Raw genomic sequence first — 56,527 nt, 5'->3', positions numbered from 1 at the left:
TACCGCACGCATCGCACTGCTGCACTACGTCGATGGTTCCAAGCGTTACATCATCGCTCCGAACAAGCTCGCTCAGGGCGACATCGTCGAGTCCGGTCCCGCAGCTGACATCAAGCCCGGCAACAACCTGCCCCTGCGCAACATCCCGGTTGGTACCGTGATTCACTGCGTCGAGCTCCGCCCCGGTGGCGGCGCAAAGCTGGCACGTTCCGCTGGTGCTTCTGTCCAGCTGGTTGCTAAGGAAGGCAAGTACGGCCAGCTCCGTCTGCCCTCCGGCGAAATCCGCAACGTGGATGTTCGCTGCCGTGCAACCGTGGGCGAGGTCGGCAACGCCGAGCAGTCCAACATCAACTGGGGTAAGGCTGGCCGCAACCGCTGGAAGGGCATCCGCCCGACCGTCCGTGGTGTGGTTATGAACCCGGTTGACCACCCGCACGGTGGTGGTGAAGGTAAGACCTCCGGTGGTCGTCACCCGGTTAACCCCAACGGTAAGCCCGAGGGTCGTACCCGCCGTCCCAACAAGGAAAGCGACAAGCTCATCGTTCGTCGCCGTCGTACTGGCAAGAAGCGCTAAGGAGCCTGAAACATGCCTCGTAGTTTGAAGAAGGGCCCTTTCGTTGATCAGCACCTCTACCTGAAGGTTGCAGCTCAGAACGAGAAGGGCACCAAGAACGTAATTAAGACTTGGTCGCGTCGCTCGATGATTATCCCCGACATGCTCGGTCACACCATCGCAGTGTACGACGGTCGCAAGCACGTGCCGGTGTTCATCACCGAGTCGATGGTTGGTCACAAGCTCGGTGAGTTTGCTCCGACCCGCACTTTCCGCAGCCATGTGAAGGACGACCGTAAGGGCAAGCGTCGCTAATCGGTTCATACCGATAAGCTAACGTTTCCCTTTCGGCAATAGACGAAAGAGAGATAGGCAATGGAAGCCAAGGCATCAGCGCGTTTCGTTCGCGTTACGCCTATGAAGGCCCGCCGTGTCGTCAACCTGATCCGTGGTAAGCAGGCGGAAGAGGCTCTGGCGATTCTGAAGTTCGCCCCCCAGGCAGCTTCGGAACCGGTATACAAGATCGTTGCTTCGGCAGTAGCTAACGCTCGTCAGAAGGCAACCCAGCAGGGTCTGCCCTTCCGCGAGGAAGAGCTGTTCATCAGCGAAGCATTCGTGAACGAGGGCCCGACCATGAAGCGCATTCAGCCCCGCGCTCAGGGTCGTGCATACCGAATCAACAAGCGCACCAGCCACATCACCGTGGTAGTTGCTACCCCGGAGAAGGAGGAGGACCGCTAAATGGGTCAGAAAATTCACCCGAACGGTTTCCGACTGGGCATCACCACTGACCACGTCTCCAAGTGGTTCGCTGATTCCAACAAGCCCGGCGAGCGTTACGCAGACTTCGTCCGTGAGGACGTGAAGATCCGCGAGCTGCTGGCAAAGAACCTGGATCGCGCAGGCGTTGCAAAGGTCGAGATCGAGCGTACCCGTGACCGCGTGCGTGTGGACATCCACACCGCTCGTCCCGGTATCGTGATTGGCCGTCGTGGCGCAGAAGCAGACCGCATCCGCGGCGAGCTCGAGAAGCTCACCGGCAAGCAGATTCAGCTGAACATCCTCGAGGTTGCTAACCCCGACCTCTCCGCTCAGCTGGTTGCACAGAGCATCGCAGAGCAGCTCGCATCGCGTGTTGCATTCCGCCGTGCAATGAAGAAGGCAATCCAGTCCGCACAGCGTGCAGGCGCAAAGGGTATCCGTATCCAGTGCTCCGGCCGTCTGGGTGGCGCTGAAATGTCCCGTTCCGAGTTCTACCGCGAAGGCCGTGTGCCCCTGCACACCCTGCGTGCGAACATCGACTACGGCTTCTTCGAGGCCAAGACCACCTTCGGCCGCATCGGTGTGAAGGTCTGGATCTACAAGGGCGACCTGACCGACAAGGAGCTGGCAGCTCAGCAGGCAGCAAACAACCGCCGTGGCAACCGCCGCGATGGTGACCGCCGCCGCCAGGGCAACCGTGGTCCTCGTCGCGAGCGCCGCAACGAGAACGCTTCGGCAAAGGTCGAGGCCAAGACTGCAGAGAACGGTGAGGCATAAATGCTTATTCCCCGTCGAGTAAAGTACCGTAAGCAGCACCACCCCAAGCGTAGTGGTCTCGCAAAGGGCGGCACCGAGGTTAGCTTCGGTGAGTGGGGCATCCAGGCCCTGACCCCCGCATACGTGACCAACCGTCAGATTGAGGCTGCACGTATCGCAATGACCCGTCACATCAAGCGTGGCGGTAAGGTCTGGATCAACATTTACCCGGACCGCCCCCTGACCAAGAAGCCCGCCGAAACCCGTATGGGTTCCGGTAAGGGTTCGCCCGAGTGGTGGGTCGCAAATGTCAAGCCGGGTCGAGTCATGTTTGAACTCGCCGGTGTGTCCGAAGAGGTGGCTCGCGAGGCAATGCGCCTGGCAATCCACAAGCTCCCGATGAAGGCACGTATTGTGCGTCGCCGTGAAGGTGGTGAATAAGCGAGATGGCAGTAGGCTCCAAGGACCTGAGCATCGAGAAGCTCGCAGCTCTCTCTAACGAGGATCTGGCTGCAAAGCTGAGCGAAGCGAAGAAGGAACTCTTCAACATCCGCTTCCAGGAAGTCACCGGTCAGGCTAATGCAGGTCGTCGCCGCACTATTAAGCGCGACATCGCACGTATCTACACCGTGCTGCGTGAGCGCGAGCTCGGTATTCGTCCCGCAACTGAAGGTGAGTCCAAGTGAGTGAAGTAAAGAACGAAGAGCGCGGCTACCGTAAGACCCGCCGCGGCTACGTTGTCTCCGACAAGATGGACAAGACCGTTGTCGTCGAGGTCGAGGACCACGTGAAGCACGCTCTGTACGGCAAGGTTGTTCGCCGTAGCTCCAAGATCAAGGCACACGATGAGCAGAACACTGCAGGCATCGGTGACCTCGTTCTGATTGCAGAGACCCGTCCGCTGTCCGCTTCCAAGCGTTGGCGCGTCGTGGAGATTCTGGAGAAGGCTAAGTAAGCCTTTTCGCAGAATCATCTGCTAGAGCAATAATGGCCCCTTCCCCACAACTGTGGGGGAGGGGCCATTGCTATACCCCGAGATGAGAAACATCGCGAGCTAAAGAACGTCATATTTGGAGATTGGTCGTCATATATAGAAACAGTACTTTTGCCGGGGCCGGCTTTCTGTAGCGCAAAAATAATGATCTGACCTGGATAAATATGGGAAAAAGGAAGATTTTACGGGCAGTAGATGGGCAACAGGTACTGGGGGGAAGACTTAGACAGAGCTGAAAATAGGTTGAAAACCTCCTGAGAAGGTGCTTATCATCGACTCTATAAGTGCTTAGCTATACCTTGCCTATATATTAGGGGTGGTCGAGCACCTAATCCGGAGGTTGCACGACCTTTGGAGAAGTATCATCAACACATCATCGAGGATTACCATGACTTCTTCACCCAAGCCCTCACGCAAGCTGCTCGCCGTCGCCAGCGCCCTCTCCGTCGTCGCAGGATCAATGACCATGATCCCTGCATCGTTTGCGGCTAACGGCAACTCCTCCCTGCCCGCAGCATCCAGCGCTCAGAACTCGAATGACGAGTGCCGCCACTTTAGCGTAAGCGCTACCCAGTATCAGGGTCTGCCCGGCCAGTACCAGTTGGCTTACGCACCGGCTACCTCCACCCTGTTCACTTCCTTCTCCTCCGGCCGTCCTCCGATTCTGACCGGCGGTTTGGGCTCTTGGAATGTCTCTTCTGCCCCGAGCCTTGCATCGGTTTACCAGTTCCCGACCGTGGACTTCACTCCTCGCGGAGCCACCGAACCCTCGGGTAAGCAGATTGCATCTCCCTACGGTGTCGGCTATGACGAGGCTACCGGTTACGTGTGGGTGACCCAGACTCGCAACAGCACCGTATCCGTGGTGGATCCCTCCACCAACCAGATTCTTTGGACCAGCGGTGCCGGCGACGTTAACGACCCTCGCGAGGTACGCATTGATGCAGCTAGCGGTAAGGCTTATGTTTCCGGTTCCGGCGGCCTGACCGTCTTCGACACCACGACTCATGCTCTGGTTAAGAAGATTGCCTTCACCGATGCCAAGGGCGAGGAAGATATTGCCATGAACTTCCACGTCGATTCTGCTGACGGCAAGGTCTACGTCCCCACTCTGAGCGCAGGCACCCTGAAGGTAGTCAACGGTAAGACTCTCGAGGTTGAGAAGACCATTGAACTGCACAAGGACAATGCAGATATCGCCCTGAACCCCACGGACGTCACCATCGATAAGTCCCTGAAGGAAATCTACGTGAGCTCTCAGGGCGACCGAAAGACCGGGGCCAACTCTGGTGTGACCGTCTACGATTTGGAGACCGGCGCATACAAGAAGTCCATTCCCTTCGGTAAGCAGGCTCTTGCCATCACCTCTGATGAAGCTCGTGACCTGCTCTACGTTACCGATTACGGTACTGGCAATGTGGGCGTGATTGATGCGCGTACCGGCACCGTTGTCTCCGAAGTCTCCACCGGCGCTACCAGCGGCGCAAATGACGTGCTGGTTACTCCTGATGGCTCGGCCTACGCCTTGGCTCGAAGCACCGAGGACGCCTCCCCGGTCGAGACCAACTACACCATCGACCCGGCTACCGGTGAATACCGAACCTCCAGCACCGAGCCCAAGGGCAAGGACAACGCCGACAGCCCGATTACTCCCGGTGTCATGGTGAAGCTCAACACCACCATCGAGACCACCGCAAAGTCTGCCTCGCAGACCTCTTCCGAGGAACTGGTGAAGACCTACACCGACGGCGCCAAGCTGTACACCACCAAGGACTGGACCAAGGGCGAGACCCTGAAGCTGCGCGGTGAGGGCTTCAAGACCCAGGACGGCAAGGGTTCCGTTGTTGCCGTCAAGCTGAACAAGGGTAAGATCAGCGCTAAGGAAGAGCCGAAGCTCAACGGCAAGGAAGGCAACAGCGCAGGCGTGTGGGCCTACATTCAGGCCGATGAAAACGGTAACTTCACCGCCGAACTGCCTTACCCCACCACCGCTAACTCCAACCTGAAGGACGATCTGAATACCGGCGATCAGATTTCTATTGCTCTGCTTTCCGGCTCGATGGTTGAGAACGACACCCCGCGTGGAGGTGGGGCCCTGAAGGCAACCGTCACCGAGCAGAAGGCTGCAGGCACCACCTGCGCAACCGTCGAAACCTCCAAGGTTGCCGCTGCTCCTTCCGGTGTGACCACTCAGTACCCTGCGGGTACTCCGCTGACCATCGCAAAGAACGACGAGCCTACCCCTGCACCGAGCGATTCGGCTAAGCCTGAACCGACTACTCCGGCACCGAGCGATTCGGCCACTTCAAACGAGGTCGTTCACGAATACAAGGACGGCGCTAAGGTTTACTTCCCCAAGACTTGGGAAGGCGAGAAGCTGACCTTCCGCGGTGAAGGCTTCAAGACTAAGGACGGTAAGGGCTCTGTCATCGCTGTCAAGCTGAACAAGGGCACTATCTCCGCTAAGGAAGAGCCTAAGCTGGAGGGTGCAGAAGCTAACAGCTCGGGCGTGTGGGCCTACATCAAGGCTGATGAGAACGGTAACTTCACCGCGACTATCGATCGTCCGACCGTTGCCAACTCCAACCTGAAGGAAGAGCTCAAGACCGGTGATAAGGTAGCTATTTATCTGCTCTCCGGCTCCCTGACCGAGAACGATAACGCACGTGGCGGCATGGCCGTCGAGTACACCTTCACGACCGAGAACCAGCCGAAGAAGGATGAAGCTAAGGACGCCCCCGTGAACCCCTCGGCTCCTGAGCCCTCCGCACCGGCCGAGTCGAAGGATCAGGCTAAGGACCAGTCCAAGGCTCCTGCAGATTCCCTGAAGCCCTCGGCCCAGGAGAAGGGCAACAGCGCTTCGAAGACCTCCGCTTCTTCGTCGCAGAACACCTCTTCTTCTAACGGCTCGAACTCTTCGAAGTCCTCGAAGTCTTCGCTGGCTAACACCGGTGCCTCCGGCGTCTTGATTGCATCTGGCCTGGGTGCCCTGGCTATGGTCGCGGGTGCCGGTATTCTGGTGGCTCGTCGCCGCAAGGCATAAACGTCGATGAAGCCATGCGGTCTTCCCAACGCTGTTCTGGGGAGCAGGAGCATGCTTCCATAATCGGTTTGCGTAAACCGTAAAATAGCCCAGGGGCGGTTCCCTTCCTTGTGAAGGGAGCCGCCCCTGGGCTATGCCCGGAGGAATGTCTCGGGCAAAAAGAAAACCCGCACCGAAGTGCGGGCTTAATGGTCAAAGCGAGGTTCGGTCCCTAGACAAACGGATTAGCGAGGAAAAAGGGACCCAAGAAATCTGTCCGATAAGGACCGAACCTCTTGTTTGACGCATGCGTCTCTTCTATTATGGTACATCTCGCTGAATTTCGCACCTTCAGCGGGAGTTTTTGGCAAAAAACTTGGTTTTTGAAAAAATTGCCCTAAATTTCTAAACTTTTTGGCCGATTTTTGCAGAAACTCGATATCCCGGGCCGTTATCTGAAGAAATGTTACGAAATCACTGCCGGATTCCCCACCGTTCTTCTGTGGCTACAGCCGATGTAGAAGAGGTGGCTCTCAAGCTTGGGTTCCCCGCAAGGCCATGATTTTCGGAAACCTTTGGAAATGCGTGGGCTCACCGGGCCGCAGACGACCCGAGGTCGTCTATCCCCGCGGTCACGTCCTCCACAGCGTATGATGTAGAGCAACATTGCGAGGTATAAGACCCATGCTGCCTCTCATCTTGCGGCCGTGGTACTTGAGCCGCACATATCTGTTCCCCCTACACACAGACCTTCGGAGGAAGAATGTCCCAGCCAAATAACGAAACACAGCAGGGAGTCTCAGGTGCTCGCCAGATCGTGGAGCGACAGCCCGGACTAGCCGGGCAATATCAGGTTGCTTACAACCCCGAACGGGATGCTCTCTTCGTGACAGGTAGCTTCAACCACACCAAGACCCATGGCACCCTGTGCGGCACTCTTGCACGCCTGAATGCCCACACCTTGGAGACTGAACTCACCGCGTATCTGCCCGTGGTCGAGGACCATAACCCTGGCCAGGAAGGCCTCTACCAAATTCAGGCCGCCTATGGGGTGGCCCTCGACAATCAACGCGGTCTGGTATGGACCGGAGGAACCCGAACCCAAACGGTCACCGCGTACTCTCAGGATGACCTTTCGCTCGTGTGGGATTCACGCTCCGAGGATATTGAGATGCTCACCCCGCGCGAGCTCTACGTGGCTCCTGACGGATCTGTACTCGTGACCGGTGCCGGCGGTTACCAGGTTATTTCTGCTGCTAACGATAAGGGGGAGCGCACCGTCAGCCCCCTGCGGGATTTTGGTCCCGCAATGCTACTCGGTCCCATCGCCGATGAGGAAAGCGGCCTGCTGTATGTCCCGAATATTATCAAGGACGAAATCTGGGTTATCGATCTGAAGACCTGGGAACGGGTTAATGTTTTTCCCGTGCGGGGTGGTCAGGATGCTGAAACCTCCGTTATGGTACACGGCGCGGAGATTGACCCCGCCCGCGGGGAGCTTTATATTTCGGCACAGGGAGCTGAAAGCAAGAACTCCGGCCTGTACATTCTGAGCCTGGAGGGCGAACAGCTGGCTTATATTCCCTTTGGCCGGATGCCCACCGATATTCTCTTCGATTCGAAGCGTCATCTGCTCTACGTCGCGGACTTTGGCGGTAAGGGAGAGCCCTCCATCGCCGGTGGTGGCACCATTACGGTGATCAACTCTTTGACCCGAGAAATTGTTGAGACGATTCAAGTAGCTCCTACCCGCATCAATCATCAGGTGCTGCTCTCCGACGGCTCGGTAATCGCTATCGACAAGGCCGGAGACTATCCCGCGGCTACCGTACCCTACGTGCTGGATGCTCGTAGCGGTCAGTATTACGAGTCGAAGAACGAATCACGCCCCGGAGAAGAACTGAACTCTATCGTTCGCGATGGGTTGGCTCGTGTGCGTGTTACGGGGGAATAGTCGGAGGACTCAGAGGGCTCTGGCTCGTTGAACCTAGGGCGGCAGCCCGTGTTTTCCAGTGGGGGAGAGACCGAGATGTTGGCGCGAATAGCGCTCGCGATGCGTAGAAAATAGGCCGGATGCGCGATGTATTTAAAGTATCCTCGGCAAGCCTGTCACGGGATATATCAAAAAGTAGTAAAATATAAATATCTACTACCTTTGTTTGACACATTGCGCGGTAGATTTCTCGAGGCCCCTTCAGTTTCTTATGCGTCAGGAACTACACGAAGGGGCCTCCTGCTTTAACTGTCTAATAAGGAGTTCACCCCCTCTAGGCCCGATGCATGGGCGGAAGATGTCGGCAATGATGCGGTAAGACTGGGGTAAGACAGGCGCAGAAGAGACGGTAATCACGTTTGTGAAACCCTTGCAATGCCCGAGTGGTTCCTGTAGAGTATTAAGACTGTGCGGCTGTATCCAAATAGCCGCGCAACCACGGGCTTCTCGTGCCAGTGCATAATGCCGCTAATTACGGGTGGATACGCCCGCTTCACGCGGGTCCAAATGCTTCTGGCATGGGTTTGCCCCAGGCGTTTCCGCTAACCCCTTCCCTAGAGCTGGGGCCCGGGGCGTCAACCAATCCCGTAAAAATGTTCCGCAAGGCTGGCTCACGCCTCAAGTGAGTCGGAACCGGCGAGACGACAGGAGAAATATGATTCAGCAGGAGTCGCGACTGAAGGTCGCCGACAACACTGGTGCGAAGGAAATCCTGACCATCCGTGTTCTCGGTGGTTCCTCGCGTCGCTACGCAGGCATCGGCGACATCATTGTCGCAACCGTCAAGGATGCAATCCCCGGCGGTACCGTAAAGAAGGGTGACGTTGTCAAGGCAGTCGTCGTCCGCACCAAGAAGGAAACCCGTCGTCCCGACGGCTCCTACATCAAGTTCGACGAGAACTCCGCAGTGATCCTGAAGAACACTGATGGTGATCCCCGTGGTACCCGTATCTTCGGCCCCGTGGGTCGTGAGCTTCGCGACAAGAAGTTCATGAAGATCGTTTCGCTGGCTCCGGAGGTGCTCTAATTCATGGCTAAGATCAAGTCCGGCGACCTGGTTCAGGTTATTTCCGGTGCAGATAAGGGCAAGCAGGGCAAGGTTCTGAAGGTTCTCCCCAAGGAAAACCGCGTGATTGTTGAGGGCGTTAAGGTCGTCACCAAGCACACCAAGGCTAACCCCCTGACCGGCGCAGCAGGCGGCATTCAGAAGGTTGAGGCACCGATCCACGTTTCTAACGTTGCGATTGTTGACCCCGAGACCAAGAAGCCGACCCGTGTTGGTTTCCGCCTCGAGACTGTAGAGCGTGACGGCAAGGAGCGCACCGTTCGCGTGCGCGTTGCTAAGCGTTCGGGTAAGGACATCTAATGACCGAAACCAAGATCACCCCCCGCTTCAAGACCAAGTACGCTGAGGTCGTCGTTCCCGCTCTGCAGGAAGAGTTCAAGTACGAGAACGTCATGCAGACCCCGAAGATCGTTAAGGTCGTCGTAAACATGGGTGTTGGCGAGGCAGCTCGCGACGCAAAGCTCATGGATGGCGCTATTCGCGATCTCACCGCAATCACCGGTCAGAAGCCGATTGTTACCCGCGCTAAGAAGTCCATCGCACAGTTCAAGCTGCGCGAAGGTATGCCCATCGGTGCACACGTCACCCTGCGTGGCGACCGCATGTGGGAATTCCTGGACCGCCTCGTCACCCTGGCACTGCCCCGAATCCGCGACTTCCGCGGCCTCTCGGATCGCCAGTTCGACGGTAACGGTAACTACACCTTCGGTCTGACCGAGCAGTCCATGTTCCACGAAATCGATCAGGACTCGATCGACCGCGTGCGTGGTATGGACATTACCGTGGTGACCTCCGCGAAGACCGACGACGAGGGCCGTGCCATTCTGAAGGCACTGGGCTTCCCGTTCAAGACCAAGTAACGACTACGTTGTAGGTCCAGACCCCGTTACCGCGGGGTAGGGAAACCACAACGAGGAAGGGCACAAGCCCACAATGACTATGACTGATCCGGTCGCAGATATGCTGACCCGTTTGCGCAACGCAAACTCCGCATACCACGACACCGTATCCATGCCCTACTCCAAGCTGAAGTCTCGCATCGCCGAGATCCTGAAGGCTGAGGGTTACATCGCCGACGTTAAGGTTGAGGATGCAAAGGTCGGCAAGACCCTGACCCTCGTCCTCAAGTACGGTCCGTCCCGCGAGCGTTCCATCGCTGGCGTGCGTCGTATTTCCAAGCCGGGCCTGCGTACCTACGCAAAGTCCACCAACCTGCCCCAGGTTCTGGGTGGCCTCGGCATCGCAATCCTGTCCACCTCTTCGGGTCTGCTGACTGACAAGCAGGCTGCGAAGAAGGGTGTGGGCGGCGAAGTCATCGCTTACATCTGGTAGTCGGTTAGAAGAGAAAGGAAGAGAATAATGTCACGTATTGGACGTCTCCCCATCTCGGTTCCCGCCGGCGTTGAGGTTAAGGTCGATGGCAACCTGGTCACCGTTAAGGGCGCAAAGGGCGAGCTCTCCCACAAGGTTGCTTCCCCCATCACTGTCGCTCTGAACGACAATGAGATCGTCGTGTCTCGTCCCAACGACGAGCGCCTGTCTCGCTCGCTGCACGGTCTGACTCGTACCCTGATTCAGAACCTGATCATCGGCGTGACCTCCGGCTTCGAGAAGAAGCTGGAAATCGTCGGTACCGGTTACCGTGTGACCCCGAAGGGTAACGACCTGGAGTTCGCTCTGGGCTACTCCCACCCGATCAACATCACCGCTCCCGAGGGTATTACCTTCGCAGTGGAGGGTGCTAACAAGCTGACCGTGTCGGGTATCGACAAGCAGCTCGTTGGTCAGGTTGCAGCAAACATTCGTGGTCTGCGTAAGCCCGATCCCTACAAGGGCAAGGGTGTTCGCTACGCAGGTGAGCACATCCGCCGCAAGGTCGGAAAGGCTGGTAAGTAAACATGGCTATCAAGTCGAAGGCAGCGCAGCGTGCACGTCGTCACGCTCGCATCCGCAAGTACGTTTCGGGTACCGCTGCGCGTCCGCGCCTGTGCGTCACCCGTTCGACCCGTCACATGTTCGTTCAGGTTATCGACGATGTCAAGGGCGTGACCCTGGCATCCGCTTCCACCATGGAAGCAGAGCTGCGTGCAGCTGACCTGGACAAGACCGCTAAGGCAAAGCGCGTTGGTGAGCTCGTTGCAGAGCGCGCCAAGGCAGCAGGTGTTGAGGCAGTCGTGTTCGACCGCGGTGGTAACAAGTACCACGGCCGTGTTGCAGCCGTTGCTGACGGTGCACGCGAAGGGGGTCTTGCACTCTAATGAGCGAGCAGAACGTAAAGGAAACTCAGGTGAGCGAAGCAGTAGTAGCTGAAACCGCTGAGACCTCCAACCAGCGCGAGGAGCGCCGCAACAACCGCGGCGAGCGTCGTGGCCGTGGCGAGCGCCGCAACAACCGCGCTCGCGAGGAGGAGAAGGACAAGTACATCGAGCGCGTTGTGACCATCAACCGCGTTTCCAAGGTCGTCAAGGGTGGTCGTCGCTTCAGCTTCACCGCACTGGTCGTCGTTGGTGACGGTAACGGCCTGGTCGGCGTTGGCTACGGTAAGGCTAAGGAAGTCCCCGCAGCAATCTCCAAGGGTGTCGAGGAAGCAAAGAAGAACTTCTTCCGCGTTCCCCGCATCGAGAACCGCACCATCCCGCACCGCGTGCAGGGTGAGGCAGCTGCAGGCGTTGTGATGCTCCGTCCGGCAACCGCTGGTACCGGTGTTATCGCAGGTGGCCCCGTGCGTGCAGTACTCGAGTGTGCAGGTATTCACGATGTGCTGTCCAAGTCGCTCGGTTCCTCGAACCAGATCAACATCGTTCACGCAACCGTTGCAGCACTCAAGCAGCTTGAGGAGCCCCTGGCAGTGGCAGCCCGCCGTGGCCTGCCCACCGACGAGGTTATCCCCAGCTACCTGCGCAACACCAAGTCTGAGAAGGCAGGTGCGTAGTAATGGCCAAGCGTATTCAGCCCAGCGACGCAAAGCTGGAAATCACCCAGGTCAAGTCCTATGTTGGTCAGAAGCAGAACATGCGTGAAACCCTCCGTTCCCTGGGCCTCAAGCGCCCCGGTAACAAGGTTGTTCGCACTGCTGACCCCGTCACCGTTGGCATGGTTAACACCGTTGCTCACCTGGTGAAGGTTGAGGAGGTCAAGTAAAGATGGCAGAAGCTATCAAGATTCACGATCTGCGCCCGGCACCGGGTGCCCACAAGGCAAAGACCCGCGTTGGCCGCGGTGAAGGCTCCAAGGGTAAGACCGCAGGTCGCGGTACCAAGGGTACCAAGGCACGCTACCAGGTTCGTGCAGGCTTCGAAGGCGGCCAGCTGCCGCTGCACATGCGCCTGCCGAAGCTGCGCGGTTTCAAGAACCCCTTCCGCACCGAGTACCAGGTTGTTAACCTGGACCGCATCCAGGAGCTGTTCCCCAACGGTGGCGATGTCACCGTTGAGGCACTGGTTGCCAAGGGCGCCGTTCGCAAGAACGAGCTCGTGAAGGTTCTGGGCAACGGCGAAATCTCCGTCAAGGTGAACGTTGTTGTCGACAAGGCATCGGCTTCCGCTATCGAGAAGATCGAGGCCGCTGGCGGTTCTGTAACCGTTAAGTAGTCTTAGCTACTGAAAGCCCCCGCTCTGATGATTTGAGCGGGGGCTTTTGCGTGAAAAGTTATTCTGACGGTTCTATATATCTGTTTTAGTATATATCGATAGGTTGTTTGAAGGCCCTTTGACAGTGCGTGAGAGGTAAAAATCACGCTAGAAGAATATAAAACATACATATTCTCGTGAGAAGTTATCTTTCATCCGCCCAAACACGATAGACTGGAAGATGTGTTTACTGCGCCCTAAAACTCTTTGAGGGGAGGGGCGCCCCATAGATTTACAGGAGGACATGTGCTGAGCGCAGTGGGGCGAGTCTTTAAGACTGCCGATTTGCGGCGTAAGCTGCTGTTTACCCTGGCAATGATTGTGCTGTACCGTTTGGGTACCTTTATCCCCGCACCGGGTGTTTCCTATGGAAACGTGCAACAGTGTCTTGAATCCAACACTACCAGTGGCGGAGTCTACGATATTGTGAACCTCTTCAGCGGTGGCGCCCTGCTGCAGCTGTCAATCTTTGCCCTCGGCGTGATGCCGTACATTACTGCATCCATTATCATTCAGCTGCTGCGCGTGGTCATCCCGCGATTCCAGGAGCTGCATGAAGAGGGTGCCCAGGGTCAGGCAAAGCTAACGCAGTACACCCGTTACCTCACCATCGCTCTCGCACTGCTGAACGCTACCACCATCGTCTCGATGGCGCGCTCCGGCGTTCTGCTGGGTAACTGCCCCGGCATCATCCCCCAGGACGACGTGATGCACATTCTGCTCATCATCGTCACCCTGTGCGCCGGTACCACCGTCATCATGTGGATGGGCGAGCAGATTACCGAGCACGGCGTGGGCAACGGTATGTCCTTGCTGATTTTCACCTCTATCGCCTCCTCCTTCCCGAATGCTTTGGGCTCCATCCAGAGGACCCACGGTTGGGGTATTTTCGCAGCGGTCTGCGGTATCGGCCTCGTCGTGATGCTTGCCGTGGTGTACGTGGAGCAGTCCGTTCGCCGTATCCCCGTGCAGTACGCCAAGCGTATGATTGGTCGTCGCACCATCGGCGGAACCAGCACCTACATTCCGCTGAAGGTCAATATGGCCGGTGTGATTCCGCTGATTTTTGCCTCCTCCCTGTTGACCCTGCCCGGTCTGCTGGCTCAGTTCAACACCCCTACCGACGGCTCAACCCCGCCGGACTGGGTGAACTGGATTAACGCATACCTGGTGCGTGGCGATCACCCGCTGTACATCGTTCTCTACTTCTTCATGATTATCGGCTTCGCCTACTTCTACGTGGCGGTTACCTTTGATCCGGTTGAGGTCGCGGACAACATGAAGAAGTACGGCGGTTTCATCCCCGGTATTCGTGCGGGCAAGCCGACCGAGCGTTACCTCAGCTACGTGCTTAACCGCATTACCCTGCCCGGTGCGCTGTACCTGGGCGTCATCTCCATGATTCCTCTCGTTGCGCTGATTCTGTTCAACGCAAACCAGAACTTCCCGTTCGGCGGCGCGTCGCTGCTGATCGTGGTGGGTGTTGGTCTTGATACTCTCAAGCAGATTAACGCCCAGCTCCAACAACGAAACTACGAAGGATTGCTCCGATGAACCGTCTGCTCATCGTTGGCCCTCCCGGTGCCGGTAAGGGCACCCAGGCCGTCAAGATTGCTGAAGCGCTGAAGATTCCCGCCATCTCCACTGGCGATATCTTCCGCAAGAACATTAAGGAAGAGACCGAGCTCGGTAAGGAAGCGAAGTCGTACATCGACTCCGGCAACCTGGTTCCCGACTCTGTCACCAACAACATGGTGCGTGCCCGCCTCGATGAGGGCGACGTCTCCAACGGATTCCTGCTGGATGGCTACCCCCGCAACACCGCACAGGTGCACGAGCTCGACTCCATCCTGGAAGCCAAGGGCGAGAAGATCGACCGCGTTCTGCTGCTGGTGGCCGACAACGACGAGCTGGTCGAGCGTCTGCTCAACCGCGCCGCTGAGCAGGGGCGCACCGATGACAACGAAGAGGTCATCCGTCACCGCCTGAAGGTCTATGAGGAAGAGACCGCACCGCTGATCGCGATTTACCGTGAGCGCGGTATCGTCAAGGAAGTGAACGGCCTGGGCGAAATCGCCGAGGTGACCGAGCGCATCCTCGACGCACTGAAGTAACCCTCTGCTGTACCCCCGCGATTGTGGTGCCTGATGCATCACAAAGACTTGCGGGGGTACAGTGCTGTCTGTAGAGTTCTAAGCTTGGGCGTGTAGCCCCCCCCAACCCAGAAGGAGCCGTATCGTGGCACGAGTCGAAATCAAAACCAACGCACAGCTTCAGCAGATGGCTCGTGCCGGAGTCATCACCAGCCGCGCCCTCGATGCGGCTGTCGCTGCCGCGCGCCCCGGCGTGACCACGGCCGAGGTGAACGCGGCCTTCGAGCGCACCATGCTGGAACTGGGAGGAACCTCCAACTTCTACGGGTACTACGACTACCCGGCTACCGTATGCACCTCCGTCAACCACGAGGTGGTGCACGGAATCCCCGGCGACTATGTTCTGAAGGACGGCGACATCCTTTCGATTGACGGTGGCGCATATGTGATTGACCCCGCCACCAACCGTCAGTGGCACGGCGATTCTGCACGCACCGTACTGATTGGCAACGCGAGCGAAGCCCGCGCCGAGCTGTCCGCCGTTACCCGCGAAGCCATGTGGCACGGTATCGCCGCACTGGCCACGGCAAAGAAGGTCGGTGAAATCGGCCTGGCTATCGAAGCATACGTTACCGAAGAATACGGCGATAAGTACGGCATTATTGAAGACTACGTGGGCCACGGTATCGGTTCGCAGATGCACATGGCTCCGGATGTGCTGAACTACGCCGTGCGCGACTTGGGCCCCCGAATTAAGCCCGGTATGGCTTTCGCTATTGAGCCGATGCTTGTCACCGGGTCCATTGAAACTAAGGTCCTTTCTGATGATTGGACTGTTGTGACCGTTGACGGATCCGATGCCTGCCAGTGGGAACACTCGGTTGCCGTGCACAGCGAAGGTATCTGGGTTCTGACTGCAGAAGACGGTGGCGCAAGCGAGCTGGCCCGTTTCGGCATCACCCCCGTGCCCATCCCCGCCTAATACAGTCGCCAGTGGGAAGTAGCCCACGCGACGCATCCCAAGCATCCACCACACAGGAAGAAGCTCCATGAGCGAAACTCTTACCGGGTGCGAGAAAACCGAGCCTACCTCGACGAAGGTACCGGTCGAAATCTCCACCACCCGCCCCAAGCCCGGGCAGATTACCCTCAAGGCCCCGCGCCGCACGAAACCGCCGAAGCATATTGCGGATTTCGACATGGCCGGCCGCCGCGAGTTTCTGAAGGAACTGGGTTACCAGCCCTTCCGAGCGTCCCAGCTATCGAAGCACTACTTTGAGCGTTTGGTGACCGACCCCGCCGAGATGACGGATCTGCCCGCCAAGGAACGCGAGCAGATGGTCGCGCAGGCCATGCCCCGACTGCTGACTCCGGTACGCACGCTGGAAGCAGACGGTGGGGATACCATCAAGGTCGTGCACCGCCTCTTTGACGGTGCGCTCATTGAGTCCGTCATTATGCGCTATGACAACCGCGTGACCATGTGCATCTCCTCGCAGGCCGGATGCGGCATGAACTGCCCCTTCTGCGCCACCGGCCAGCAGGGCCTGACCCGTAACCTCTCTACTGCAGAAATTGTGGAGCAGGTGGTGGCCGGCGCCCGATATCTGAAGCAGATGAAGGGCCTGGAAGAAGCAGAAGGCGGTTCTGAGGATACTCGTCCGCTGCGTGTTTCCAACATTGTCTTCATGGGCATGGGCGAGGCGCTCGCTAACTACAAGTCGACGATGGGGGCCATTCATCGCCTGATTGATCCGGCTCCGGAGGGCCTGGGTATCTCGGCGCGCGGTCTGACCATGTCGACCGTGGGCCTGGTTCCGGGTATCCGCAAGTTCGAGATGGAGAAGCTGCCCATCACTCTGGCGCTATCTCTGCACGCGCCGGATGATGAGCTGCGTGACGAGCTGATCCCGATTAACCAGCGCTGGAAGGTCGACGAGACTCTGGACGCCGCCTACGACTACTACCGCACGACCGGTCGTCGTATCTCGATTGAGTACGCGCTGATTCGCGATATTAACGATCAGGGCTGGCGCGCTGATCTGCTGGGCAAGAAACTGGCGCAGCGCGGCCGCGGTTGGGTACACGTGAACCCGATTCCGTTGAACCCGACCCCGGGTTCGAAGTGGACGGCTTCTCGCAAGGGCGTGGAGCAGAACTTCGTGGAGCGCCTGCGTGCCCACGGTATTCCGACGACGATTCGCGATACTCGCGGTTCCGATATTGACGGTGCATGCGGCCAGCTTGCTGCTAAGGAAGAGGAAGAGTAGCAGACGTGTGGACGGGGCGGTGCCCCTCCTCCTTGAAAAATGTCAAGGCGTTTTTCGGGGACTTGCTCGGGAATGAGCCGGGTGAGGGGGCCGCCTTTCTGTCTTCCGCGGAGTCGTGATATGCGGGATGCTTTACCTCTTGGCATTGCGGGTTAAGTGCCAGATGTCATAAATATCACGGTTGTTTTTAAAGATGATTTGCCGTAGAGTTATGAGTTGGTTGTTTATGCCGGTGTTAAGTGCGCCTTAAAACGCCTGCACCTCACCTCGGTGAGCTCATAAACAGAAGATACATTTGTCCGACGCAACTGCGCCGGGCACCGACGTTAGCGGAGGATATGGCTAAGAAAGACGGCGTCATCGAGATCGAAGGCTCTGTGGTTGAAGCTCTGCCCAACGCGATGTTCCGTGTTGAGCTGGATAACGGCCACAAGGTTCTCGCACACATCTCGGGCAAGATGCGTCAGCACTATATTCGAATCCTGCCTGAGGACCGAGTGGTAGTGGAACTGAGCCCCTACGACCTTTCCCGAGGTCGTATCGTCTACCGTTACAAGTAAACCCGAGATAAACGTCGCCCACCGGCGGCGTTTAAATCGTGTTCAAAGGGATAAATAGTTCCCCAACGTAAGTGAGGGAACCTCTTATCTCGCCAGTAATCAAGTTGCAATCAAAAGGAATGCGATGAAGGTCAAGCCGAGCGTTAAGCCGATCTGCGATAAGTGCAAGGTGATCCGCCGTCACGGTGTGGTCATGGTGATCTGCGAAAACCCGCGCCACAAGCAGCGCCAGGGCTAATCCCTAGCAGCTGACTTCATAACCGCCTACGGGCGGAATTGTCATAGGCACCGCTCCGAAGTAGCGTCCAATGTGGCGACTTCGGATACCTCCGGACTCAGAGGCCGGGGACCGGGACAGAACAACCCGGGCAGTGATGCTAAAGACCTCTGGAAAACAACAAGGAGAAGCCAGTATGGCACGTCTCGCTGGAGTTGATATTCCCCGCGAAAAGCGCGTGGAAGTTGCTCTCACTTACATCTACGGCGTGGGTAAGACCCGTGCACACGAAACCCTCGCTGCTACCGGCGTCAACCCTGACACCCGCGTCAAGGACCTGACCGACCAGGAGCTCGTGGCACTTCGTGACTTCATCGAAGGCAACTACAAGGTTGAAGGTGATCTTCGCCGCGAGGTTGCAGCTGACATTCGCCGCAAGGTCGAAATCGGCTCCTACCAGGGCCTGCGCCACCGCCGCGGCCTGCCGGTTCACGGTCAGCGCACCAAGACCAACGCACGTACCCGTAAGGGCCCGAAGCGTACCGTCGCAGGTAAGAAGAAGTAAGACACGTTGCTCTGTTGGGTATCTCTACCCGACCAACGTATTAGTAAACCTTTGTAGGAGAATCAAAAATGCCTCCCAAGACTCGCGCTGCGGCAGCTCGTAAGACCAACCGCCGCAAGGTTAGCAAGAACATCGTTGCTGGTCAGGCTCACATCAAGTCGACCTTCAACAACACCATCGTCTCCATCACCGATCCCACCGGTGCAGTGATTTCCTGGTCCTCCGCTGGCGACATGGGCTTCAAGGGCTCCCGTAAGTCCACCCCCTACGCCGCTCAGCTGGCTGCCGAGGCCGCTGCAAACCGCGCCAAGGAGCACGGCGTCCGCAAGGTCGACGTCTTCGTCAAGGGCCCCGGTTCCGGTCGCGAAACCGCAATCCGTTCCCTGCAGGCTGCAGGCCTCGAGGTCGGTTCGATTCAGGACGTTACCCCCGTTGCACACAACGGCTGCCGTCCTCCGAAGCGTCGCCGCGTCTAATTAGGTTTCGTCCTAATCCCTCGACGGGTACACTCCACGGAGCGTACCCGGAGAGCACAGACACCCGTCTGCTTCCTAAGATATGTTTTCCCCAACCTGTGGGCTCATATAGCGGAGCTCACCGAAAGGAAACAAAGTGCTCATTGCACAGCGCCCCACTCTGACTGAAGAGGTCGTAGCGCCCAACCGCTCGCGCTTCACCATCGAGCCTCTGGAGCCCGGTTTCGGCTACACCATGGGTAACTCCCTCCGCCGTACTTTGCTGTCCTCCATTCCTGGCGCCGCTGTTACCAGCGTCCGCATCGATGGTGTACTGCACGAGTTCAGCACTGTTCCCGGCGTGACCGAGGACGTCACCGAGATCATCTTGAACATCAAGAAGCTCTCCATCTCTTCTGAGAACGACGAGCCCGTCGTAGCCTACCTGCGCAAGCAGGGCGAAGGTGAACTGACCGCAGGCGACATTGAGGTTCCCGCTGGCGTGGAGATCCACAACCCGGACCTGCACCTGGCAACCCTGAACGCCTCGGCAAACTTCAACGCTGAGCTGGTTATTGAGCGTGGTCGCGGCTACGTGACCGCTGCACAGAACAAGGTCGGCGACGGTGAGATTGGCCGTATTCCGGTTGACTCCATCTACTCTCCGGTTCTGAAGGTCACCTTCAGCGTGAATGCGACCCGTGTTGAGCAGCGCACCGACTTCGACAGCCTGACCCTGGACGTCGAGACCAAGGAAGCCATCGCACCGCGTGACGCTGTTGCCTCTGCCGGCAGCACCCTGGTCGAGCTCTTCGGCCTGGCCCGCGAGCTGAACATTGCTGCTGAGGGTATCGAAGTTGGCCCGTCGCCCGCCGACGAGTCTATGGCCGCCGATCTGGCCCTGCCGATCGAGGACCTGAACATGTCCGTCCGCTCCTACAACTGCCTCAAGCGCGAGGGCATCCACACCGTGGGTGAGCTCGTGACCCGCAGCGAAGCTGACCTGATGGACATCCGTAACTTCGGTGCTAAGTCCATTGACGAGGTTAAGGCAAAGCTCACCGAGCTCGGCCTGGCCCTGAAGGATTCCCCTCCCGGTTTCGAGCCCGCCGCACGCCCGCTTGATGACGAAGACGGTTCCGGCGAATAATTTCGGCCGAATAGTTCACCCGGTTCCACCGGGATCAGTCAAACTTGATTCCCTAAGAGGCTCCGCTGCTGGGGCGTTAGGGAACGCAACTATGGAGATTTAACTATGCCTACTCCCACTAAGGGTCCCCGCCTCGGCGGTTCCCCGACCCACGAGCGCCACATGCTCAACAACCTGTCGGCGCAGCTGTTCCAGCACAAGCGCATCACCACCACCATGACCAAGGCAAAGCGCCTGCGTCCGGTGGCTGAGCGCTTCATCACCTTCGGTAAGAAGGGCGACCTGGCTGCTCGCCGTCGCGTGCTGCGTTCGATTGCCGACAAGTCCGTCGTGCACGAGCTCTTCACCGTCATTGCTCCCGCAATGGCAGAGCGCCCCGGTGGTTACACCCGCATCATCAAGATCGGTAACCGCAAGGGTGACAACGCTCCCATGGCTGTCATCGAGCTCGTGATGGAGCCCGTAGCATCCAAGGGCGCCGTTGCCGAGGCAACCAAGGTTGCTGAGAAGGCAGCAGAGGCTCCCAAGGCTGAGGCCCCCAAGGCTGAGGCTGCTGAGGGCCAGCCCGCCGGTTCCCACGCACCCCTGGAGTCCGGCGAGGCTCCCGAGGGCTTCGAGGTTAAGGGTAACGCCGACTCCATGAAGTACCACGTGCCCGGTTCCCGCTGGTACTCCAGCACCAAGGCTGAGATCTGGTTCGACTCCGCTGAGTCTGCAGAGGCTGCAGGTTACGCCCCCGCCGGTGGCGCAGCAGCTCAGAAGGTGTCCGAGTAATTCGGATTCCTCTGACGTAGGCCTAGCCTAAATATTGCCGATCCGCCGTCCGCTTCTGCGGGCGGCGGATCGGCGTATCTACATCTGACCGAAGCATCATGGAGCTACTTCCACGAACGTACCGACCGTCGAAAGGCATTTATGCTCAACGTATCAGAGGGCGTACCCAAAAATAGTTCCGTCGAAAGGCCCCTGCTGGCTGCACATCGCGTGCGCATTGATTGTGCCTACGACGGTTCGCTCTTCAGCGGCTGGGCGGCTCAGCCACACCTGGTTACTGTACAGGGTGTGCTCGAGAGCGCGCTGGAGCTTATTCTGCGTAGCCCGCATCGTGTGGTGGTTGCAGGTCGTACTGACGCCGGAGTGCATGCTGAGGCGCAGACCGTACACTGCGACTTGACCGAGGCTGATTGGGATCGTCTGAAGGGACGTACCGGGGATGACGACCCGGCCCCCGCGCTGGCACGCCGCCTGCAGGGTGCTCTGCGGCGTTGCCTCTACGACGCGGAGGAACACCTCGGCCTTCCGAAAAACCTGGCCGGTATTCTGCAGGGGGCGATTCAGGTGCACTCGGTAAGCGAGGTGCCTTTCGAATTTGACGCACGTTTTTCAGCCACGGGCCGCCGCTACGTGTACCGCATTGCTGACGGGAGCGCTAACGGCGTGAACCCCCTGCACCGCACCTACACCTGGGCTGTTACCGAGCCGCTGGATTGTAGGCAGCTCAACGAGGCCGCAACCCAGCTACTGGGCCTGCGAGATTTCCTTTCTTTCTGCAAACCGCGCGAGGGCGCGACCACGATTCGTGAGCTACGGGAGCTGAGCTTTAGCCGCAACGATAGCGGGATCATCGAGGTGCGGGTAGTTGCCGACGCTTTTTGCCACCACATGGTGCGTTCCCTCGTCGGCGCCCTGGTACTGTACGGTACGGGTAGGCGCGATGCGGCTTGGCTGCGTGAGCGGATTGAGAATCCCGGGCGCGAGGCGTCGCTGACTCTGGCACCTCCGCATGCCTTGGCTCTGGCGGAGATTTACTACCCGCATCCCGAGCTTTACGGAACGCAGGCTGAGAGGGCTCGCTCTCGTCGTGAGGAAAGTGAGCTGACCTAGCAATGACGTTCAACGCAGGGGAGGGAAAGAGAGGGAGAGGGACCTTCACCTGGCCGCCGGGCCCTAAGCACCTCCATTCGAATTACACGGATGGAATTTAAAACGTGTTTTAAGCCAAAAACCCCGATTTTTAAGGTGAAGGCGGTGGATTAAGGCCGTCCCGTCCTGTATAGTCTTGATATGTTGTGCGTGTTCTACCCGAGCGCGCTCTAACCGCTGTCTAGTTGCAGGACGTTAAGGCGGTCTAGAGTACGGGCAGAACGGGCGGCAGCTCGGTCCTCACCCGGGTGTTCGTCATGCACGTAAGTAAAAGGCGCGATACCCAACTAAGCGCCGTATGTACATTTCGAGACAAAGGCCAATATTTTGCGCACTTATACTCCTAAGCCCGGCGAAGTCGAGCGCCAGTGGCACGTCATTGACGCCACCGACGTTGTTCTCGGCCGCCTCGCAAGCCAGACCGCTATCCTGCTGCGCGGTAAGCACAAGCCGACTTTTGCTCCCCACGTTGACACCGGTGACTTCGTTATCATCGTGAACGCTGAGAAGGTCGCCCTGACCGGTGCAAAGCTCGAGCAGAAGCGTGCATACCGCCACTCGGGTTACCCCGGCGGTCTGAAGTCCGTGAACTACGCAGAGCTGCTTGAGACCAACCCCGTTCGCGCGGTTGAGAAGGCTGTCAAGGGCATGCTGCCCAAGAACAAGCTTGCTGCACAGCAGCTCAAGAAGCTGAAGGTCTACGCTGGCCCCGAGCACCCGCACGCGGCACAGCAGCCCAAGACCTACGAATTCAACCAGGTCGCCCAGTAATTCGGGCCTACGAGAAACAATAGGAGAAATCGTGGCTCAGAACGAAGAGCTGATCGTAGTCGAGGAAGAGCTGACCAGCTACACCTCGGAGTCCGCTGCTCCCGCAGCGGCTAAGGCAGCACGCCCGGCCCTGACTGTTGCAGGCGCAGCAGTTGGTCGCCGCAAGGAAGCAGTGGCACGCGTTCGCGTTGTGCCCGGTTCCGGCAACTGGACCATCAACGGCCGTAGCCTGGACGACTACTTCCCCAACAAGCTGCACCAGCAGGACGTCAACCAGCCCTTCAAGCTCCTCGAGCTTGAGGGCGCATACGACGTCATCGCACGCATCAACGGTGGTGGCCCCTCCGGCCAGGCAGGTGCTCTGCGCCTGGGTATCGCTCGTGCACTGAACGAGATCGACCGCGAGAACAACCGCCCCGCACTGAAGAAGGCTGGCTACCTGACCCGTGACGCACGCGTCATTGAGCGTAAGAAGGCTGGTCTTAAGAAGGCACGCAAGGCTTCGCAGTTCTCCAAGCGTTAATCGCTGGTTTTCACGAAGCGTTACGCCCCGTCTCTCCCTAGAGAGCGGGGCGTTTTGCGTACCCGGATTGAACTCTGAGAACTGGGGGAGGAACTGGGGTCTCGTCTGCTCCACCGAGAGCTCTCGGACGATTTCCTCTCTAGGGTATAGGGTGCCCCTAACTGTTACGTTTGTTCATCGAAGAGCACACCGGTAGAGTTAAAGAGTCAAAGCAGACAGGAAGAAAAGAGTACTCATGGCAGAGCAGAATCCCTCCACCCAGCCCGAAGAGAAGGCAGTGGAGGCTCCTCAGACTGAATCCCACCACCACGTAGCTGAAGGCGCACACGCACACACCGGTTCTGAGAAGAAACAAGCCATCAAGGAAGCCCTGAAGCCCCAGGCACGCCGCACCTCCGTTGTCGAGGACTACTCGGCAGAGCTGGACGAAATGGCTTCCCTTACCCGCGCCCTCGGCAAGGACAAGAAGGACGACGAAACCTCGCAGGCATGGAAGAAGGGCTACCCCTACGACACCAAGCTCAGCCGTAAGGCATACGAGAAGGAAAAGCGCGCCCTGCAGATTGAGCTGCTGAAGCTGCAGCTCTGGGCGAAGTCCACCGGTCAAAAGATTCTGATTATCTTCGAAGGCCGCGACGCAGCAGGTAAGGGCGGCTCCATCAAGCGCTTCACCGAGCACCTGAACCCCCGTGGCGCTCGCGTTGTGGCGCTGGAGAAGCCGACCGACATCGAGCAGACCCAGTGGTACTTCCAGCGTTACATCAAGCACCTGCCCTCCGGCGGCGAAATCGTCCTGATGGACCGCTCCTGGTACAACCGTGCCGGTGTTGAGCGCGTGATGGGTTACTGCACCCAGGCACAGTACTTCGAGTTTATGCGCGAAGTTCCGGACCTGGAGCGCATGCTGGTGAACTCCGGTATCCACATCATCAAGTTCTGGTTCTCCGTCACCCGCGAAGAGCAGCTCGCACGCTTCACCTCCCGCCGTACCGACCCGGTTCGCCAGTGGAAGCTTTCCCCCACCGACCTGGCATCCCTGGACAAGTGGGACGACTACACCGCGGCAAAGGAAGCAATGTTCTTCTACACCCACACCGGTGACGCCCCCTGGACCGTTATCAAGTCCAACGACAAGAAGCGCGCACGTCTGGAAGCAATGCGTTACGTGCTCTCCCAGTTCGACTACCCCTCCAAGGACGAGGCAGTCGTGGGCGAGCTCGACTCGCTGATCGTTCGCTCCGCATCCGACGTTTTTGAGGATGAGTCTGGCGACTCGCCCGACGGCTTCCCCGTCGTCAAGTAACCGGCACATCGGTCTAAAAGGCTGAGGTGTTGCCCTCATCGGTGCGAACCTTCGGGAAAGCCTTTAGCCGCAATCCGTACCATACTGCACATAGAATGTCCGTTCCCGTTCCCTTATGGGTCGTGAACGGACATTCTGTTGTGCGAGGAGAGGAAGTAGCTCTTAAGCATCTATCGAGATGACGAAAGGAACTTCCGCTCTAGTTTGGGGCTGAGAAGCAACTACGAACGCACTGAAAATCACTATCTCATCTCGAAAAAATGCGGTGTATGGGCGCGGAGAAACTTACGCGCATCGTAAAATAAAAGGGTGACTGAACGACTTTTTGGAACCGACGGCGTACGCGGTCTGGCAAACGATGTAATTACCCCCGCCCTCGCTATGGAGCTCGCTCAGGCGGCCTCTATTGTGCTGGGTTTTGACACGGTAGAAGAGGGCGTACGTCCCCGTGCCGTGATTGCAAATGACTCCCGATCCTCTGCAGACTTTATCGTCTCTGCGATGAAGGCTGGTTTCGCTAGCGCAGGCGTTGACGTGCTGGATGCCGGTATCGTCCCCACCCCCGCAGCAGCCTACCTGGTGGCGCACACCGGTGCCGACTTCGGCGTGATGATTTCTGCATCGCACAATCCCGCAGCGGACAACGGCATTAAGTTCCTGGCCCGTGGCGGTCAGAAGCTGGAGGACTCCGTTGAGGACGCTATCGAGCGCGTCTACCGCGAGAAGGCCTTCCGCTACCCGACCGGTGGCGCTGTGGGCACCGTCAAGCCCCTGGAAAACGGTACCGAGGCCTACGTGAAGCACCTGGTCTCTACCCTCTCTGAGGACAAGCCCCTGGCCGGTCAGAAGATTGTTCTGGACTGCGCAAACGGTGCGGCCTACGCGGCATCTCCGGCTGCTTTTGAAGCACTGGGCGCCGAGGTCATTGCCCTGGCTGTTAATCCCGACGGTACCAACATCAACGACGGCGTGGGCTCCACCCACCCCGAGAAGCTGCAGGCAGCCGTGGTTGAGCACAGCGCGAACCTCGGTATTGCGCACGACGGCGACTCCGACCGCTGCCAGGCAGTGGACGAGAAGGGCAACCTGGTGGATGGCGACCAGATTATGGCAATTCTTGCCGTTGCCGCCAAGCGCGAAGGCAAGCTCGCCAAGGACACCCTGGTTGCAACCGTGATGAGTAGCCTGGGCCTGGAACTGTACCTGCGCGAGCACGGCATTAACCTTGAGCGCACCGCCGTGGGTGACCGCTACGTCCTCGAGTCGATGCGCGAGCACGGCTACAACCTGGGCGGCGAGCAGTCCGGCCACGTTATCATGAGCGACTACGCCACCACCGGTGACGGCGTGCTGACCGGTATTCAGCTGGCCGCAGAGGTGGCTCGTAGCGGCCAGACTCTTTCCGAGCTGGCAGCCCGCATGCAGCCCACCCCGCAGCGCCTGATCAACGTCAAGGGCGTTGACCGTGCGGCGGTCAAGACCAACGAGGCACTCGCCACCGCCGTGAGCGAGGCTGAAGGCGTACTGGGTGAGAGCGGCCGCGTGCTGCTGCGTGCATCCGGCACCGAGCCTCTGGTTCGCGTGATGGTTGAAGCTGCAACCCAGGAACAGGCCGATGAGGTTGCTCAGCAGCTGGCTGACGTCGTGGCTAAGGAACTGGCACTCTAAACGTATTCTCTTCCGGCGCGAAGACCGGAATGGAGGATAGAGAAAGGGCTGGGAAGGTAACACCTTCCCAGCCCTTCTTCGTTATCTTGGGCGGGGGAGGGGGGACGAGGATACGGAAAACCCCCGTATCCACAGGGGATACGGGGGTCTAAAAAATTAGTGGTAGAGAGCAGAGAAATTACTTCTTTGCCAGAGCGTCGCGGATCTCCTTCAGGAGGTCAAGCTCGGTCTCTTCCTTTTCAATAGCCTCGTCTTCAGCCTTCTTCTTAGCCAGCGCGAGTTCAGTCAGCTTCTGAGTGGGCACAACAACTGCGAAGTACACAGCAACTGCAATCAGGATGAAGTTGACAATAGCGGTCAGGAACACGCCAACCTTGATCTGGCCGAAGACCAGGAAGTTGTCGAAGTTGGGGGAGCCAACCAGCATGGAGATAGCCGGCATCAGGACGGCCTGGACAAGCGAGGTCACCACAGCGGTGAAGGCGGTACCCATGATCAGACCAACTGCGAGGTCGATGACGTTACCGCGGATTACAAAATCTTTAAAACCCTTAAGCATGAGATATAGAATAGCGGCTAATCGATGTTTAAAATAACAATTTGTGGGAAAATTTTCGCCGTAAAGTATGTGTTTTTCTTCACATTGCAAGATTGAGGGGCTCAACCTTAAGGTTTGAGTCACACTAAATGGGGATAGAGGGCCCTGGAGGCTGCAAATAAGCCGTTTGGGAGTTTAAATATGTATCAAAAATACCGAATTAAAACCGGTTGATTTCTCCCTTTGAGCGGGAAAGTGGAAACTCAGTAGGTACCAAAAATGGAAGCATCTATGAGGCATAATCGGGGGCTGCGCCGGTTCCCAAGAACTCCTCCAAGGTGCCGGCGCCGGATACCGTGTATTGCGCGGCAAGGTCCTTCCCCAGGTAGCGGTAATGCCAGGGCTCAAAGAGGTAGCCCGTAATGGCCTGCTGACCCTTGGGGAAACGCAGGATAAACCCATAGTTCGGGGCGTTCTTCGCCAGCCAGCGTCCGGCCCGGGTGTCTTCGTAGCACTCCTCCAGGCGACATCCCTCGGGGGAAGAAAAATCGATGGCAAGGCCCGTCTGGTGCTCCGAATAACCGGGACGGGCCGAAAGCTGATCCGCCAACCGCTGGCCGTTGACCGAAACCCAGTGCTGATAGGTCTGTTGCTGCACCGCGTAGGAGCGGTACGCGCTCGAGACCGTGAGGGTGACGCCCTCGGCCTTGGCCGCATCCATCATGGTGCGCGCGGCCCGCGCGGCCTCTGCCCGCAATTGTTGACCCTCGAAATCCACGAGGTCGTTCGGCTCCCAATCTATCTGGGCGAAGGGGCGCATCTTATTCACCATGCAACGCAAAGACTCGGGCGATGACTCCACGCTCGGACGAGCAGCCGCCAGAGAGGCAGAGGCAGTCTGCGATTCTGACGGAGAACCGCTCGGCGTTGCGCTCGGAGAATCCGACAGCGTGGCGCTCTCGGTTGGGGTAGCGGAGCCTTCAGCAGGTGCAGAAGAGGCAAGGGGAGAAACGCTCGGCGACGAGGCAGGGGAAGAACCCGTAGAAGACGCAGAAGAGCCCTCGGAGCCCCGGGTGCCACAGGCGGCCAGCAGGGCCGCACCGGCAGACCCCAACGCCACGCTCAGAGCGGCGCGGCGGGTCATGATGCTGTTGTGAAAAGGCGAAGAGTGGTGATGATGCGGGTGCGGTCCCACGGTAGCTCCTGAAGATAACTATTCGTACGTATTGTGTTAGGCGGGGTGGACTAATTCTTGCGCAAAAGAACCTGATCCACCGTATGCTCCGGACCTTTCTGAAGAATAAGGTGGGCGCGAGCGCGGGTGGGCAATATATTTTGTACGAGGTTTGGCTCGTTCACGCTTTTCCAAATACCCGTTGCTACCTCAACGGCCTGCTCGTCATTAAGCTCGGCATATCGCTTGAAATAAGACTCGGGATTCGTAAAAGCGGAAGAACGCAAGGCCAGAAAACGGTCGACGTACCAACGCTCAATATCCTCGGTGCGCGCATCCACGTAAATGGAAAAATCAAAGAAATCGCTGAGGGTCAGATCGGAGGTTTCCGGGCCCTCCGCGTGCGAAGGAGCCAGGACATTCAGACCCTCGAGGATAAGGACATCCGGGGCGGTTACCTCAATGCGCTCGTCGGGGATGATGTCGTAGTACAGATGCGAATACTTCGGTGCCGTGACACGCTCAGCACCCGCCTTGACCCTAGAAACGAACTCCAGCAGGGCTCGACGATCGTAGGACTCCGGGAATCCCTTGCGGTGCATGATGCCGCGTCGCTGCAACTCCGCCTTGGGGTATAGAAATCCGTCCGTCGTCACCAGCTGAACGTTTGGAGTGGAGGGCCAGCGGCTCAAAAGCGCTTGTAGGATGCGTGCCGTGGTTGATTTTCCCACGGCGACCGAGCCCGCCACGCCGATAATAAACGGTACCCTGCGCTGGGACAGATGCAGAAAATCATTCGTCATGTGGTTCAGGGAAGACGCCGCGGTGACGTAGAGGTTCAGAAGACGTGAAATAGGCAGATAGATACGCTGAACCTCCTCGAGGTCAACTGTTTCGCCCAGGCCGCGCAGGGACTCAATCTCCTCTGCGCTGAGGGGAACGGAAATCTCATCGGCCAGGTGCGACCAGCGAGAGCGGTCGAGACGCATAAAGCGGTCATCGCCGGAAAAATACGGTGCGGAGCTCATTTATACAAGTGTACGAACTTTGCGTCCACGGGGAAAATACAATCGGATAAAACCCGGCAAAAGGGAAGCGTAAAGAAATAAGGGAGGGCGCAGCAAAAGAGAATAAAAGACGCGTTAGAAAAATAGCTCCCAGCGTGACGAATAACAGATTTTCACCCTGCGCGGATAACCTGGACCATGGGATAAACTTATAGCATGTGTGGAATCGTAGGATATGTAGGTCTGGGCTTTGACCCGGACGGTAACAAGTTTGACCACGACGCATATGACGTGGTCCTCGAAGGTCTGCGCCGCCAGGAATACCGCGGCTACGACTCTGCCGGCGTGGCACTCGTGTGCCCCGACGGCATCGTATTCCGTAAGAAGGCTGGTAAGCTCCTGAACCTTGAGAACGAGGTCAAGGAACACCCCCTGCCTGACTCCCAGATTGGTATCGGTCACACCCGTTGGGCAACCCACGGTGGACCCACTGACAACAACGCTCACCCCCACGTTGTCGACAACGGCCGCCTCGCCGTCGTCCACAACGGTATTATCGAAAACTTCGCAGAACTGCGTGCCGAACTGCTCGCCGAAGGCGTAGAGTTCGCATCTCAGACCGACACCGAGGTAGCTGCAGCAACCATCGCAAGCATCTACAACAAGCTCGGCACCGGTGACCTCACCGAGGCAGTACGCGTAGCATCCAACCGCCTCGAAGGTGCATTCACCATCCTGGCTATCCACGCCGACCACCCGGACCGCGTTGTGGCAACCCGCCGCAACTCCCCGCTGGTTATCGGCCTGGGCGAGAACGAGAACTTCCTCGGCTCTGACGTCTCCGCGTTCATCGACTACACCAAGGAAGCCGTGGAGATGGGTCAGGACCAGATCGTGACCATCACCGCAACCGACTACTCGATTATCGACTTCGAGGGCAATCCCGCAGAGGGTAAGCCCTTCCACATCGAGTGGGACGCAGCCGCAGCCGAAAAGGGCGGCTACAACTCCTTCATGGAGAAGGAAATCCACGAGCAGCCGACCGCCGTTGAGCAGACCCTCATGGGCCGCCTCGACGAGAATGGTAATCTGACCCTCGACGAGCTGAACATCGACGACTCGGTGCTGCGCTCGATTGACAAGATCATCGTGGTTGCTTGCGGTACCGCCGCATACGCGGGCCAGGTGGCACGCTACGCCATCGAACACTGGTGCCGTATCCCCACCGAGGTTGAGCTCGCCCACGAGTTCCGCTACCGCGACCCGATCGTGAACGAGAAGACCCTGATTGTGGCCCTCTCGCAGTCTGGCGAAACCATGGACACCCTGATGGCCGTGCGCCACGCACGCGAACAGGGCGCAAAGGTTATCTCCATCTGCAACACCCACGGTTCGACCCTGCCCCGCGAATCCGACGCCGCGCTGTACACCCACGCCGGCCCCGAAATCGCAGTGGCCTCGACCAAGGCGTTCCTGGCACAGATTACCGCAGCATACCTGCTCGGCCTGTACCTGGCACAGCTGCGCGGCAACAAGTACAAGGACGAGATTGCTTCGATCCTCTCTGAGTTGCAGCAGATGCCCGAGAAGATTCAGAAGGTCATCGACAACGACGCACCGGTTAAGGAACTGGGCGTGGAGATGAAGGATGCCTCCTCCGTCATCTTCCTCGGCCGCCACGTGGGCTTCCCCGTTGCTATGGAGGGCGCACTCAAGCTCAAGGAGATCACCTACATCCACGCTGAAGGCTTCGCCGCTGGCGAGCTCAAGCACGGCCCGATCGCTCTGATTGACGAGGGTCAGCCCGTGATTATTGTGGTTCCCTCCGCAAGCGGACGCGACTCCCTGCACGGCAAGGTCGTCTCCAACATCCAGGAGGTGCGCGCTCGCGGCGCCTTCACCATCGTCATTGCTGAGGAAGGCGACGAGGCAGTCAAGCCCTACGCAGACCGCCTCATCACCGTCCCGGCATGCCCCTCGCTGCTGCAGCCGCTGCTGGCCACCGTGCCCCTGCAGATCTTCGCATGCGCACTGGCAGAAGCTAAGGGCCTGGACGTTGACCAGCCGCGTAACCTCGCAAAGTCAGTGACCGTGGAGTAATCACACGGCTCGAACGTTGCTCGATTGGGCGGTGGTTGAGTTCCCTAGGGAACTCAACCACCGCCCTTTGCATTTATCCGAATGACGAGTACAAGACAACGCGCAGAGTAACCGAACAGGAACGTCAGGAGATTTGAAACGCGTCATATTTGACGCTTAGCCGCACAGAAGCGTGGAAGCTCGCTAGACTTAAAACAAGAGAAGCCGCAACGACCGCGGCCGTAGTACCCGCCAAGGGAAGGTGTACCTCATGATCATGGGAATCGGCGTAGATACCGTCAATATTGAGCGTTTCGAACGGATCATCACCGAAACGCCGGCCTTCATACGCCGCATTTTCACCCCCAACGAGCGAAGCCGTAACGTGCGTTCCCAAGCTGTGCGATTCGCCGCCAAGGAAGCCGTCGCCAAGGTTCTCGGAGCGCCCGCCGGGCTCAACTGGCAGGACTGCGAGGTCGCCACCGCCGAAAGCGGGCAGCCCTACCTCATCATTCGCGGTACTATCGCCGACCGCGCTCGAAAGCTCGGGATTAACCGCATCCACCTTTCACTCACCCACGATGAGCCCATGGCTATTGCCATCGCTACCGCAGAGTATCTGAGCGACGCCGAACTGGAGCACCTGCGGAAGTTCAACCCCGAAAGCTACCGGCTCAGCGTCATCACCGAAACCTCCGCTGACGAGGGGTAGAAGAGGATTCTTCGCGCCATCGTTTAGCCGCAGGTCCCACCCGCCGCGCCCCGCGGCACCCCGGTCCATCCGCCGCCACTAAGGAGACAGCAATGAAGCTTATCTACACCGCATCCCAGATTCGTGAAGCGGAAAAGCCCTACATCGAGGCACCCGACTACGACGGCTACCTCATGCAGCGTGCCGCCGACGCGGTCGCTACCGAAGCCATTGGCCTGCTCGATGGCCGACAGGGAGCCTCCGTACTCCTGCTCGTTGGCCCGGGCAACAACGGATCTGACACCGTTTACGCCGGCGCTCGGCTGAGCGCTAACGGGCACCGTGTGGACGCCGTGGTCTTCGAACCCAGCGAAAAGAACCTAGAGCTTATCGCCCGTGAGGGCGGCGAAGGCACGCGGGTGCTCGACCCCGCCAAAGCCCTGGAACAGGTGAAGGAATACGACCTCATCATTGACGGCATCCTCGGAACTGGCTCGAGCGGCGCCATGCGAGGAGAAGCGGGGGAGTTCCTGCGTACCCTGCGCGCAACCCAGAAGAAGGGCCGCCTCGGCCGAGTGCTTGCCGTTGACACCCCCTCTGGTATCGACAACAACCGAGGGACCGTTCACGAACCCGTTCTACGCGCTGACCGCACCGTCACCTTCATCGGCCGTAAGCTACCGCTCGGAACCGTTCACAGCGAGCACGCCGGCGACGTTAAGCTCTACACCCTGGGTGTGCCGGAAGCCCTCAACCGCTTCAAGCCCGCCATGCGCGTCATGGAACGACAAGACTTCCGCGATACCCTCGAGGTCCCCAACGCCCACTCTCATAAGTACACCCGCGGGGTGCTCGGTATGCTCACCGGAAGCCTCGAGTATCCGGGGGCGGCCCTGATGAGCGTGCGCGCCGCGCTCAATTGCGGCGTGGGTATGGTACGTTTTGGCACGAACTCCCACGAGCTACGCCAGCTCATGATTGCCCACAACCCCGAGGCCGTCTACTTCTCCGGAACCCCCGCAGTGCAGCGGGTGACCGTATGGGCCGGTGGCTCCGGATCCGGCCACGACTCGCTGGATAAGAACCGCTACCTACTGCACGCGCCGGAGCCGGCCATCCTGGATGCCGGTGCCTGCGACCTGGCCGCTGAATACCTGGCCACCGGTAAGCGCCTCGGACCCCACAAGATTCTGACCCCGCACGCCGGCGAGCTTGAACGCTTCCTGCGTATCGTGCACGAGGTTGCTCCCAGTGATTGGGAGGCTCATCTGGGGGATGCTATCGTGCCCAGCCGCCGCGATATCGACGCCGAACCCTTCCGCTGGGCGCGTGCCGCCTCCGAGCTCTCCGGCGCAACCGTCATGCTCAAGGGCGGATACACGATTATCGCGGCCCCCAACGGCGCCACCTACAGCGTGGCCGGCGGAACCCCCTGGCTGGCCACCGCCGGTAGCGGAGATACCCTAACCGGTATCTACGGCGCTCTGCTGGCCCAAACCATTGCAGTGCTCAACGCCGGCGACGAGCCCATCGAGGTGTGCACCTACTCCGCAGTGGGCGCCCTCGCCGTCTACCTGCACGGTCAGGCCGCCCGAGCCAGCGTCACCGGAAATACCGCAGACCCCCTGGATGGGCCCGCACCCGCCACTCGAGTGGCTCAGATGTTGCCGGAGGTAATCGCACGACTCCTCGCGGATTAGGGAAAGAATCTCCCGCGCGGCCCACTGCCTAAACGATTGAGGCTTTCAATCGCAGCATGAATACGGCAGATAAACGCAGAAGGGGCGTGAACCCGTTGGGTTCACGCCCCTTCGACGCATTTACGTATCGGCGTGCGATGCTCGAGATGCCTGTGCCGGGACAACCTCTCTAGAGCGGCATACACACCGGTGGGAAAACCCACGGCGTACCTTAGTACGCGCCCTCCTTCGCAAAGACCGCACGAACGGTGCGCAGGAGAATGATGAAGTCGCCGGTCAGCGACCAGTTCTCAACGTAGTAGAGGTCCAGGCGAACCGACTCTTCCCAAGAGAGATCGCTACGACCCGACACCTGCCACAGGCCCGTAATACCGGGCTTCACCAGCAGGCGACGGTACGCGATATCCTCGTACTGCTCGACCTCTTCCACCAGCGGCGGACGGGGGCCCACCAGCGACATATCGCCGATGAACACGTTCCACAGCTGGGGCAGCTCGTCAATCGAGTACTTGCGGATGAACTTACCAATAGGGGTAATACGCGGGTCATCCTTCATCTTGAAGAGCACGCCGTTACCCTCGTTTTGCGCCATGAGACGCTTCTTAACCTCTTCCGCATCGGTGCGCATGGAACGGAACTTCACCATCTTGAACAGCTCACCGTTCAGACCCACACGGTTCTGAAGGAAGAAGACCGGGCCGCCATCACGCTTAACCAGCAGAGCAACCACCAGGAACAGCGGAGAGAGCAGAATCAGACCCAGGCCCGAAGCAATGACGTCCACGGAGCGCTTGAAGAAGGCCGACAAGCCGGTGATGCGCGGGGTCGACACGTGCACCAGCGGCAGGCCGTTCAGCGGCTGCATATGCATACGGGGGCCGGCGATATCGGTCGTAGCGGGAGCCATAATCAGTGAGATGTGGGCGTCCGCGAGCTTCCAACCCAGCAGACGCACCTGATCCGGGCTCAGGTGATGACCGTTCGTAACGGCGACCATATGAATGTCGTTCTCGCGGATGGCATCCATAATATCGGCCGGGGAGGTGCTGTAACCGAGCACCGGAATCGGAGCGCCGGCCACGGTGGTGCCGGGGGTGAAACCGGGCAGATAGAACGCTGCGGGGGAGAGGCCGGAAGCAACCACGCCCTCCAGGTTCTTGTACAGGTGCTGACCGGTCGTCACATCGGAAATAATCATGACGCGGGTTAGCGCGCGACCGCGGATACGGGAACGCACCAGGCCCTGACGAATCATCCAACGCTCGATGAGCAGGAAGAGAAGGCCCAGCGGGTAAGCAATCAGCAAGTACATGCGGGTGACGTCAACCTTGAGGAAGAACGCCAGAATAATAAGCCCGCAGAAGAAGTATGTGGTACCGCGAGTGATGAGGCGGTACTCCTCGGTGCCGAAGCCCATGATGCGCAGGCTACGAGAGCCATTGAGCTGGAGGATAACCCACCAGCCGATAATCATGCCGAAGCCCAGGAAAATGTAATCCAGAGCGGGCACTCGGCCGTCCAGAACGTTAATGGGCCAGACATTCACGTAGGGCAGGTCTGCGTTTTCTAGGCCGAATCGAATAAGGTGGGCAGCGAGAACCGCCAGGGTGATGGATGCAAAATCACCCAGGTAGAGGGCACGCTGAACCTTCGGGTGCCAGCTTCGCTTAACAACGAAGTCTGCGCCCCACATTTTTTTGAGACGATCTTGTACTTTCAACGGTGTAATCTTCCCCGGAAATTTGTCCTGTGCTGCGGACAGAGAGCGGCGAATAGGCACATTTACCCCTAAATATCGGTGCAAGGAGCCGTATTCTTATCTTTGTCTGTTGAATGAGTGAACAGTAACCGTGCTGAGTAAACAATGGCAGGGATTACGGTAAAGGCGCTGGTGAGGCGCCTAATGGAGCGTTATATCGAGCCAGAAGCACAATAACGTGTTCCGTAAACTATTCTACGGGTTTATGGGTCTTCCGTCCCGAAGAACGATAGCGATATCTGTCGCCTATAGTGATGAAATCAATCACAGAGGGTGAAAGATGTATAAGCTTTCTCGACTAGGAGATAACCAAATGATGGACGCTATATTTGATACCCGCGTGCATCTTTCCTGCGGGGATTCTCAGAACAGCGTAAAAGCCCGTTCGCGGTAGGTCGAGTACGAGGAATAGTGACAACAAACGATACCCCGGACCTCGCGAGGCGGTAACCTGCGAATCCAGGGTATCGAGTTACACACGGCAGCCCGACCAGCGGGGTAAACCATGACGAAAACGGCGAGAACCTCCTAGGGGCGCTCGAGGCCCGCGCGGTCCAGGATGAAATCAATCATCGGCTCGTAACGGCGCGGCGGAACGTTATCGTCCATCGGCACGCACACCGGCAGATCCCCCTGCTCCGCGGCCACGAACAGGCCCGGATCGTTGCAATCGGCGATACCAATCGTCAGCAGCTTGCGAGTCGACGAGGCGTAGCCGGCCATGCCGTGATCGGAAACCACCAGGTCGGGGACCACACCGCGGGCCTGCAGCTGGTCCAGGGCGATGCGCATCGGGCCGGGGAAGTGCGTGTGCTGCAGGTTGCCGTACTGCTCGAACATCACGACGTCCATAATCTGGCGGACATCGCCGTCCAGGAAACGCTCGCCCTCTTCAATCTGAAGGACCTCGGCACCCGCGGCACGGGCCGCCGCGGCCAGCACCGCATAAATCGGGAAAAGGCCCGCCGGGTGACCGGTCGCAAACAGGATACGGGAGCCGGAGCGCACCGCATCACCGAAGATACGGGCGTACTCCTCCAGGGCGCTGATGCACTGCTCCGCACCGATCGTGTCCTGGCCGTGTGTGTGGGAGCGGTCGGGGTTCAGACCGGCGAGGCGAACCATCACCTCAAACACAGAGTCGTAGTCCCAATCGCGGGTCCACTGCACGCCAAACTCGAGGTGCTCGTTGCCGTCAAGGAAACCCTGAATATGGTCCAGGTTGTTTTCGCGGGGGGTTGCCACCTCGCCGGTAATGCGGGCGGAGTCCAGGTAAGCGGCGAATTCATCGCGGCTCATGGAGAAGGACATGAAAGCTCCTTTGGGGAATTGGTGGAAGTAGAAAAGTCGAGGGTGATGTAAGCTTCGCGAAGCGGCTATGTTTCAGCGGGCCGAGGCACCGGCACAGCGGTCTCGTAGACGTCCAGAGTCTTGCGGGCCGTGGATTCCCAGCTCATCGAGCGGGCGCGGGCCGCCGCGTTCGCCCCCAGGGAGTGGCGCAGGTACGGGGCGCGCACGAGGCGTTCGATAGCCACCGCCCAGCGTTCGGCGGTGCGGGGCGCCACAAGCAGACCCGTACGGTGGTTTTCCACGGCAAAACGCAGGCCGTCAACGTCGGAGGCGAGGACCGCCGCACCGCAGGCCTGCGCCTCCAGAGCGACCAGGCCAAAGGTCTCAGACGAGGAAGGACAGGCCACGATGTCGGCACTGCGGAAGACGCGGGCGAGCTCCTCCGGCGGTACCGGATCCTTCAGTCGAACCTGATCGGCGAGGCCGAGCTCGGCGGCGCGCTCCAGCAGACGCTGCTCGTAGTCCGACTCGGAACGGCCAATAATATCGAGCTCCACCTGGAGGTCCCGGGGGAGCAGGGCGAGCGCCTCCACGAGCAGGTGCGGCCCCTTCAACGGCTGGGGTCGGCCGGCAAACACGATGCGGCACCGGGTCTCGGAGGTGTCGTGATCGGGGTGAACGCCGGGGAGCGGGCGGAAGATGTCGGTATCAACTCCCGGGGTGATAATGCTGATTCGCCCGGAGAGGCTCGGGTGGCTTTGCGCCAGTTCCTCGGCCTCCAGCGGGGTGTTCACAATGTACCCGTCCACGAAGGCCGGTAGCCGGTTCTCGATGCTGTGGCGAATACGCGGTTCGGGGGGTTCGCCCGGGCCGCGCCGCGCATCCTTGGCGGCCGCGGTGGTGTGCGGGGTGAAGAAAATTGCGACGGCCCTGGTCGAGAGGCGATGCTCGCCGGAACCATCGGAGCTACCGGAGTCGTCGGCTCCGTTGGGAACCCGCCCGGGAAAGAGCCTGCGGCTCCACGCGCCCTCTGCCTGCACCGCAGCCCAGCCGGAGAGCCAATAGTGCGCGTGAATCACATCGGGAACATTCATGGCCTGGGCGACGCAGGATTGGGCGAAGTCCTCCAGGTATTCGGCAAGGTCGTTCTTTGTCGCTTCGCGCGCCGCGGGAACGTCAATGTAGTGACGTACCAGGCGCGAACCCCACTCGGGGTCCTCGACGTGCGCCCGTTCGGGAGCCTGCGGGGTGCGGTTCAGCGTAAAAACCTCGACCTTCAGCTGAGGATTGATGGTGAGCATGGCCCGCACGGACTGCGCGATGTAGACGTTCATGCCGCCCGCATCCCCGCTACCGGGCTGTGCAAAGGGGTCGGTGTGCATAGAGTACACGTGAACCGTTCGGATTGCCTCGGGGCTACTCATCGACGCTTTCCTCTCTATAGCACAGCGCAAAGACCTACCCGCCTAGTGTATCGCGACAGGACTTTCACACGTCGGGAGGTCTAGAATTTAGTACAGACCGGCCGCCTCACGGCGGCCCACGAAAGAACCCACCACGAGAAAGACCTCGACGGACATGACCCACCCCTCCGAGCAACAGGCCGCACCGCTGTACTGCCCGCCCTGCACCCCCGAGCGTGAGGAACGCACCGCGTACATTGACCTCGACGCCATCGAGCACAACGTGCGCCGCCTCAAGGAGCTGATTGGCCCCCGCGTGCTCATCGCCATCGTCAAGGCGGACGCCTACGGCCACGGTGCCTACCCGGTGGCTCGTTCCGCCCTGGCCGCCGGCGCCGACATGCTCGGTCTCGTGCACGTCAACGAGGCCCTGGAGCTGCGTGCCGACGGTATCGAAGCCCCCCTCATCGCCTGGCTGCACACCCCCTCCACCGACTTTGACGCGGCCCTGCGCGAGGGCGTTCGCCTGGGCGTCTCCGGCTGGGACCTGGAGGCGGTTGCCGCCGCCGCCGAACACACCGGCGAGCGTGCCATCGTGCACCTGGCGGCTGACACCGGCCTGGGCCGCAACGGCGCCACGGTCGAAGAGTGGCCGGCCCTCGTGGCCCGCGCCGCCCAGCTGGAACGCGAGGGCCTGGTCCGCGTGGAGGGAATCTTCAGCCACCTGGCCGTGGCCGACGAACCCCTCCGCTCCGAAACCGCGGAGCAGCTGAAGGTTCTAGAGGGCTTCGTCGCCCGGGCGAAGGATGCGGGTTTGACTCCCGAGCTCGTGCACCTGGCTAACTCTCCCGCAACCCTGACCGCCGCCCTGGACGGCTGGCAGGCCGATGAGAGCCTGCTCGTCGACGGCGTGCGTTGCGGCCTGGCCCTCTACGGCCTCTCCCCGCTTCCCGAGGCGACGTCCGCGGACCTGGGGCTTGAACCGGCCATGACGGTGGGCAGCTACATCGCCAACGTGAAGGAAGTTCCCGCAGGTCAGGGCGTTTCCTACGGGCTGCGCTACCACACCGAGAAGCCCACGACCCTGGCTCTGGTGCCCCTCGGCTACGCCGACGGCGTGCCCCGCATCGCGGAGAACGCGCCGGTGCGCATCTACCCCGGCGCACAGGACGAAGCGGCCGGGCGTATCCCCGCGGGACCGGAGGGTAAGAACTACCGAGTGGTGGGTCGCATCGCCATGGACCAGATGGTTGTCGACCTGGGCGAGGCGGGCCTGAGCGACCCCGCTCTGGGCTACCTGGGAGCCCCGGTGGTTCTCTTCGGAGCCGGCGAGAACCCTCCCGTCGAAGAATGGGCCGAGGCCGCGCAGACCATTAACTACGAAATCGTGACCCGCATTTCGTACCGCGTGCCCCGCGTGTACGTGGGCGGCTCCTGGGTGGAGGCCGAACTCGACGGGCTCTGGGACACCGAGACCGCCGAGGCAGCGAACGAAGAGCGCGAGGGCTAAAAATGTCTGAGTATGTCTCCGCCGCCCTCGACCTGGACGTGACCGGGCCCGACCACACGCGCCGCCTGGCGCTCGCCCTGGCCGAATACCTTAAAGCCGGGGACGTGCTCCTGCTCTCCGGTGAGCTCGGCGCGGGCAAGACCACGTTCACCCGCTCCCTGGGGGAGGGGCTGGGCGTGCGCGAGGGCGTTATCTCCCCGACCTTCGTGCTCTCGCGCGTTCACCCGAACCTGCCGGAGGGCCCCCGACCCGGTGGCCCCGACCTGGTGCACGTGGACGCCTACCGCCTCTCCAGCGCCGAGGAGCTCGACGACCTGGACCTGGAGTTCTCCCTGCCGCGCTCGGTGACCGTCATCGAGTGGGGTCGCGGCAAGGCCGAGCACCTGAGCGATTCCCGCCTGGAGCTGGACTTTACCCGCCTGACCGGTGCCGATGCGCGCTTTGCCTACTCGGAGGAATTCAGCTGGGACGACGAAGATGAGAGCGTAGCCGAGGACGGCTCGGATGGTGTGGACCTCGAGGCGGATGTGTCCGAGCCTCGCCTGCTGCGCGTGCGCGCCTTCGGCCCCCGCTGGGAGGGTACCTTCGAGGAGCTCGCCGACCGACTCCGCGAGGCGTAGCCCCCCCCGTACAGATATGGCGGGCGGCCCGCTATAAGCCTCCCGGAGCCCCTCGGGCACCGCGTATCGCTCCCGGCGCACCCGCCGGGGGCCTCGGCGGGTGCGCGTTAGAATGGGAGGGTGCTAGTACTTGCCCTTGATTCATCCGCCACCGCATCCGTGGCGCTCGCCCGCGTGCACGGCTCCGAAGCCGGTGCTTCCTTTGATATCCTGGCCCGCTTCGAGAGCGAAGATACCCGCTCCCACGCCGAAGTCATGGCCCCCTTCGCCCACGCCGCCCTGCAGGAGGCCGGCGTTCGCGGCGAGGAGCTGGACGCGATTCTGACCGGTACCGGGCCCGGCCCCTTCACCGGCCTGCGCGCCGGTATTGTCACCGCGCGCGCCCTGGGATTTGCTTGGTCCGTGCCCGTGTACGGCATGATGAGTCTGACCGCTCTGGCCGAGCGTGCCTATCAAGAACGGGTATTCGCTCAGGGCGGGGGAGCCGGCGAGGCGGAAGGCGCTGAGCTGCTGGTCGCCTCCGATGCGCGCCGCCGCGAGGTCTACTCCGCACGCTACCGCGTCAACACCGAGGGCTACAGCCTGGTGGACGGGCCGACCGTGAGCCCCGCCTCCGAAATTCTGCCCGGTGAGGGCCCCTCCTACGCCTACGGCTACGGTGCCGGCCTGTACGCCGAAACCCTGCGCGAATTGGGCTGGGATCTTGTGGAAGCGGGGGAGGAAATCCACCCCCACGCCGAGTACCTGCTGGCTGCCGCGGCACGACGGGGCCTTGACGCCCTGAGCCTCGACACCTCAGCCCTGTACCTGCGTGACTCCGATGCGAAGATCCCCGCCGCGATGCTGGCCCGCCAGCAGAAGCAGGCCGCACGTGCTACCGCACAAACTGTCGGGCAGAGGGAGGGCTAAATGAGCGCAGCCGAGAACTCTGAAAACGTCGTGCGGGACGGTTTGGCCAGGGGCGCTCGCCTGCGCGTGGCTGAGTTGCCCGATGTGCAGGCCATGCATGCCATGGAGACCACCCTATTCCCCGCCGACGCCTGGCACATCGACATGTTCCTGGCGGAAATCACCCACCCGACCCGCACGTACTACCTGCTGGAGATCCCCGCGAAGAACGCGGTGGGCGATGACTCGGAGGCCGTTACCGAACGGTACTTCACCGATGGGGAAGATACCTGGCTCGCCATTGGCTATTGCGGTACCATGGTGGTCGCCGATACCGCCGACGTGCAGACCATCGGTGTGCTTCCCGAGTACGAGGGGCGCGGCTTCGGCCGGGCCATGCTCGAGCAGATGCACGCGAGAGCCCGCGAGCTGGGTGCCGAGCGCATCCTGCTGGAGGTGCGTGCCGACAACCCGCGCGCCCAGCGCCTCTACGAACGTAATGGCTACCGTGCGATTCACGTGCGCCGCCGCTACTACGAGGATGGGACCGATGCCATCATCATGGAATGTGCGTTCTAGATAGCACGGTATTCCCCCTCATTCCTCAGCTATTTTCTTCACCACAGCATTACACGTGCGGCCGACGTGAGGCCGCGCGACAGAAAGACGAACTATGAGCACTCGCGAACCCCTCGTGTTGGGCATTGAATCCTCCTGCGACGAGACCGGAATCGGCATTGTGCGCGGCGCGCAGCTGCTGAGCAACACCATTTCCTCCTCGATGGAGGAGCACGTGCGCTTCGGCGGCGTGATTCCCGAGATTGCCTCTCGCGCCCACCTGGATGCGATGATTCCCGCCCTCAAGGCGGCACTCGCCGAAGCGGACATTACCCTCGACGAAGTGGACGCCATCGCCGTCACCGCGGGTCCCGGCCTGGCCGGTGCCCTCATGGTGGGTGTTTCCGCGGCAAAGGCGCTCGCCATCGCCACCGGCAAGCCCCTCTACGGCATTAACCACCTGGTCGCCCACGTTGGCGTTGGTCTGCTCGAGGACAATGGCACCGAGGACGGCTCCGACCTGCTGGCCAACGCCGGCTCGGGCGGCCTGGGCGCGCTTCTGGTTTCTGGTGGTCACACCGAAATCCTGCAGGTGCGCGACATTACCTCCGACGTGCGTCTGCTCGGCGCAACCCTGGACGATGCCGCCGGTGAAGCCTACGACAAGGTCGCCCGCCTGCTCGGCCTCAACTACCCGGGCGGCCCCGCCATCGACCGCGCCGCCGCAGAGGGCAACCGCAACGCCTTCGTGTTCCCGCGCGGCCTGTCGAGCCGCAAGTTCATGGGCACCGCCGAGAACCCCGGAGAGCATCGCTACGACTTCTCCTTCTCGGGCCTGAAGACCGCCGTGGCACGCGTGATTGAGAGCTTCGAAGCCGCCGGTGAAGAGGTACCGGTCGCAGATATTGCGGCCTCCTTCCAGGAAGCGGTCGTGGACGTCATCACTAAGAAGGCGATGCTCGCCTGCCGCGAGCAGGGCATGAAGACCCTGCTGCTCGGCGGTGGCGTGGCGGCTAACTCGCGTCTGCGTGAGTTGCTTGCCGCCCGATGCGCCTCCGAGGGTGTGCGCCTGATTATCCCGAAGTTCACCCTGTGCACCGACAACGGCGCGATGGTTGCCGCCCTGGGTGCTCGCCTGGTCGCCGCGGGCTGCGAGCCCTCGGGCGTGGACTTTACGACGGACTCCTCGCTACCGGTGACCACTGTCTGTTTCTAAGTTGCCTGCTTCTAAACGGGCAACTCCTGCAGGAATATCAGCGCGAACGCGTTCATGCGGCTCGCCTTGAGACGCTCATGGAAATGCCTCGGCACAGTCTCTCAATGTACTGCGCCGAGGCATCTCTATATCTAAGTTTTTCTTCCCGTAGGGGAGCGGCACTAACGCAAGGCTTGCGCGCGGGACTGGGCGGCCACATCCAGGGCCACCTCACGCATCGAGCCGGTGCGCTCGAACACTGCACGCTGGCGGTCGGCGCCGGTACCCTCCGCGAGGATGCGGCGCACCTGCGCCAGCTCCAGCTCGCAGTCAAGATCGCGGGCCACCGGCTCCAGCTCGGGCAACAGCAGTTCAAAGTCCTCGCGCAGGGTGCGCTGCTCCGGCGCGTTGGAAACCACGATTTTTGCGTCCAGGCCGTAGCGGGCCACGCGCCACTTGTTCTCCTGCGCGTGCCAGGGCGCCAGCACCTCGGGCTTGTCACCTGCCTCGATGCGGCGGGAGAAGTACTCCACCAGGCACTGGGTGAACGCCACAACCGCGGCGACATCCGGCAGGGAGGCCAGGCCGTCGCAATAGCGCATCTCGATGGTGCCGTAGCGCGGTACCGGGCGCACATCCCAGCGGTCCTCGCTCGGGTCATTGATAACGTCGGTCGCCACGAGCGAGTCGAGGTACTCGCAGTACTGCTCCCAGGTGTCGAAGTGGAAGGGCAGGCCGTTGGTCGGCAGCTGCTGGTAGAGCTGGGTGCGGTGCGAGGCGTACCCGGTGTCGATGCCCTCCCAGTAGGGGGAGGAGCAGGAGAGTGCCAGCAGGTGCGGCCCGTAGTTGGTGAGCGCGTCAATGAGCGGCAGAACCTTATCGCGGGAGTCCACGCCCACGTGCACGTGCACACCGTAAATGACCATGTGGCGGCCCCAATACTGGGCGCGCTCGACCACGCGCCGATAGCGTTCCTTGTCCACGACGGGCTGCTCGGACCAGCGGGAGAACGGGTGCGTGCCCGCCGGGTAGAACTCGATACCCAGCCCGTCGGTAATCTCGCGGATGGTGTCGGTCAGCTCCTGCAGCTGGCGGCAGGCCTGCGCCACGGTCGTGCAGATGCCGGTGATGACCTCGATGGTGTTCTCCAGGAATTCCCCGGTCACGTGCGCCCGGTCGGAGGCGGGCTCCAGCAGCTCGGGGCGGCGCTCGCGCAGGATGCCGAGCACCTCGGCGGCGCGCTGGGTCAGTTCGCCGCTTTCACGGTCGATGAGTGCAATCTCCCATTCCACGCCGAGGGTGGACTGAGGGGAGGAAGCAAAGTCGATCATAGGACCTTTCCTGCGTCTGGAATTAGAGTCGTGCAAGTGCCGACTGCGGAAGCGGATATCGGTGGGCTCTGCCCGTTCGGGCGCCGGCCGGTGAGAACCGGCCCGGTGGGAAGCACCGTTGTCGGGCACCGTATCTAGTGTACGGTCTGACGGTGCTCAACGCCCTGTCGAACGCAGAATCCGGAACCGGTACCGTAACGAATCGTCACGAATGGTAACCCCCGCTCGGGGCTGGGGTGTCAAAGGCCGGAGGAGGTTAGAGGGGACGCACGTGCCAGCCGACGCGACGGGAATCTCTGCCCGCGCCGATGCGAGTGAAGACCAGCGTTGCCGGGCGGTACGAGGACTCCTGCGCGCCTCCAGAAAAATTAGCGTTCTTTTTCTGTTTCTTCTTGGTGGGCTTAGAACCCGCCGAACCCAGCAGGCGCGCACGCAGCTGTTCCGGCACAATATCCACGCCGCGCTTCTTAATCGTCAGCGCGGTAAAACCCTGCTCGCGCACCCATCGCTTCAACTGCTTCTCCTGCAAGGGAATCTCCTCCAACACCTCGTAGCAGGTGACCAGCGGATGCTCCACCGGCTCGGCGGAGCACAGGTACGCCAGGTGCTCGTCCAGTAGCTGCGCGCCAATGCTCTGCGCAAACTCCGCGACCAGGTGCGAGCGCACAATCGCGGGGGCGGGCTCCAGTAGGTACTCACCCGGCTGTGGCAGGGACACCGGAACCTCCACGCTCCGCTCGGCCTCGGCCGCCGTGAGGGCGCTGCGGAAGCTCACCGCCTCGTAGGGCGGCAATAGGTCGGCAACCTCGCCGGCCGCCTCGGTCGCGGGCGATGCCGTGTCGGCCGACAGCTCGCGCACCGAGGTTGCGGTGCGGGCCACGCCCTCCTGGGCCAGTGCATTAAACCAGAGAACGAGCTCGGCGAGGGAACCCTCCGACTGAATCCACTCTGCCTCAACGCGTGGGGCGGAGTTCGCCTCCGAGGCGATGTCCTCGGGGGAGGGGATACCCTCGTGCGGAAAACCGGGCCCCAGCTTCACACCCATCGGCATGCCGGTGCGCGCCAGGCCCAGCACGAACGAGAACGGGGGCGAGAACGCCTCAGGGTCGAAGAGGCGCTCCGTCTGCGCCTTCTTGGCCCCTCGCAGCTCGCGGCGGGCCGGGTCCAACCACAGAATGGCGGGGGAGGCGCCCGCGCCATCGGTGAGGGGAGCTTCCGAGCCTGCACCGCTGGCGGGGCCGTAGGCGGTGACATCGCCCGAGTACACGCGTGCCCGCGGGCAGAACGCCAGGTTTGCCGCGGCGAATGAGGCGGTCAGCGGATCGAGCTCCACCGCCACGGCGGAACCGCGAGCCGCGGCGTAGACGGCGGTATCCGAGCCGATGCCGCACCCCAGGTCGGCCACGAGTCCCGGAACCCGCGCGAGGCGGTCGGCGCGGTAGTGCGCAATCACCGGGCGGGTGGCCTGCTCCGCCGCCTCCTGAGTCAGCATGAGGACGCGGGCGCGCTCGCCGAACTTGGCGCGCGCACGAGTGCGAGCCTGCGCCAGGGAGATGATGGCGGAGGATTCCTCGGGGCTGAACCCGCGTGAACGCAGGGATGTGACGGCGCCGAGGGTATCGGAGCCCAGCGGGTAGAGCTCATCGGCTGCCGCGAGCGCCTGGTCGCTGAGGGGCAGCGGAGGAGCGGGAGAAAAACCGAGCGGGTATTCTCCTGCAGGAAGAGCTTCGGGGGATGCGTTAGGGCTGTGGGGCATGTCCCCATTTTACGGGCCTTCGCCCGGGGAGTTGTGCCCCCTGCCGGAGCCCGCCCGCCGGGCCGCCCAGACCCGGTGTCGACCCCTGTTCGCCTTGCGGTGAAACGCTCCGGCGGAGGGCGGGTTTTCTTGACCGAAAGCACCGGTGAAACTAGAGTTGAGGTAGCACTCGAGACGGCGTTTGGGTGCATCACCGCGCCGCCGTCTCGCATCAAACGTTAATCCACAATCCGGAGGAACCGATTATGGCCATCAAGCCGCTGGAAGACCGCGTCGTTATCAAGATCGAACAGGCTGAGCAGACCACCGCATCCGGTCTGGTCATCCCCGAGACTGCGAAGGAAAAGCCGCAGGAAGCACGCGTTGTCGCCGTTGGTCCCGGCCGCGTGGATGAGAAGGGCAACCGCATCCCCGTTGACATCAAGGAAGGCGACGTTGTCGTGTTCTCCCGCTACGGTGGCACCGAGGTCAAGTACCAGGGCGAGGAGTACCTGATTCTCTCCGCACGCGACGTTCTGGCAATCGTCGACTAATACTTTCAGATGCTCATGCGCCGTACCGTTCACCCGGTGCGGCGCATGAGCTATCATCTGCCCCCTCATTTTCTTTCTGTGACGCACTAGGAGTAGCGAACACATGGCTAAGCAGCTTGAATTCAACGATGCAGCCCGCAAGTCCCTGCAGGCCGGCGTCGATAAGCTGGCAAACGCGGTCAAGGTAACCCTTGGCCCGCGCGGGCGCAATGTTGTGCTCGACAAGCAGTGGGGTGCACCCGTCATCACCAACGACGGCGTGTCCATTGCCCGCGAGATCGAACTGGACGACCCGTACGAGAACCTGGGCGCCCAGCTGGCGAAGGAAGTCGCCACCAAGACCAACGACGTTGCCGGCGACGGCACCACCACCGCAACCGTGCTCGCGCAGGCGCTGGTGAACGAGAGCCTGCGCAACGTGACCAGCGGTGCGGCCCCCGCCGACGTCAAGCGCGGCATCGAGGCGGCCGTGGAGGCTGTCTCCGCACGCCTGCTCGAGAACGCACGCCCCGTGCAGGGCCCCGAGGTGGCGCACGTCGCCGCTATCTCCGCCCAGTCCGAGCAGATTGGTGAGCTGCTGGCTCGCGCCTTCGAGAAGGTCGGCCAGGACGGCGTTATCACCATCGAGGACGGTTCCTCCACCGAGATTGAGCTGGAGATCACCGAGGGTATGCAGTTCGACAAGGGCTACCTCTCGCCCTCCTTCGTGACCGACGCCGAGCGCGGCGAGGCTGTTCTGGAGAACACCCTGGTGCTGCTCTACCAGGGCAAGATTTCCACCATCGCAGAGATCATGCCCGTGCTCGAGAAGATCGTTCAGGCGAAGAAGCCGCTGACCATCATCGCTGAAGACGTTGATGGTGAGGCGCTCTCCGCCCTGGTCGTGAACAAGCTGCGCGGCACCATCAACGTGGTTGCCCTGAAGGCCCCCGGTTTCGGTGACCGCCGCAAGGCCATCATGCAGGATCTGGCAATCTTGACCGGTGGTACCGTCGTGACCGGCGAGCTCGGCATTGACCTGCCGCAGGTCACCCTCGAGCACCTGGGTTCGGCACGCCGCGTGACCGTGACCAAGTCCCACACCACCATCGTGGATGGCGGCGGCGACCCCGAGGCCATCGAGGACCGCGTGCAGCAGCTGCGCCGCGAAATCGAGCGCGTGGACTCCGAATGGGACCGCGAGAAGCTCAAGGAGCGCCTGGCTAAGCTGGCCGGCGGCGTGGGCGTCATCAAGGTCGGCGCCGCAACCGAGGTTGAGGCGAAGGAACGCAAGCACCGCATCGAGGACGCTGTGTCCTCCACCCGTGCCGCTCTGGAAGAGGGCATCGTCTCCGGTGGTGGGTCCGCGCTGGTCCACGCCCTGAAGGCGCTGGACGGCCTGGAGCTGGATAACCACGACGCAAACGTGGGCGTGCAGATTGTTCGCCGCGCCCTGGTCCAGCCGCTGCGCTGGATTGCGGAGAACGCCGGCGAGGACGGCTACGTCATCGTCTCCAAGGTCTCCGAGCTGCCCGTGGGTCACGGCTACAACGCCAAGACCGGCGAGTACGGCGACCTGATTGAGGCCGGCGTGATTGACCCGGTGAAGGTGACTCGTTCGGCCCTGCAGAACGCCTCCTCTATCGCGGCTCTGGTGCTGACCACCGAGACCCTGGTGGTTGAGAAGCCCGAAGAAACTGAAGAAGACTAAATAACGAGCGTGCCCGGTACTGCCCCCTGAACTGGAGGCGGTACCGGGCACTAGCTATCCCCTCAACGCCGCAGCATCGGGGTCTTCGAGTGCAAGAACCCGGTGCCCGCCGCCATTCTTCGGGGCGGCTCGGTATCTTCCGAGCGAAGAAACCCTAAGCGGCTTATCATAGAAGGTAGACTGTCCGTTTCCGCACCCTCCGGAGCATCCGGCGGACGCGCCCGCTCAGAACCCGCGTGGGCCGCCGCCCGGTACTCGCGCCGGGGGAGTGGGGTACATACCGCGACACCTTATAAAGCGCTTCCCCACGGCAAAATCGCACCGGCGAAGCACACCATCCGAAAGGTAGACAATGACCATCCCCACCGCTCTGTCCGAGGATCCCTTCGGCTTCACCGGCCTGACCTACGACGATGTGCTGCTGCTGCCCGGCAACACCGACGTCATTCCTTCCGAGGCTGACACCTCCACCCGCCTGTCCAAGCGCATTAACCTGAACATCCCCATCATTTCCGCGGCTATGGACACCGTGACCGATTCCGCTATGGCCATCGCCATGGCGCGCCTGGGTGGTCTCGGCGTGATTCACCGTAACCTTTCCATCGAGGACCAGGCCGCACACGTGGACCGCGTGAAGCGTTCCGAGTCCGGCATGATTATTAACCCCGTGACCATCGGTGCGGACGCCACCATCGCCGAGTACGACGAGGTGTGCGGTTACTACCGCGTCTCCGGCCTGCCCGTCGTGAGCGAAGAGGGCGTGCTGGAAGGCATCATCACCAACCGCGATATCCGCTACATGGCCCGCGGCGACTTCGAGAACATCCGCGTTCGCGACATCATGACCCCCATGCCGCTGGTGACCGCCCGCCCCGGCGTTTCCAAGGACGAGGCTTTCGCCCTGCTCTCCCACAACAAGATTGAGCGTCTGCCCCTCGTGGACGAGGCCGGCAAGCTGGCCGGTCTGATCACCCTCAAGGACTTCGTGAAGACCGAGCAGTACCCCCGCGCCACCAAGGACGAGGACGGACGCCTGCGCGCGGGTGCCGCTATCGGCTTCTTCGGCGACGGCTACGAGCGCGCCATGACCCTGGTCGAGGCCGGCGTGGACGCCCTCTTCGTAGATACCGCAAACGGCCACTCCCAGGGTGTGCTGGACATGATTGCTCGTCTGAAGAAGGACCCCGCCGCCGCACACGTGGACGTTATCGGTGGTCAGGCCGCAACCCGCCAGGGTGCTCAGGCCATCATCGACGCCGGCGCCGACGCCGTGAAGGTTGGCGTGGGCCCGGGCTCCATCTGCACCACCCGCATCATTGCGGGCGTGGGCGTGCCCCAGGTGACCGCGGTCAACGAGGCCGCTAAGGCAGCCATCCCCGCCGGCGTCCCCGTGATTGCCGACGGCGGTATGCAGTACTCCGGTGAGATTGGCAAGGCTCTGGTGGCCGGCGCCGACTCCGTGATGCTCGGCTCCCTGCTGGCCGGCACCACCGAATCCCCCGGCGACCTGATTCTCGTGAACGGCAAGCAGTTCAAGGCGTACCGCGGCATGGGTTCGCTGGGCGCTATGCAGACCCGCGGCCGCCACAAGTCCTTCTCGAAGGACCGTTACTTCCAGGCCGACGTCTCCAGCGAGGAGAAGCTGATTCCCGAGGGCATCGAGGGTCAGGTTCCCTTCCGCGGCCCGCTCTCCGCAGTGATTCACCAGCTCGAAGGTGGCCTGCGCCAGACCATGTTCTACGTCGGTTCGCGCACCATCGAAGAGCTCAAGAACAAGGGCCAGTTCGTGCGCATCACCCCCGCGGGCCTGAAGGAATCGCACCCGCACGACATCACGATGACCGTTGAGGCACCGAACTACCGCCGCTAAGACGCATCACCAACGATGATTCGCCGCACGGCGTGCACACCGCGCGCCGTTGAGCCCGTCCCGTACCCTCCCGGGTACCGGGGCGGGCATCGGTGCGAATAACGCCCGGCGGCACCCCTCAAACCGAATTCGAAAGGATTCACCCATGTCTGAAATTCAGATTGGCCTCTCTAAGAGCGCCCGACCCACCTACTCCCTGGACGACGTGGCGCTGGTACCCACCCGCCGTACCCGCGATCGCCGCGATGTCGACACCTCCTGGCAGATTGACGCCTTCAAGTTCGACACCCCGATTATTGGTGCGCCCATGGACTCGGTCATGTCCCCGGCGACCGCTATTGCCCTGGGCAAGCTGGGCGGTCTGGGTGTGCTAAACCTCGAGGGCCTGTGGACCCGCTACGAGGACCCGCAGCCGCTACTCGACGAGATCGTTGAGCTGCCCGAGGCGGACCCCGCCTCCGCAACCACCCGCATGCAGCAGATTTACTCCGAGCCGATCAAGCCGGAGCTGATTACCGCACGCCTGGAAGAGATTCGCGACTCCGGCGTGGTGGTTGCCGGTTCGCTGAGCCCGCAGAATACTCAGGAGTACTACGAGACCGTGGTGAAGGCCGGCGTTGAGCTGTTCGTCATCCGCGGTGCATCCGTCTCTGCCGAGCACCTTTCGACCTCGCACGAGCCGCTGAACCTGAAGAAGTTTATCTACGAGCTGGACGTTCCCGTCATCGTCGGTGGCGTGGCTGGTTATTCGCAGGCTAAGCACCTGATGCGCACCGGTGCCGCCGGTGTGCTGGTGGGCTTCGGCGGTGGTTCTGCCCAGACCACCCGACAGGGCCTGGGCATTTCCGCACCGATGGCAACCGCCATCGCCGACGTGGCTGCGGCACGTTCGGACTACCTGGACGAGTCCGGCGGCCGCTACGTGCACGTGATTGCTGACGGTTCCCTGGGCCGCTCCGGCGATATGGTGAAGGCGCTCGCCCTCGGTGCTGACGCCGTGATGCTGGGCGCTCCGCTGGCTCGTGCATCCGAGGCTCCAGGTCAGGGCCTGTACTGGGGCAACGAGGCGCACTCGCTGGACTTCCCGCGCGGCGTGCGCACCCCGCTGGGTGTTGTCGGCTCCCTGGAGGAGGTCCTGTACGGTCCTTCGCACCACGTGGACGGCACCAGCAACATTGTCGGCGCGCTCAAGCGCGCGATGGCTAACTGCGGCTACCTGGAGCTGAAGAAGTTCCAGAAGGCCGAGCTGACCGTGGTCCCTTCCTACCGCGGCTAATGTAGCGTCATGAATCACCGCTCGGCGGCTACGGGGCTATCCCCGCGGCCGTCGGGCGGTGCCTTCTATCTGCAGTGTGAAAAGAACGGTTGTAGGCGGAATAGTCCCCGCGCCACGGGCGTTCAAGCTCACACAGCGATAGCGTAAAATAGATATAACCCCGCGCAAGTGCGCGGATTAGCACCAACACGTTGAGGTAATTTTCGTGACCAATTCTGTGAACCTGGACCAGCTCGAAGAGCGTCCCGTCCTGGTGGTGGATTACGGTGCTCAGTACGCGCAGCTCATTGCTCGACGCGTGCGTGAGGCCGGCATCTACTCCGAAATCGTCCCCCACTCCATGAGCACCGAGAAGATGCTCGCCAAGAACCCGGCAGCCATCGTGCTTTCCGGCGGCCCCTCCTCGGTTTACGCCGACGGCGCCCCCAAGGGTGATAAGGCCCTCTTCGAATCCGGCGTACCGATCTTCGGTATCTGCTACGGCTTCCAGGTCATGGCCCAGACCCTCGGCGGTACCGTGGCCCAGACCGGCCTGCGCGAATACGGCGCAACCGACGCCGTCGTCTGCGCTGAGAACTCCTCCTTCCTGACCGGCACCCCCACCACCCAGAACGTGTGGATGTCTCACGGTGACTCCGTGACCGAGGCTCCCGAAGGCTTCGAGGTGCTGGCAAAGACCCCCGGCGCATCCGTGGCAGCATTCGTGGACGAGTCCCGCAAGCTCGGCGGCGTGCAGTGGCACCCCGAGGTGAAGCACTCCGACTACGGCCAGGTCGCCCTGGAGAACTTCCTCTACAACGTGGCTGGCCTGAAGCCCACCTGGTCCACCGACAACATCATCGAGGAACAGGTCGCCAAGATCCGCGAGCAGGTCGGCGGCGACCGCGTTATCTGCGCGCTCTCCGGCGGCGTTGACTCCTCCGTGGCGGCAGCACTTGTGCACAAGGCTGTCGGCGACCAGCTCACCTGCTTCTTTATCGACCACGGTCTGCTCCGTGAGGGCGAGCGCGAACAGGTTGAGAAGGACTACGCAGCGTCCATGGGTATCAAGGTCATCACCATCGACGAGTCCGAGCGTTTCCTCTCCGCACTCGAGGGCGTCACCGAGCCCGAGGCGAAGCGTAAGGCTATCGGCCGCGAGTTCATCCGTTCCTTCGAAGAGGCACAGCGCAAGCTGATTGCAGAGGCCGGCGAAGAGGGCGCAGACATCAAGTTCCTGGTTCAGGGTACCCTGTACCCGGACGTTGTCGAGTCCGGCGGCGGCGACGGCACCGCAAACATTAAGAGCCACCACAACGTGGGCGGCCTGCCCGACGACCTGACCTTCGAGCTGGTGGAGCCGCTGCGCACCCTGTTCAAGGACGAGGTTCGCGCTATCGGTCGTGAGCTCGGCGTTCCCGAGAAGATTGTGGCGCGTCAGCCCTTCCCCGGCCCCGGCCTGGGTATCCGCATCGTCGGTGAGGTGACCCGCGAGAACCTGGAGACCCTGCGCGCAGCTGACGCCATTGTGCGTGAAGAGCTGACCGCGGCTGGCCAGGACGAGCACATCTGGCAGTGCCCCGTGGTTCTGCTGGCTGGCGTTCGCTCCGTGGGCGTTCAGGGCGACGGCCGTACCTACGGTCACCCGATTGTTCTGCGCCCGGTCTCGTCTGAGGACGCGATGACCGCTGACTGGTCGCGCCTGCCCTACGACCTGCTGGCTAAGATCTCGAACCGTATTACGAACGAGGTCAAGGACGTTAACCGAGTGGTGCTGGACGTTACCTCCAAGCCCCCGGGAACCATTGAGTGGGAGTAATCCCCACTTTGGGCTACGTAGCTTTGTAGCTGAGAGCCCGTGAAGAAGCCGCCCGGTGCATCCTGTCGTGGATGCGCCGGGCGGCTTTAGCTATGGGGCAGAGAAATATTAATGCGAAACGGATATTTTCTTCGAAATTAAAGAAAACCGCTTATTTTTTTAAACTACGAGTCTAAATAAAAGAAATACACTCCGGAAAATTCCGCAAAAATAAGCGGGACAGAAATATTTAATACGGCCGATTCGGGTGGCGAATCGAACTGCGCCAATGCGCGCTCGAGCCCAGGCCAAAATGCAGACCAAAGAAGGCCCCAAAACACAGGAACCCAAAAGCGCAGGCCATGTACACGCCGTAGGTCAGCACCAGGAAATCGGAGTCGTGTTCCAGGCCGGAGAGTACCAGGTGAGTCAGGTTTACGCCCAAAACGGCAAGCCATACGACGCTTGCCACCGCAATCAACCAGGACAGTAGGCTCAGTACCGGGTGCGGGACCCTAAACGTGCGTTCCTCGACTTGGGCTTCTGAACGGGTAGAGGCTACGGAGGCAACCGCTGAAACGCTCGTAGCGGCGGACGCGGAACGCCACGGGATATGCACCCCGGCGTGGGGGTGGGCGGCGCGGCGCGGGGTTTTCTGACGCGCTACCTTGGGGGAGGGGACACCCCCGGAGTCGGAAGGGCTGGAGAGGTAAGGCTGCTGCATTGCGTGCTCCCGGCGAGATCTTGAAGGGAACTAATCCTGCTGAGTTCGCTTCGTGAGAGTATGGACGGCAGACGAGTTCATACGGTAGGAAATGCAATCTCTGCGTATTTCTAGAGTAAATTTGATGTATAAAAAATACGAGGGTTTCGGCAAATATGATGCAATATGACGCGAAAATTTCGAAATGGCATCCCGTGAAATACTCAACCTTAATCTGAAGGTATAGGCGGGCAATATTAGACAGGCCCACATTCTCGAGAATATTCCTCGCCACCTCTTCCTCGGCGCCCGAACGTGAGACCATGGAAAAGGCGGCCTAGCGCAACGGCGCGGTGCGCATCCAAAATAAGGGCCAACGCGGTGACCGAAGGAGCGTCTTGTGGGAATCATCCTGCCCCTCATCTACCTGGTTGCAGGGCTGACGCTGGCGCTCATCCTGCCCGAGCACCGGGGCACACGGCTCAAGGAATGGGCCTCGGCCCTGCTGACCCGCTGGATTATCCCCGCCGTCATCATCTACACGGTCGCCACCAGCCGCCCAGAGCTGTTCTTCGTGGCCGCGTCCACCATGGTTATGATGCTCCTCGGCGTACTCGGTGCCGGGCGGATTACCCGCGATCCCGTGCAGAAGCTCGCCTTCGTCTACCTGAACGCCGGGCTCTTCGGCATCCCCGTGGTCGCGGGCATCTGGGGCGATGAAGCCGTGCGCGTCTACATCGGCGCGTACATCGGCAACTCCATCATGGGCAATATTCTGGGTACCTCGCTGCTGCGGGGAGACTCGAGGGCCGAATCAGGTGAAGGTTCCCCACCCCGTACGGCTACCGCCCCGAGCCGCGGCGCAACCATCCGCAGGGTACTGCGAGGGCTGCGAACGAGCCCGCCCGTCATCGCCGTGGTGCTCGGCCTGCTGTGCCTGCCCGCCGGGCCCTTCCTGAGCCAGCACGGGGCCGGGTTCTACCGGGTGCTGACCTGGGTCTTCAGCTTTATCGGAATGATCGTTCTGGGCATGTGGCTCGGGGCCGCCAAGCTGCACCGCGCAGACCTGACCCGGGCCGCCGGATGGGCGGTGCTCCGCGCCGCGCTCGTGAGCGTCTACAGCCTCGGCGTGTTGGCGCTCGCCCGTTGGGCGCACGACGCGGCGGGCGTACACTTCGACCAGCTACTGGCCTACCCGCAGGTGCTCTTCATTCTGGGAGTCCTGCCGCCTGCCGCCAATATCGTGATTCTTGAGACCCACTACCGGCACGAGGGCACCGCAGCCCCCGTCATTGCCGCAGGGGCGGTCGTCAGCGGGGGTCTTATCGCGATGGCGGTACCGATTCTTCAGCTTGCGTTCTCCGGTTAGCCGGATCCGAAACGAGCACACAACGAGTGGGTACAGCAAAAGGAGGGCGGGGATCGTACAATCCCCGCCCTCCCGCGGTTCTACGCCGACCTAGAGGTCAGCAGCCGTCGGACAGCTTTCGCTATCGAACGATGTGGTAGACCTTTGCCTCGTAGGGGCGCAGGGTCGAACCCGCATCGTCCTTGTAGTTCGAGCTCACCAGCTCGACGCGGGCGCCAGACTCGCGTGCCTCGTTCAGCACGGCGAAGTCGCGCTCCTGCTCCTCGGCGGTGAAGTTCGAAATCACCAGCAGAGACTCGTTCGCCGGGGAACCGTCCGCGCCACCGGTACGGGTGTAGGCGTACACAGCCTCGTCCTCGTCGTGCGGAACCTGGAGCGAATCCACCGGAGCGAAGGAGGCGTAAACCATCAGGTCCTTCAGCTCGCCGCGGCGCAGGTTGACCAGGTGCTGGTAGTGGTAGAACACCGAATCGGGGTCGGCCAGAACTGCCTCGGCGTTGATTTCGGGGTAGTTCGGGTTCACGTTAATCCAGGTGGTCACGCCCTCGGGGCTGAAGCCGGCGTTCGCCGAGCTGTCCCACTGAACCGGGGTACGAGCGTTGTCGCGGCCCTTGATGTAGATAGCCTGCATCGCCTCTTCGTGGCTCAGACGCTTGTGGTCAACGTGCATGTCCTCGTAGAAGCGAATCGAGTCACCATCGCGGTAATCCTCAATCGAATCGAACTTCACGTTGGTCATGCCGATTTCTTCACCCTGGTAGATGTACGGGGTGCCCTGCATGAAGTGCAGGGTGGTCGCCAGCTGCTTAGCGGACAGGGTGCGGAACTCATCCGAATCGTTACCGAAACGGGAGACCACGCGCGGCTGGTCGTGGTTGTTCCAGTACAGCGAACCCCAGGCGTTACCCTCCAGAGTGGTCTGCCAGTCGTTCAGGATGCGCTTGAGCTCGGTCAGCTTGTACGGCGCGTAGGACCACTTGCCGCCCAGCTTGCCGTTCGGGTCGTTGTCCACGCCCATGTGATCGAAGTGGAAGATCATGTTCAGCTCACCGGTGTGGTAGCCAGCCCACAGCTTAGCGTCCTCGGGGCTGGTTGCGCTGGTCTCGCCCACGGTCATCACGTCGTAGCGGCTGAAGGTCTCGCGGGTGAGCTCCTTCATCCACGGGTGCACCATGGTGCCATTCGTAATGACGAACGGAATCGAGGAGGTGTGCTTCTCAAAGTCGGTGGAGGGGTCATCCGGGAAGCCCTCGGGCTTGGAGATGATGTTAATGGCGTCCAGGCGGAAGCCGTCAACGCCCTTGTCCAGCCACCAGCGAACCATAGAGTACAGATCCTCGCGAACCTTTTCGTTCTCCCAGTTCAGGTCGGGCTGTTCCTTGAAGAAGATGTGCAGGTAGAACTGGCCGGTTGCCTCGTCCCACTCCCAGGCCGGGCCACCAAACTCGGATGCCCAGTTGTTCGGCGGAATCGGCTTGCCGTTCTCGTCGAAGCCCTTCGGGTCCTTCCAGATGTAGTAGTCGCGGTAGGGGTTGTC

Annotated in this window: 57 protein-coding genes (1 of these 57 only partly in view); 47 read left to right on the top strand and 10 right to left on the bottom strand. The window is 60.9% G+C overall.

The window, feature by feature from the left end; genetic code table 11:
• From rplB to glmM, 33 genes are all read left to right on the top strand, one after another.
• Positions 1 to 574 carry the 3' portion of a 50S ribosomal protein L2 gene (rplB, locus tag HMPREF2874_RS07600; protein WP_049331908.1) on the top strand. It extends 263 nt beyond the left edge of the window, so only the last 574 of its 837 coding nucleotides appear in the window; the start codon falls outside the window, past its left edge; the stop codon is at positions 572 to 574.
• A gap of 12 nt (positions 575 to 586) precedes the next feature.
• A complete protein-coding gene (rpsS, locus tag HMPREF2874_RS07595; protein WP_004005282.1) occupies positions 587 to 868 on the top strand; it encodes a 30S ribosomal protein S19 in 282 nt (93 codons plus the stop codon).
• 60 nt (positions 869 to 928) lie between these two features.
• Positions 929 to 1,294, top strand: coding sequence for a 50S ribosomal protein L22 (rplV, locus tag HMPREF2874_RS07590; RefSeq protein ID WP_005504964.1), 366 nt, complete (start codon positions 929 to 931; stop codon positions 1,292 to 1,294).
• A complete protein-coding gene (rpsC, locus tag HMPREF2874_RS07585; protein ID WP_049331911.1) occupies positions 1,295 to 2,092 on the top strand; it encodes a 30S ribosomal protein S3 in 798 nt (265 codons plus the stop codon).
• Positions 2,093 to 2,512, top strand: coding sequence for a 50S ribosomal protein L16 (gene rplP / locus HMPREF2874_RS07580; RefSeq protein WP_049331913.1), 420 nt, complete (start codon positions 2,093 to 2,095; stop codon positions 2,510 to 2,512).
• Between the two features lie 5 nt (positions 2,513 to 2,517).
• Positions 2,518 to 2,757, top strand: a complete 240-nt coding sequence (rpmC, locus tag HMPREF2874_RS07575) for a 50S ribosomal protein L29 (protein WP_049331915.1) — start codon at positions 2,518 to 2,520, stop codon at positions 2,755 to 2,757.
• Positions 2,754 to 3,026, top strand: coding sequence for a 30S ribosomal protein S17 (rpsQ, locus tag HMPREF2874_RS07570; RefSeq protein WP_049331917.1), 273 nt, complete (start codon positions 2,754 to 2,756; stop codon positions 3,024 to 3,026). The genes rpmC and rpsQ overlap by 4 nt, the downstream gene beginning before the upstream one ends.
• 427 nt (positions 3,027 to 3,453) lie before the next feature.
• Positions 3,454 to 6,108 carry a YncE family protein gene (locus HMPREF2874_RS07565; protein WP_070649842.1) on the top strand — a complete coding sequence of 885 codons (2,655 nt, stop codon included), beginning with the start codon at positions 3,454 to 3,456 and terminating at the stop codon, positions 6,106 to 6,108.
• 742 nt (positions 6,109 to 6,850) lie between these two features.
• Positions 6,851 to 8,041, top strand: a complete 1,191-nt coding sequence (locus HMPREF2874_RS07560) for a YncE family protein (protein WP_070649841.1) — start codon at positions 6,851 to 6,853, stop codon at positions 8,039 to 8,041.
• Positions 8,042 to 8,735: 694 nt separating this feature from the next.
• Entirely contained in the window at positions 8,736 to 9,107 is a 372-nt protein-coding gene (rplN, locus tag HMPREF2874_RS07555; protein WP_005504986.1) for a 50S ribosomal protein L14, read from the top strand.
• A gap of 3 nt (positions 9,108 to 9,110) precedes the next feature.
• Positions 9,111 to 9,446, top strand: a complete 336-nt coding sequence (gene rplX, locus HMPREF2874_RS07550) for a 50S ribosomal protein L24 (RefSeq protein ID WP_005504988.1) — start codon at positions 9,111 to 9,113, stop codon at positions 9,444 to 9,446.
• Positions 9,446 to 10,006: a 50S ribosomal protein L5 gene (gene rplE / locus HMPREF2874_RS07545; RefSeq protein ID WP_049331923.1), complete on the top strand. Its 561-nt coding sequence runs from the start codon at positions 9,446 to 9,448 to the stop codon at positions 10,004 to 10,006. Before rplX ends, rplE begins: the two co-directional genes overlap by 1 nt.
• Before the next feature lie 73 nt (positions 10,007 to 10,079).
• Positions 10,080 to 10,478, top strand: coding sequence for a 30S ribosomal protein S8 (gene rpsH, locus HMPREF2874_RS07540; protein ID WP_049331925.1), 399 nt, complete (start codon positions 10,080 to 10,082; stop codon positions 10,476 to 10,478).
• 27 nt (positions 10,479 to 10,505) lie between these two features.
• Positions 10,506 to 11,042 (top strand): 50S ribosomal protein L6, encoded by a 537-nt coding sequence (rplF, locus tag HMPREF2874_RS07535; RefSeq protein ID WP_049331926.1) that lies wholly within the window; start codon positions 10,506 to 10,508, stop codon positions 11,040 to 11,042.
• Between the two features lie 2 nt (positions 11,043 to 11,044).
• Positions 11,045 to 11,404, top strand: a complete 360-nt coding sequence (rplR, locus tag HMPREF2874_RS07530) for a 50S ribosomal protein L18 (protein WP_005505006.1) — start codon at positions 11,045 to 11,047, stop codon at positions 11,402 to 11,404.
• 29 nt (positions 11,405 to 11,433) lie between these two features.
• Complete coding sequence (rpsE, locus tag HMPREF2874_RS07525) at positions 11,434 to 12,078, top strand: 30S ribosomal protein S5 (protein WP_192830492.1); 645 nt, start codon at positions 11,434 to 11,436, stop codon at positions 12,076 to 12,078.
• Between the two features lie 2 nt (positions 12,079 to 12,080).
• The gene (gene rpmD / locus HMPREF2874_RS07520; RefSeq protein WP_049331928.1) at positions 12,081 to 12,287 is read left to right on the top strand and encodes a 50S ribosomal protein L30; all 207 of its coding nucleotides are present in this window, start codon (positions 12,081 to 12,083) and stop codon (positions 12,285 to 12,287) included.
• Positions 12,288 to 12,289: 2 nt separating this feature from the next.
• Positions 12,290 to 12,736: a 50S ribosomal protein L15 gene (gene rplO, locus HMPREF2874_RS07515; protein ID WP_005505008.1), complete on the top strand. Its 447-nt coding sequence runs from the start codon at positions 12,290 to 12,292 to the stop codon at positions 12,734 to 12,736.
• 285 nt (positions 12,737 to 13,021) lie between these two features.
• Positions 13,022 to 14,329, top strand: a complete 1,308-nt coding sequence (gene secY, locus HMPREF2874_RS07510; RefSeq protein WP_049343388.1) for a preprotein translocase subunit SecY — start codon at positions 13,022 to 13,024, stop codon at positions 14,327 to 14,329.
• On the top strand, positions 14,326 to 14,889 hold the full coding sequence (locus HMPREF2874_RS07505) for an adenylate kinase (RefSeq protein WP_049331931.1): 564 nt from the start codon (positions 14,326 to 14,328) through the stop codon (positions 14,887 to 14,889). The genes secY and HMPREF2874_RS07505 overlap by 4 nt, the downstream gene beginning before the upstream one ends.
• 124 nt (positions 14,890 to 15,013) lie before the next feature.
• Complete coding sequence (map, locus tag HMPREF2874_RS07500) at positions 15,014 to 15,850, top strand: type I methionyl aminopeptidase (protein WP_080975240.1); 837 nt, start codon at positions 15,014 to 15,016, stop codon at positions 15,848 to 15,850.
• Between the two features lie 67 nt (positions 15,851 to 15,917).
• Entirely contained in the window at positions 15,918 to 17,138 is a 1,221-nt protein-coding gene (rlmN, locus tag HMPREF2874_RS07495; protein ID WP_049343387.1) for a dual-specificity RNA methyltransferase RlmN, read from the top strand.
• Between the two features lie 338 nt (positions 17,139 to 17,476).
• Positions 17,477 to 17,698 carry a translation initiation factor IF-1 gene (gene infA, locus HMPREF2874_RS07490; protein WP_005505018.1) on the top strand — a complete coding sequence of 74 codons (222 nt, stop codon included), beginning with the start codon at positions 17,477 to 17,479 and terminating at the stop codon, positions 17,696 to 17,698.
• Positions 17,699 to 17,822: 124 nt separating this feature from the next.
• Positions 17,823 to 17,936: a 50S ribosomal protein L36 gene (gene rpmJ, locus HMPREF2874_RS07485; protein ID WP_004005257.1), complete on the top strand. Its 114-nt coding sequence runs from the start codon at positions 17,823 to 17,825 to the stop codon at positions 17,934 to 17,936.
• A 175-nt stretch (positions 17,937 to 18,111) separates the two neighbouring features.
• Positions 18,112 to 18,480 carry a 30S ribosomal protein S13 gene (rpsM, locus tag HMPREF2874_RS07480; protein ID WP_005505026.1) on the top strand — a complete coding sequence of 123 codons (369 nt, stop codon included), beginning with the start codon at positions 18,112 to 18,114 and terminating at the stop codon, positions 18,478 to 18,480.
• A gap of 68 nt (positions 18,481 to 18,548) precedes the next feature.
• The gene (rpsK, locus tag HMPREF2874_RS07475; RefSeq protein WP_005505028.1) at positions 18,549 to 18,956 is read left to right on the top strand and encodes a 30S ribosomal protein S11; all 408 of its coding nucleotides are present in this window, start codon (positions 18,549 to 18,551) and stop codon (positions 18,954 to 18,956) included.
• Positions 18,957 to 19,092: 136 nt separating this feature from the next.
• Complete coding sequence (locus HMPREF2874_RS07470) at positions 19,093 to 20,085, top strand: DNA-directed RNA polymerase subunit alpha (protein WP_049343386.1); 993 nt, start codon at positions 19,093 to 19,095, stop codon at positions 20,083 to 20,085.
• A 105-nt stretch (positions 20,086 to 20,190) separates the two neighbouring features.
• Complete coding sequence (gene rplQ / locus HMPREF2874_RS07465; RefSeq protein ID WP_049345695.1) at positions 20,191 to 20,859, top strand: 50S ribosomal protein L17, sunset domain variant; 669 nt, start codon at positions 20,191 to 20,193, stop codon at positions 20,857 to 20,859.
• Between the two features lie 141 nt (positions 20,860 to 21,000).
• Positions 21,001 to 21,969 carry a tRNA pseudouridine(38-40) synthase TruA gene (gene truA / locus HMPREF2874_RS07460; RefSeq protein ID WP_049345693.1) on the top strand — a complete coding sequence of 323 codons (969 nt, stop codon included), beginning with the start codon at positions 21,001 to 21,003 and terminating at the stop codon, positions 21,967 to 21,969.
• Between the two features lie 366 nt (positions 21,970 to 22,335).
• Positions 22,336 to 22,779 carry a 50S ribosomal protein L13 gene (gene rplM / locus HMPREF2874_RS07455; RefSeq protein ID WP_005505035.1) on the top strand — a complete coding sequence of 148 codons (444 nt, stop codon included), beginning with the start codon at positions 22,336 to 22,338 and terminating at the stop codon, positions 22,777 to 22,779.
• Positions 22,780 to 22,810: 31 nt separating this feature from the next.
• The gene (rpsI, locus tag HMPREF2874_RS07450; protein ID WP_049331941.1) at positions 22,811 to 23,302 is read left to right on the top strand and encodes a 30S ribosomal protein S9; all 492 of its coding nucleotides are present in this window, start codon (positions 22,811 to 22,813) and stop codon (positions 23,300 to 23,302) included.
• A 235-nt stretch (positions 23,303 to 23,537) separates the two neighbouring features.
• Positions 23,538 to 24,605 carry a polyphosphate kinase 2 gene (ppk2, locus tag HMPREF2874_RS07445; protein ID WP_049345685.1) on the top strand — a complete coding sequence of 356 codons (1,068 nt, stop codon included), beginning with the start codon at positions 23,538 to 23,540 and terminating at the stop codon, positions 24,603 to 24,605.
• Positions 24,606 to 24,914: 309 nt separating this feature from the next.
• On the top strand, positions 24,915 to 26,273 hold the full coding sequence (gene glmM / locus HMPREF2874_RS07440) for a phosphoglucosamine mutase (protein ID WP_049331945.1): 1,359 nt from the start codon (positions 24,915 to 24,917) through the stop codon (positions 26,271 to 26,273).
• Between the two features lie 178 nt (positions 26,274 to 26,451).
• On the opposite strand, the gene mscL is transcribed toward glmM, so the two are convergent.
• From mscL to coaA, 3 genes are all read right to left on the bottom strand, one after another.
• Positions 26,452 to 26,832 carry a large conductance mechanosensitive channel protein MscL gene (gene mscL / locus HMPREF2874_RS07435; protein ID WP_049331947.1) on the bottom strand — a complete coding sequence of 127 codons (381 nt, stop codon included), beginning with the start codon at positions 26,830 to 26,832 and terminating at the stop codon, positions 26,452 to 26,454.
• Between the two features lie 268 nt (positions 26,833 to 27,100).
• A complete protein-coding gene (locus HMPREF2874_RS07430) occupies positions 27,101 to 28,006 on the bottom strand; it encodes a M15 family metallopeptidase (protein ID WP_246823799.1) in 906 nt (301 codons plus the stop codon).
• A 50-nt stretch (positions 28,007 to 28,056) separates the two neighbouring features.
• Positions 28,057 to 29,013, bottom strand: coding sequence for a type I pantothenate kinase (coaA, locus tag HMPREF2874_RS07425; protein ID WP_070649839.1), 957 nt, complete (start codon positions 29,011 to 29,013; stop codon positions 28,057 to 28,059).
• Positions 29,014 to 29,208: 195 nt separating this feature from the next.
• On the opposite strand from coaA, the gene glmS reads away from it, so the two are divergent.
• The 3 genes from glmS to HMPREF2874_RS07410 all read left to right on the top strand — a co-directional run bounded on the left by glmS (position 29,209) and on the right by HMPREF2874_RS07410 (position 33,462).
• Positions 29,209 to 31,092: a glutamine--fructose-6-phosphate transaminase (isomerizing) gene (gene glmS / locus HMPREF2874_RS07420; RefSeq protein ID WP_070649837.1), complete on the top strand. Its 1,884-nt coding sequence runs from the start codon at positions 29,209 to 29,211 to the stop codon at positions 31,090 to 31,092.
• Positions 31,093 to 31,342: 250 nt separating this feature from the next.
• Positions 31,343 to 31,783, top strand: coding sequence for a holo-ACP synthase (locus HMPREF2874_RS07415; protein ID WP_070649835.1), 441 nt, complete (start codon positions 31,343 to 31,345; stop codon positions 31,781 to 31,783).
• Between the two features lie 92 nt (positions 31,784 to 31,875).
• Complete coding sequence (locus tag HMPREF2874_RS07410; protein WP_070649833.1) at positions 31,876 to 33,462, top strand: bifunctional ADP-dependent NAD(P)H-hydrate dehydratase/NAD(P)H-hydrate epimerase; 1,587 nt, start codon at positions 31,876 to 31,878, stop codon at positions 33,460 to 33,462.
• A 211-nt stretch (positions 33,463 to 33,673) separates the two neighbouring features.
• On the opposite strand, the gene HMPREF2874_RS07405 is transcribed toward HMPREF2874_RS07410, so the two are convergent.
• The 3 genes from HMPREF2874_RS07405 to HMPREF2874_RS07395 form a co-directional block, all read right to left on the bottom strand.
• Complete coding sequence (locus HMPREF2874_RS07405) at positions 33,674 to 35,155, bottom strand: sugar transferase (protein WP_070649831.1); 1,482 nt, start codon at positions 35,153 to 35,155, stop codon at positions 33,674 to 33,676.
• 594 nt (positions 35,156 to 35,749) lie between these two features.
• Positions 35,750 to 36,532, bottom strand: coding sequence for a phosphatase (locus HMPREF2874_RS07400; RefSeq protein WP_070649829.1), 783 nt, complete (start codon positions 36,530 to 36,532; stop codon positions 35,750 to 35,752).
• Between the two features lie 65 nt (positions 36,533 to 36,597).
• Entirely contained in the window at positions 36,598 to 37,935 is a 1,338-nt protein-coding gene (locus tag HMPREF2874_RS07395; RefSeq protein WP_070649827.1) for a glycosyltransferase, read from the bottom strand.
• 154 nt (positions 37,936 to 38,089) lie between these two features.
• On the opposite strand from HMPREF2874_RS07395, the gene alr reads away from it, so the two are divergent.
• The 5 genes from alr (at position 38,090) to tsaD (ending at position 42,706) form a co-directional block, all read left to right on the top strand.
• The gene (gene alr, locus HMPREF2874_RS07390; RefSeq protein ID WP_070649824.1) at positions 38,090 to 39,424 is read left to right on the top strand and encodes an alanine racemase; all 1,335 of its coding nucleotides are present in this window, start codon (positions 38,090 to 38,092) and stop codon (positions 39,422 to 39,424) included.
• A gap of 2 nt (positions 39,425 to 39,426) precedes the next feature.
• The gene (gene tsaE, locus HMPREF2874_RS07385; protein ID WP_070649822.1) at positions 39,427 to 40,044 is read left to right on the top strand and encodes a tRNA (adenosine(37)-N6)-threonylcarbamoyltransferase complex ATPase subunit type 1 TsaE; all 618 of its coding nucleotides are present in this window, start codon (positions 39,427 to 39,429) and stop codon (positions 40,042 to 40,044) included.
• Positions 40,045 to 40,164: 120 nt separating this feature from the next.
• A complete protein-coding gene (tsaB, locus tag HMPREF2874_RS07380; protein ID WP_070649821.1) occupies positions 40,165 to 40,953 on the top strand; it encodes a tRNA (adenosine(37)-N6)-threonylcarbamoyltransferase complex dimerization subunit type 1 TsaB in 789 nt (262 codons plus the stop codon).
• The gene (gene rimI, locus HMPREF2874_RS07375; protein WP_070649819.1) at positions 40,954 to 41,511 is read left to right on the top strand and encodes a ribosomal protein S18-alanine N-acetyltransferase; all 558 of its coding nucleotides are present in this window, start codon (positions 40,954 to 40,956) and stop codon (positions 41,509 to 41,511) included.
• 94 nt (positions 41,512 to 41,605) lie between these two features.
• Entirely contained in the window at positions 41,606 to 42,706 is a 1,101-nt protein-coding gene (tsaD, locus tag HMPREF2874_RS07370; RefSeq protein ID WP_070649817.1) for a tRNA (adenosine(37)-N6)-threonylcarbamoyltransferase complex transferase subunit TsaD, read from the top strand.
• Between the two features lie 161 nt (positions 42,707 to 42,867).
• Here tsaD and HMPREF2874_RS07365 read toward each other — a convergent pair whose 3' ends face one another.
• Together HMPREF2874_RS07365 and HMPREF2874_RS07360 are read right to left on the bottom strand one after the other, a co-directional pair.
• Positions 42,868 to 44,016 carry a glutamate--cysteine ligase gene (locus HMPREF2874_RS07365; protein ID WP_070649815.1) on the bottom strand — a complete coding sequence of 383 codons (1,149 nt, stop codon included), beginning with the start codon at positions 44,014 to 44,016 and terminating at the stop codon, positions 42,868 to 42,870.
• Positions 44,017 to 44,272: 256 nt separating this feature from the next.
• On the bottom strand, positions 44,273 to 45,772 hold the full coding sequence (locus HMPREF2874_RS07360) for a THUMP-like domain-containing protein (protein ID WP_070649813.1): 1,500 nt from the start codon (positions 45,770 to 45,772) through the stop codon (positions 44,273 to 44,275).
• 245 nt (positions 45,773 to 46,017) lie between these two features.
• Here HMPREF2874_RS07360 and groES point away from each other — a divergent pair, with 245 nt between their 5' ends.
• The 5 genes from groES (at position 46,018) to guaA (ending at position 52,939) form a co-directional block, all read left to right on the top strand.
• Entirely contained in the window at positions 46,018 to 46,305 is a 288-nt protein-coding gene (gene groES, locus HMPREF2874_RS07355) for a co-chaperone GroES (RefSeq protein ID WP_005505066.1), read from the top strand.
• A gap of 103 nt (positions 46,306 to 46,408) precedes the next feature.
• Positions 46,409 to 47,995 (top strand): chaperonin GroEL, encoded by a 1,587-nt coding sequence (gene groL / locus HMPREF2874_RS07350; RefSeq protein WP_070649811.1) that lies wholly within the window; start codon positions 46,409 to 46,411, stop codon positions 47,993 to 47,995.
• Between the two features lie 352 nt (positions 47,996 to 48,347).
• Positions 48,348 to 49,865 carry an IMP dehydrogenase gene (guaB, locus tag HMPREF2874_RS07345; RefSeq protein ID WP_070649809.1) on the top strand — a complete coding sequence of 506 codons (1,518 nt, stop codon included), beginning with the start codon at positions 48,348 to 48,350 and terminating at the stop codon, positions 49,863 to 49,865.
• A gap of 145 nt (positions 49,866 to 50,010) precedes the next feature.
• Positions 50,011 to 51,141, top strand: a complete 1,131-nt coding sequence (locus tag HMPREF2874_RS07340; protein WP_070649807.1) for a GuaB3 family IMP dehydrogenase-related protein — start codon at positions 50,011 to 50,013, stop codon at positions 51,139 to 51,141.
• Between the two features lie 205 nt (positions 51,142 to 51,346).
• Entirely contained in the window at positions 51,347 to 52,939 is a 1,593-nt protein-coding gene (guaA, locus tag HMPREF2874_RS07335) for a glutamine-hydrolyzing GMP synthase (protein ID WP_070649805.1), read from the top strand.
• 229 nt (positions 52,940 to 53,168) lie between these two features.
• Here guaA and HMPREF2874_RS07330 read toward each other — a convergent pair whose 3' ends face one another.
• A complete protein-coding gene (locus tag HMPREF2874_RS07330; RefSeq protein ID WP_070649803.1) occupies positions 53,169 to 53,642 on the bottom strand; it encodes a hypothetical protein in 474 nt (157 codons plus the stop codon).
• A gap of 379 nt (positions 53,643 to 54,021) precedes the next feature.
• Here HMPREF2874_RS07330 and HMPREF2874_RS07325 point away from each other — a divergent pair, with 379 nt between their 5' ends.
• On the top strand, positions 54,022 to 54,990 hold the full coding sequence (locus HMPREF2874_RS07325) for an AEC family transporter (RefSeq protein WP_070649801.1): 969 nt from the start codon (positions 54,022 to 54,024) through the stop codon (positions 54,988 to 54,990).
• Positions 54,991 to 55,111: 121 nt separating this feature from the next.
• On the opposite strand, the gene HMPREF2874_RS07320 is transcribed toward HMPREF2874_RS07325, so the two are convergent.
• On the bottom strand, positions 55,112 to 56,527 hold a 1,416-nt coding region (locus HMPREF2874_RS07320; protein WP_070649799.1), incomplete at its 5' end, for an alpha-amylase family glycosyl hydrolase.

The sequence above is a fragment of the Rothia sp. HMSC068F09 genome (genome assembly GCF_001812775.1).
GTDB lineage: Bacteria > Actinomycetota > Actinomycetes > Actinomycetales > Micrococcaceae > Rothia > Rothia mucilaginosa_A.
Note: the sequence above shows the minus strand (reverse complement) of the source record. Positions and strands in the feature narration are given on the sequence as shown.

Bases quoted from the DNA above. Each gene is read 5' to 3' on its own strand.
- HMPREF2874_RS07330 (WP_070649803.1), bottom strand. From the start codon at position 53,642: ATGCAGCAGCCTTACCTCTCCAGCCCTTCCGACTCCGGGGGTGTCCCC.
- glmS (WP_070649837.1), top strand. From the start codon at position 29,209: ATGTGTGGAATCGTAGGATATGTAGGTCTGGGCTTTGACCCGGACGGT.
- infA (WP_005505018.1), top strand. From the start codon at position 17,477: ATGGCTAAGAAAGACGGCGTCATCGAGATCGAAGGCTCTGTGGTTGAA.
- rplF (WP_049331926.1), top strand. From the start codon at position 10,506: ATGTCACGTATTGGACGTCTCCCCATCTCGGTTCCCGCCGGCGTTGAG.
- HMPREF2874_RS07360 (WP_070649813.1), bottom strand. From the start codon at position 45,772: ATGCCCCACAGCCCTAACGCATCCCCCGAAGCTCTTCCTGCAGGAGAA.
- rpmC (WP_049331915.1), top strand. From the start codon at position 2,518: ATGGCAGTAGGCTCCAAGGACCTGAGCATCGAGAAGCTCGCAGCTCTC.
- rplN (WP_005504986.1), top strand. From the start codon at position 8,736: ATGATTCAGCAGGAGTCGCGACTGAAGGTCGCCGACAACACTGGTGCG.
- HMPREF2874_RS07505 (WP_049331931.1), top strand. From the start codon at position 14,326: ATGAACCGTCTGCTCATCGTTGGCCCTCCCGGTGCCGGTAAGGGCACC.
- rplR (WP_005505006.1), top strand. From the start codon at position 11,045: ATGGCTATCAAGTCGAAGGCAGCGCAGCGTGCACGTCGTCACGCTCGC.
- ppk2 (WP_049345685.1), top strand. From the start codon at position 23,538: ATGGCAGAGCAGAATCCCTCCACCCAGCCCGAAGAGAAGGCAGTGGAG.
- HMPREF2874_RS07565 (WP_070649842.1), top strand. From the start codon at position 3,454: ATGACTTCTTCACCCAAGCCCTCACGCAAGCTGCTCGCCGTCGCCAGC.
- groES (WP_005505066.1), top strand. From the start codon at position 46,018: ATGGCCATCAAGCCGCTGGAAGACCGCGTCGTTATCAAGATCGAACAG.
- coaA (WP_070649839.1), bottom strand. From the start codon at position 29,013: ATGAGCTCCGCACCGTATTTTTCCGGCGATGACCGCTTTATGCGTCTC.
- truA (WP_049345693.1), top strand. From the start codon at position 21,001: ATGCTCAACGTATCAGAGGGCGTACCCAAAAATAGTTCCGTCGAAAGG.
- guaB (WP_070649809.1), top strand. From the start codon at position 48,348: ATGACCATCCCCACCGCTCTGTCCGAGGATCCCTTCGGCTTCACCGGC.
- HMPREF2874_RS07400 (WP_070649829.1), bottom strand. From the start codon at position 36,532: ATGTCCTTCTCCATGAGCCGCGATGAATTCGCCGCTTACCTGGACTCC.
- rpsS (WP_004005282.1), top strand. From the start codon at position 587: ATGCCTCGTAGTTTGAAGAAGGGCCCTTTCGTTGATCAGCACCTCTAC.
- rpsK (WP_005505028.1), top strand. From the start codon at position 18,549: ATGCCTCCCAAGACTCGCGCTGCGGCAGCTCGTAAGACCAACCGCCGC.
- rplP (WP_049331913.1), top strand. From the start codon at position 2,093: ATGCTTATTCCCCGTCGAGTAAAGTACCGTAAGCAGCACCACCCCAAG.
- tsaE (WP_070649822.1), top strand. From the start codon at position 39,427: ATGTCTGAGTATGTCTCCGCCGCCCTCGACCTGGACGTGACCGGGCCC.
- rplO (WP_005505008.1), top strand. From the start codon at position 12,290: ATGGCAGAAGCTATCAAGATTCACGATCTGCGCCCGGCACCGGGTGCC.
- rplE (WP_049331923.1), top strand. From the start codon at position 9,446: ATGACCGAAACCAAGATCACCCCCCGCTTCAAGACCAAGTACGCTGAG.
- rplX (WP_005504988.1), top strand. From the start codon at position 9,111: ATGGCTAAGATCAAGTCCGGCGACCTGGTTCAGGTTATTTCCGGTGCA.
- HMPREF2874_RS07365 (WP_070649815.1), bottom strand. From the start codon at position 44,016: ATGATCGACTTTGCTTCCTCCCCTCAGTCCACCCTCGGCGTGGAATGG.
- rpsH (WP_049331925.1), top strand. From the start codon at position 10,080: ATGACTATGACTGATCCGGTCGCAGATATGCTGACCCGTTTGCGCAAC.
- HMPREF2874_RS07560 (WP_070649841.1), top strand. From the start codon at position 6,851: ATGTCCCAGCCAAATAACGAAACACAGCAGGGAGTCTCAGGTGCTCGC.
- tsaD (WP_070649817.1), top strand. From the start codon at position 41,606: ATGAGCACTCGCGAACCCCTCGTGTTGGGCATTGAATCCTCCTGCGAC.
- rplQ (WP_049345695.1), top strand. From the start codon at position 20,191: ATGCCTACTCCCACTAAGGGTCCCCGCCTCGGCGGTTCCCCGACCCAC.
- groL (WP_070649811.1), top strand. From the start codon at position 46,409: ATGGCTAAGCAGCTTGAATTCAACGATGCAGCCCGCAAGTCCCTGCAG.
- rpmJ (WP_004005257.1), top strand. From the start codon at position 17,823: ATGAAGGTCAAGCCGAGCGTTAAGCCGATCTGCGATAAGTGCAAGGTG.
- mscL (WP_049331947.1), bottom strand. From the start codon at position 26,832: ATGCTTAAGGGTTTTAAAGATTTTGTAATCCGCGGTAACGTCATCGAC.
- rimI (WP_070649819.1), top strand. From the start codon at position 40,954: ATGAGCGCAGCCGAGAACTCTGAAAACGTCGTGCGGGACGGTTTGGCC.
- rpsM (WP_005505026.1), top strand. From the start codon at position 18,112: ATGGCACGTCTCGCTGGAGTTGATATTCCCCGCGAAAAGCGCGTGGAA.
- HMPREF2874_RS07405 (WP_070649831.1), bottom strand. From the start codon at position 35,155: ATGTGGGGCGCAGACTTCGTTGTTAAGCGAAGCTGGCACCCGAAGGTT.
- alr (WP_070649824.1), top strand. From the start codon at position 38,090: ATGACCCACCCCTCCGAGCAACAGGCCGCACCGCTGTACTGCCCGCCC.
- rplV (WP_005504964.1), top strand. From the start codon at position 929: ATGGAAGCCAAGGCATCAGCGCGTTTCGTTCGCGTTACGCCTATGAAG.
- rpsC (WP_049331911.1), top strand. From the start codon at position 1,295: ATGGGTCAGAAAATTCACCCGAACGGTTTCCGACTGGGCATCACCACT.
- rpmD (WP_049331928.1), top strand. From the start codon at position 12,081: ATGGCCAAGCGTATTCAGCCCAGCGACGCAAAGCTGGAAATCACCCAG.
- HMPREF2874_RS07340 (WP_070649807.1), top strand. From the start codon at position 50,011: ATGTCTGAAATTCAGATTGGCCTCTCTAAGAGCGCCCGACCCACCTAC.
- HMPREF2874_RS07415 (WP_070649835.1), top strand. From the start codon at position 31,343: ATGATCATGGGAATCGGCGTAGATACCGTCAATATTGAGCGTTTCGAA.
- HMPREF2874_RS07395 (WP_070649827.1), bottom strand. From the start codon at position 37,935: ATGAGTAGCCCCGAGGCAATCCGAACGGTTCACGTGTACTCTATGCAC.
- rlmN (WP_049343387.1), top strand. From the start codon at position 15,918: ATGAGCGAAACTCTTACCGGGTGCGAGAAAACCGAGCCTACCTCGACG.
- HMPREF2874_RS07410 (WP_070649833.1), top strand. From the start codon at position 31,876: ATGAAGCTTATCTACACCGCATCCCAGATTCGTGAAGCGGAAAAGCCC.